The organism is Staphylococcus sp. HMSC06C11, assembly GCF_001808345.1.
GTDB classification, from domain to species: domain Bacteria; phylum Bacillota; class Bacilli; order Staphylococcales; family Staphylococcaceae; genus Staphylococcus; species Staphylococcus capitis.
The window spans coordinates 1-57,671 of sequence record NZ_KV793040.1 but is presented as its reverse complement, the minus strand read 5'-3'; the positions used below and the strand labels follow the sequence as shown (position 1 = coordinate 57,671).

The following is a 57,671-nucleotide window of genomic DNA, read 5'->3' as shown; positions in this document are numbered from 1 at the left end:
ATCAAAGTAATCACGTGAGATACACGAGTAAAAATGACAAATATGGATTGTCTAGAATTCATTATTTTAAACATGACTAATAAAAATAAACCGCTAATTATTAATCTTGTAGTTACATACCAGTCTACATTGATTCCTGCATGCTTAAATAGAAAATCTGAAACAGTTCCCCCTAATCCCCATAAGCTTGCCCCTATAATAGCGAATAAGATACCTTTTAATCTCGATTGTTTATAACCTTTCAATTCGCCACCTCCATAATGATGATTAATCTCATGATATATAGTATATAATTAGAAATATATCTTTTTACTTTAAAAAAGTATCAATATATTGAGGTTGATATCCATGACAATAAATATCCGATTGAAAGAAAATTTAGAAGAAATTATTCATTACCCAGATTCCTTATGGCAACATATCATGTTACATACTCAACTTGACCAAACGATTCTAGGTTATATCCCTTTGCATTGGCACAATGATTTACAGCTGATGGTGGTCACTTGTGGGACTATTCAAATTGAAATTGCTAATCAAACCGTTGTATTAAAAAAGGATCAAGCTTTGTTTATTAATACAAATGTAGTTCATAAAATAGAAGGGCTTGAAGCGGATACTTCCTTTTACTGTTGGAATATTGGTTTACCTGATGCGACAGACTATGTAAATTATAAATATGTAAATCAAATTATTAATACGCTTGATAAGCATCCTTATATGAAAATAAATGGTGTCAATGTAGAAGAAAAGATATTAATTGAAAAGATAAAAAATGTAGGAGAATTATTTGAAGCAAAAGATAAGCATTATCAACTTAATATATTAAGTGAGTATTATATTTGTTTGAAATATCTCGTCATGCTGATTGATCAAACTCATCATTCCAAACAATATTATTACTTTGATCAAAGAATAAAAGATTGCATAAACTTTATTCAGAGTAATTACACATATAAAATAAAAATGCATGACTTATGTAAGATATCCTGCATTAGCAGTTCAGAAACGATTAAGCTCTTTAAAAGGTATGTAGGTATGACGCCTTTCCAATATTTATTACACTATCGATTGGAAAAGGGCGCAAAGCAACTTAAATTAACTCATAATAATGTAACGGAAGTAGCTATGGATTGCGGTTTTTCTACAACGAGTTATTTCATACAGATGTTTAAAGATAAATACAAAGTTACACCTAAACAATTTCAATTATCACATTAATAAAAATGCGAATTCTGTTATCAATATACCTGATAACTGGAATTCGCATTTTTTGGTGTTTGATGGTAATTATTTTGAGTGTTATTCGAATCTACATTTTTGTAGTTAGAAGTTGTGAAAGAGTGTGAATGAGATGAATCTGAATGACTTGATGTTGAACTTACGTCCTCATCACTATTTCTAGATGTGTTGTTGATACGAGAATGATCACTATCTAAAACTGAATTACTCATATCTTTACCTTGTAAACTACCGATAAGTATAAAAGCAAGATAACAACTACAAACAACTAGTATGATTGCAAGATAGACGCCAACAGCGAGTTTTACTGGTTTATCCATCCATATCCTCCTAAGGTCGTAGTAACTTTCATATTTAAGGTAACATGTGTTTTTTAAGCTAATGTAAATTCAAAGTAAAATTCTCATTACTTTACTAAAGATATGAAATGAATTAAAAAATTCTACAATATAAAAATAAAATTTATCATTTTTTCTAAAAAATGCATAGTGTATATGTAATAACTTTACATTTATTTACATTATCTTAATGTTGGGTTAAAAGATTTAAAACTGAGTCAACACGCACATGATAGTCTACTACTAGTTAGAGAATAAAAAAATTTGTAATGAATTATGATGAATTATATAGATTATATTGACTTTTGATTAATTTTTTATTTAGACTTTACTATGATGGAAACGTTTTAAATTTTTGTAAAAATTGTGAGTTAATTAATTTAAATTAGTGTTTATCATTTTCCATTAACAATTTAATATTACATAGAAAAGCGAGGTAAGACGGATTGATTCTCATTATAGTGTGTGTCCTGTTGATTCTATGGCTAGGAATTAAAGAAAAAAGACGTCATGCGAATCGACTAAAGAAAATCCCTTTACGAATTAATATCAATGGGATTCGTGGGAAATCTACAATCACTCGAATGGCTTACAGTGTGCTTCGAGAAGACCATTACAGAGTAATCGGTAAAACGACTGGAACAGATGCGAGAATGATGTACTGGTTCACACAGAAAGAATACGATGTAATTAGAAAACCTCAAGGTGCAAATATTGGTGAACAGCGTGATATTATTCGTAAGGTTGTAAAGCAAAAAGCAAACGCACTTGTTAATGAGTGTATGGCTGTTAACCCTGACTACCAAATTACATTCCAAAAAGATTTAGTAAAGGCAAACATTGGCGTTATTGTAAACGTGATGGAAGATCACATGGATGTATTGGGTCCAACTCTTAAAGATGTAGCTCAAGCCTTTACAGCAACTATTCCATATAATGGTAAATTAGTTGTAATGAAAGATGAATATACTGATTTCTTCGCGAAAGAAGCTAAAAAGCGAAATTCGGAAATCATCGTTGTAGATAAAGACGAAATACCTGAATCATACTTAAGAAAATTTGACTACTTAGTCTTCCCGGATAATGTTGCCATTGTCTTAGGTATAGCAGAGGCTGTTGGTGTAGATTATGAAACAGCACTTCAAGGTATGTTAAATGCCCCAGCCGATCCAGGTGCGGTGCGTATTAAATATTTCCATGCAAATAACACGCAAAATGTCTTTGTTAATGCTTTTGCTGCAAATGAACCAAAATCAACGAAGGCAATTTTGAATAAAGTTGAATCATATAATTATCCATACAAAAAGAAAATTATCATTTTAAATTGTCGTTCAGATAGAATTGATAGAACACAATTATTCGTTGAAAATTTCTTAGAAGATGTTGATTATGATGTTTTAATTTGTACTGGTAAGAGTACGCAAATGGTTTCAAACCTAATGCAAAAAATGCCAGATAAGAAATATTTAAATTACGAAGGGCAAGAATTCTCTGAAATTGAAAAAGGAATTATGCATGAGTCAGAAAATGCACTTGTCTTTTGTGTAGGAAACATCCACGGCCCGGGTGGAAGAATAGCGGAATTCATAGAAGGGATAGAATAAAAAAATGATAGGTTCAGAGTTATATTTCTCCTTATTCGTAGGTGTTATTCTCAGTTTAATATTTGCTGAGAAATTCGGGATCAACCCGGCAGGACTTGTTGTTCCTGGTTACTTAGCTTTAATTTTTGATCAACCCATAATGTTATTATCAGTATTGATTATTAGTTGTTTAACTTACTTTATTGTTAATAACGGTATTAGTAAATGGGTGATTTTATATGGTAGAAGAAAATTCGCTGCTATGATTTTAACTGGTATGGTACTCAAGTTTATATTTGACTTAATTTATCCTCTCACGCCATTTGAGATGGTTGAAGTTTCAGGTATTGGTGTTGTCATTCCAGGAATCATTGCAAATACGGTTCAAAAGCAAGGTGTCGTAATTACATTATCAACTACAATGTTATTAACTTGTATTACTTATGTCATCTTGTTCTTATATAGCTTTATCAACTAATCACGAACAAGGAGCGCGTATTAATGAAAAAGAAAAAACGATTATCGCCCAGTGAGTGGTTACTTAAACAGTCTAAAAGACATAAAAGAAGAAACACGCTTTACACGGCGATTGTCCTTTTATCAGCTTTAATTCTATTAGTATTTGCGATCAGAGCAATACATGTCGATCCTGTCAAAAGTGATGCCAAAAGTGGAAATAGCCTTCGATTTACATACTTAGGCAACATTACTTTAAATAAACACATTCGCCAAAATAATTTGAATGATGTATTTGCAGGAATTCAAGACACGTTAAAGAATAGTGATTTTTCTTCGGCTTCTTTATTGGTTAATGAATTTTCAAAAAATCAAAAAGATGATCTTAATAAAAACATAGAAAATATCATGTTCTTACGTAAACAAAATATTAAAAGTGTAAATCTCATCAACAAGTCTATTGATAATATTCAAGCGACAGAGTTAATGAGAAAAGTTGAATCTCAAGCAGGTTATAACTTTTTAACAGGAAATGGTTCAAATCCTATAAATAGTAAAACTGTTCAACAAGAAATTAAAGGTAAGAAAATCGCAAATGTATCATTTACAGATGTTGAATCAAATTATACTAAACCTTTAAAAAATACGACTTCAATCAGTTTAGATCCGAAGATTTTTTATCCACTCATTAAGAAGTTAAAAGAAAACAATGATTACGTAGTAGTTAATGTTGACTGGGGTATTCCTAATGAAAGAAATGTAACTGATAGACAAAAAGAATATGCGCACGCATTATCAGATGCTGGTGCTGACATTATTGTTGGTCATAATTCAGTTGTACAGAAAATAGAAAAATATAAAAATACACCTATTTTCTATAGTTTAGGTAATACAACTTCAGATGACTTCTTATCGAAAAATCAAAAAGGCATGATCGTACAACAAGATTGGAACGGAAAACATAATAAATTCCATATCACACCAATTCAGTCAAAAGACGGTAAAATCTCTAAAGATGATATGAATAAATTGGATCATGTAAGATTCCATAACAATATCAAAGATAAAACAGTTAATTTAAAATCAGATAATAGTGGAGGTTATACTTTTGAATATTAAAAAACATTGGTTGCCAATCGTCGTTGTCATCTTAGTTATTGTCATTTTCTTATTAGTGACATTTGCCAAAGCAAATGAAGGTTTAGATCATTATGAACAAAATGAATTGAAAAATGGAGAACAGCAATATCTTTCAAAAGGGGCAAGCTAAATATGAATATATATAATAAAGTGACCTTGAGTGTCATTTTAGTTATAACAATTGTGATTTCGTTCCTCTTTTATTTCTTAACAACAGAGAAGAAAGTGGACAAAGACACGTTATATGAAAATAAGATAGCGAACCATAAACAATCTGGTAACCAAAAAAATTATGGTGTTGCCTCTAATAATGCAATTGCAACTAAAGTAGGTAATAAAATAATTGAAGATGGCGGTAATGCAACAGATGCAGCTGAAGGTGTTGCTTATGCTCTAGCTGTAACTGAACCTCATTCGTCTGGTTTAGGCGGTGGGGGCGCAACGCTAACGTACAATGGTAAAGATGGAGAAGTCCCTAAAATGTATGAATATAAGACAATGTCTTCATACAATTATAAACAAGGCGACAAAATCGGTGTACCTGGCTTCGTTAGAGGTATGCATGATATGCATGAAAAAGAAGGTAAAATGGATGAGAAGAAAATCTTTAACTACGTCATTCCTTTAGCAGAAGATGGCTTCGAAGTAGATTCAGAACTTGAACGTAGTTTGAAAATTTACGGCTCTAAGATTGACCGTAATTCACCTTTCTTCAAAGGAAGTAAAACAGTACGTGAAGGTGACGTTGTTAAGCAAAGTAAACTTGCTGACACGTTAAAGAAAATCCGTGATAAAGGCCCAGATTACTTCTACAAAGACGTAGGCAAAAGTATTTCTAAACAGTTAAAAAATAAATTGACTGAAAAGGACTTCACAACCTTCAAAACTGAATCAAAAGAACCAGTAAGCACAACTTATAAAAATAACAAAATTTATTCAGCTTCTAACCCATTAGGTGGTACGCTAACTTTACAAGGTTTAAAAGTTGATGAACAAGAAAACCAAAATAATGCTGACCGTACTAGCTTTATTACTGCGATGATTAAATCACGTGATTTAATGTACCAAAACCGTGATATTGTTAATGGTTCAGAAGCAAGTAACGACCAACAATTATCGGATGATTACTTACTTGGTCAATTAAATAAAGTTAATGTTGGAAGCAACACAGAAAATGGTAGTGACTTTAACCAAATAAGAACTGATAATACAAGTACAACGCACTTTGTAGTTATTGATAAAGATGGTAAATTAGCAAGTACGACTAATACACTTTCAAGTTACTTTGGATCTGGTGATTTCATGAAAGAAGGATTCTATATGAACAACTCATTAGGAGACTTCTCTAAAGAATCAACGAGTCCTAACTATGGGGAACCTCATAAAGCACCAAGATCATTCATTTCACCATCAGTAGTGGTAGGTCCTAACTTCTACATGGGTATTGGTACTCCTGGAGGTAACAAAATTCCTACTATCTTAGATGAGGTTATCGTAGATTATTTAAATGGTAACGGTACGTTGCAAGAATCTGTTGATAAACCACGTTTTTATAATGATGGTGGTACAGTTTATTATGAAAATGCTACAAGCGATGAAGATATTAACATCTTCAAAAGTTTAGGTTATGGCGTTCAAGAAAAACGTAATGACCCTAACTTCGGTAGTGTTCAAGGTGCCGTGTATGATAAAAATAAAAAATCAGTAGACGTCGGTTCAGATGTTGGTAACCGTTAAAAATTAAATACAAATAATAGTACACCTTCAAAGTTGAAATCATATCACTTTGAAGGTGTTTTTATGTATTTAGTGGAATCATGTGATTAAAACATTTAATTTTAAAATGACTGATTTATGATTGCAATATTAATTTTCCCTCACCGTAAAAAAATTTATGCATATCCGACAGTTTTATGACATTGGGTGTAAGCGTATACAGGTCAATTCATAAATAGTATGATGATTGAGTAAAAGTTTTACATATTATTTAAGACTTCGAGGTGGCTTATGGATATTATAGCTTTATTAATAGGATTAGGACCGTTATTAGGTTGGGGATTGTTCCCAACGATTGCATCTAAATTTGGTGGACGACCTGTGAACCAAATCTTTGGTGCAACAGTCGGGACATTAATCTTTGCAATTATATTAGCCGTGGTAAAAGGTATTGGAATACCCGGAGGTATGGCACTCATATTTTCAATTATTTCAGGTGCCGGATGGGCATTTGGTCAAATTATTACATTTAAAGCGTTTGGGTTAGTAGGATCATCTAGAGCTATGCCTATTACAACAGCTTTTCAATTATTAGGTGCTTCGTTATGGGGCGTATTCGCTTTAGGTAACTGGCCTGGTATAGCAAACAAAATGATTGGATTCGTAGCACTCATAGTAATTTTAGTTGGCGCACGCATGACAGTTTGGTCAGAGAAAAGTGAACAAGAGTATAGTCAAAATCTTAGAAAAGCAGTGGTTTTATTACTTATTGGTGAAATTGGATATTGGGTTTATTCAGCTGCACCACAAGCTACAGATATAGGTGGATTAAAAGCATTTTTACCACAAGCTATTGGTATGGTAATTGTAGCAGTCATCTATGCTCTAATGAATATGAACAAAGGGAATGCCTTTAAAGAAGCAGTCAGTTGGAAACAAATTATTTCTGGTTTCTTCTTCGCCTTTGCCGCGTTAACATATTTAATTTCAGCCCAACCCAATATGAATGGACTAGCTACTGGTTTCGTTCTTTCCCAAACTTCAGTCGTTTTAGCAACTTTAACAGGTATTTTCTTTTTAAATCAGAAGAAAACACCAAAAGAATTAATGATTACTATTATCGGATTGGTTTTAATTCTTATTGCTGCTTCCGTAACTGTATTTATTAAATAACTTAGTGAGGGATTGATATTTATGAAAAAGACAGCAGTATTAAATAGTCATGTTTCACAAGCTATCTCAACTTTAGGACATTATGATTTAATTACCATCAACGACGCAGGAATGCCTATACCTAATGATGAAAGACGTATTGATTTAGCAGTAACTAAAGGCTTACCAAGTTTTATAGATGTACTTGAAAATGTTTTAACAGAAGTGGAGATTCAAAAAATTTACTTAGCAGAAGAGATAAAAACAAATAATTCAACTCAGCTTAAAGCAATTAAACACTTAATCGAGGAACATGTAGAGATTGAATTTATTCCTCATAGTAAAATGAAAGAGATGCTTCAATCACCACATAATAAAGGGAACATTAGAACAGGAGAGACCACACCATTCTCTAATATCGTATTAGAATCTAATGTCACTTTTTGATAGAAAGCACGATTGAAGAATTATATATCTAAAAAGGGGGCTATTTCAATGAGTAGAAACAAGGTAGTTATAGTAGGTTCAACCAATGTTGATAAATTTATTAACGTGACGCGTTTTCCTAAACCAGGAGAGACATTACACATTGATCAAGCGCAACGAGAATTTGGTGGAGGAAAGGGTGCTAATCAAGCGATTGCAGCTGGTCGTCTAGAAGCTGAAACAACTTTTGTTACTAAAGTAGGTAAAGAAGGGAATGCCGATTTTATCATTGAAGATTTCAAAGAGGCGTCTATTAATACGGAATATATTTTAACCGCTGATAATGAAGAAACAGGACAAGCTTTCATAACAGTATCAGAAGACGGTCAGAATACAATTTTAGTATATGGTGGAGCAAATATGACTTTAAGTGCTAAAGATGTCATGGCAGCAGAACAACCAATTACTGAAGCGGACTTTGTTGTGGCACAATTAGAAATACCAATTGAAGCTATAGAACAAGCCTTTAAAATTGCTAAAGCAAATGGTGTAACAACTGTACTCAATCCTGCCCCTGCGATTGATTTACCTAAATCTTTATTAACATTAACAGATATTATTATTCCTAATGAAACTGAAGCTGAACTACTATCAGGTATCTCTATCACTAATCAAGATAACATGAAAGAAACCGTAGAATATTTCTTCAAATTAGGAATTTCAACAATACTTATTACGCTTGGGGAACAAGGTACATATTATGCCACTGAGAATGAATCCAACATTGTTCCATCCTATAAAGTAGAAGCTATTGATACTACTGCTGCAGGTGATACATTTATTGGAGCTTTTGTGAGTCAATTAAACAAAGATTTGAGTAATTTGGAACAAGCTATCCAATTCGCTAATCAAGCATCATCTTTAACTGTTCAACGACAAGGAGCTCAAGCAGCTATTCCTACTAGAGATGAAGTAATCAATGTCTATAAATAATTAGCTGGTCTTATAAGTGAAAGGTATTTCATTACGTATTCATAATTAAAAAAATGCTCTAAGAAGTTGTGTTAAAACAATCATCTTAGAGCTATTATTTTTTCTAAAATACTATTAACTCCAAACTTTAAGTTTTCATATAGTATGTAAGCATATATGATATAAATATACAGAGATAACTTAATACATATTTGACATAAACGAAGGGTGATCAAAAGATGGAAGAAGTTGTTTTAGGTATTGATTTAGGAACGAGCGCAATTAAAATTATCGCAGTCAATCGCCAAGGCGAAGTATTGGAGACTGTAAGTGAACCATTGAAATTATTTCAAGAGCAACCTGGATATAGTGAACAAGACCCTAATGAATGGTTTCAAGCTACTAAGCGTGGCGTTAAGCGCATTATCTCTTCAAATGCTTTAAAGAATAAAGCTGTGAAAGGTCTTTCGTTCTCAGGACAGATGCACGGTCTAGTCGTCTTAAATAAAGAAGGACAGCCCTTACGCAATGCAATACTCTGGAATGATACTAGAAATTCGGAACAGTGTCGTCAAATTAAAGAAGTGTATGGTGAGAGACTCAACTATAACCCAATATTAGAAGGATTTACATTACCTAAAATGTTATGGGTTCAACAACATGAGCCTGAAATTTGGGAACAAGTGAATGTATTTATGTTACCTAAAGATTATTTACGATATTGTTTAACGAATCAAATTAATATGGAATACAGTGATGCGGCTAGCACATTATTATTAAATCCTAAAACAAATTTGTGGACAAAAGATGTGGGCTCAATTTTCAATATCCCTGATATTTATCCATCATTAGTCAATTCACATGAATGTGTTGGGTACGTTAGCGAATTACTGGCAGATGAACTAGGTTTAAAGCATCAGGTTGCTGTATTTGCCGGAGGTGGGGATAATGCCTGTGGAGCTATAGGAGCTGGCGTGATTAATGATAAAGAGGCATTATGTAGTATAGGAACATCTGGCGTTGTATTAAATGTTGAACATAATCATGTTACAGAGTATGATCAGAATTTACATTTCTTCAATCACAGTATTCCTAATACGTATTATGCGATGGGAGTTACATTAGCTGCAGGTTATAGTTTGAATTGGTTGAAGACCACATTCTTTGAAAATGACTCCTTCGCCCAAATTTTAGATTCTGCTGAAAGTGCCAAACTAGGAGCAAATGGCTTATTATTTGCTCCTTACTTAGCTGGTGAACGCACGCCACATGGGGATGCCTACATTAGAGGTAGTTTTATTGGTATTAGTGGACAACACAAAAAAGCAGATTTTGCACGTGCAGTTATAGAAGGTATTACTTATTCTTTATATGATTCAATCAAAATAATGCGAGAAGCAGGACACGAAATCAATTCAATTACCTCAATTGGTGGAGGGGCTAAAAGTAAGTTCTGGCTTCAACTTCAAGCAGATGTTTTTAATATGAAAGTGAAAAAATTAAAACATGAAGAAGGTCCAAGTATGGGAGCAGCTATGCTTGCAGCATACGGACTAGGTTGGTTTGAAAGTGTAGCTGATTGTGTTGAGACATTTATTAAAGTTGAAGAAGTTTTTAAACCTAATGCCGAAAATCATAAACGATACGAACAATTCCATAATGTTTATCAACGAGTCTATAAGCAAACGAAAGAACTAACAAAGGAACTGCTAGCGATTACAAAGTAAAGTACCAACTCTCGGACAATTCTTGTGCGAGAGTTTTTTATCTTGATAACTCTAAATGCAAAACCTAGACTTTATATAGAAATTTATTGAAAAAAGTGAATTATTGAAAAGATGGGAAACAATAATTGATTTTTAGTTTGAGCGACAAAAAAGAAAAATTATTTTCAAGGAAATGAATATTGACATTACACTAAATAGAACGTTTAATAAAATTATATTTTAACAATTAATATATGAGCACAATTAAAAAATAAGACACCGAGAGGATGATAATATGTTAATTTTGAAACAAGAATTGTGTGAGTTTCTAAGCCGTATGTCGCCACGAACGTTTGCGTATATGAATGAACTCGACTATCCTAATTTATTACTTGAACTTGAACACCAAGATATTACACTACCCACTACACACCAACTTCAAAGGTCAATTCAATTCCCTCAATATCAACCACCTTCGCATCAACTAAATAATCAGTTTATCAATCTAAGAGATGAAGCTGAAAGTGATATTAATGATGAAAAGTTACGTTTTTTACAATTCTATCCTGTCAACCAGCACAGTGAAATGTTGAGTGCATACTCTAGAATGACCCAATTAAAAATCAAAACAACTGTTAAACCACTTAAATTATCATTCCCATTAGATCCAGATACATTAACTGATAAACTCAACCTTCCACCTGCTCATGAAAATCGCGACATTCCTTTACTCCTATATATGCTTCAAAAACTACTTTCAGAACTCAAAAAATGCAATTTAAAATTCTCTATTCAAGATAATATTATAGAAATCATCTATCCCAGTCATATTGTTAAAGTCTTCATTAATTTATATAAAAACAATCAAAGCATCTATCCTCTACAAATATTTGTTAGTGCTTACTGTAGATACGCACCATTTATTGAGCAAATGGAATCAATATCTATGTCTACATCTAAAGAAGTGTTAACAAATGTAGACAAACTTTTCTTACTTATACTTGAATTACCAGAAAGACTTACAAGACAAGAATTTTCATTGAGTCAAAAGAATTATGACTTAGCTGAAAAATTATTTTTCATTAAAGGGTAACTTTTACTTATTGAAAAGATATAGAGGTAGAAGTCCGCCTAATTAATTAAAATGATATAGGTAAGAGTAGAAAATGATAAAATTCACCCGTGAATCTGAAAATAGGTTTAAGGGTAAAAATACAATTTTAAATTAAACATTCATATTTAAGGGCTGGTTGCACTAGAAATTTGCAATAAGCCCTTAAAAATTGTGAGCAATTTGTTACATTTTGAGATAATAAGCGTTAGAATATATAAGTCGCCTAAATGATATGTACTAGTTATCTGTACATCATATGAAGACGATTTTGAGGTAAGGGTAAATTAATGTTTATGATAGCGTTTACATTCGTCAGGGCTAGGTGTAAAATGTTTCGAATAAAATCAAATAACAAAATAATTTCTCTTTTGTACTTTTTGCAACAATAAAAATATAACTTAGTGAATTATTTCACAATATCTACTAATTTATTTGTTGTAAATTATTGAAATCGCTTTCTTAAGGGTGTACGATAGCTATGGCCTAAAAAAACAGAAAGAAGGTTATGGGGAAATGAATATAATCTTAGGAGTAGGGACACTAGTAATTGTACTTATCATCATGACGCTGTTCTTAAACTTTGCGCCATATGGTAAACAAGGTTTACAAGCTTTATCAGGGGCAGCTTGTGCCACATACTTACCACAAGCATTCTTAAGTTATGCTATCGGTGGCGTGTTCCACATTAAATTTTTTCAAGAAATTGGTGACTTAGCAGGGAGTTTAAGCGGAATTGCAGTTGGTATTTTAACTTGTTTAAACTTGGGTGTATCTCCAGTTTTTGCTGTTATCGTTGGTTTAGTTTTACATGACTCAAAATTATTGCCAGCATTTATAGCAGCATATATTATTGCTTTTGGGATTAAATTGATAGAGAAAAAAGTTCCAGAAGGACTAGATTTAATTGTTGTAATTTTATTGGCTCCAGCAATTACATTTGGTTTAGCAAATTTAATTTCACCAGGGGTTATCGCTGTACTTAAACAAATTGGTTCAGCTATCTCATCTGTAGGTAATGATAATCCTTATGCTTTAGCAGTTATATTAGGACTAGTTATACCTGTAACAGGCATGACGCCTTTAAGTTCAATGGTCTTAACAAGCTTATTAGGGCTTACAGGTATTCCAATGGCAATCGGTGCATTAACATGTACTGGTGCTTCATTCGTTAACGCAGTACTATTCAGTAGACTGCATATTGGTAAGAAAACCAATGCGTTCGCAGTATTTATCGAACCATTGACACAAATAGATTTAATTGCAAAATATCCACTACAACTTTATGGTACGAATGCCATCATCGGTGTTGTAAATGCTTGTATCGTTACATTCAGTGGACTAGTAATCAATGTAAAAGGTATGGCTACACCGATCGCAGGTGCGATTGTATTATTTGGATTTAATAATGCAGTGACTTCTATCATAACTATCATCACAGTGGGTATAGTAAGTGTAGTACTAGCATTCGTTATGAGTTCAATTATCAAGAAGTTTAACTTAATGAATATTAGTTTCAAATTACCAGGGAAAAAGAATCGAGTTAAGGAGAGTGTTTAATAATGGCTAAAAGCTATGATTACCAAAGTGCTTTTGACATTATTGGACCAGTTATGATGGGACCATCAAGTTCTCATACTGCTGGTGCAGTTAAAATAGGTAACTCAGCACGTGCTGTTTTAGGAGACATGCCTAAAACTTTAGAGATTCATTATTATGAATCTTTTGCTAAGACGCACCAAGGACATGGTACAGACGTAGCTGTAGTTGGTGGTGCTATGGGCTATAGCACCTTCGATAGCCGAATTAAATCAGCATTAGATATAGCTAAGGATGAAAATATTGATGTTGATATCATCGAAGAAGATGGAGAAAGTATCGGTCAACATCCTAACTGTGCTTATATTAAGGCGAACTCTGAAAGTGGACGTCACATTGAAGTCATTGGTATTTCAATTGGTGGCGGTACAATTAAACTTAAAGGCATTAACGTCAATGGCTTAGAAGTTGAAATTAACAATGGACTTCCAATGTTAGAAATAGACGGCGAAATGGATAAAGCTCAGGTGAATCACTTAATCAACGACATGACAGATATGGAAATTGATTTTGGTGATGAAACTGTCAAGACGAGCGACAATAATGGTCTAGTTGTATTACCTTTAAATAAAGCAATCTCAGAATCAACATTAAACAAAATTAGAGAAAAATACAGTGACTTAAACGTTTCCTATATCAATTAGAGGGGGATTATAAATGTTTGATTCAATTAGAGAGACAATAGATTATTCTGTTGAACATGACATTTCCTTCGCTGATATCTTGATCAACGAAGAAATGGAAAGAGAAGGTATATCACGCGACGAAGTACGTGAACGCATGAAACAAAATCTTGAAGTGATGCGTGATGCAGTAGAAAAAGGTACTACTGGAGACGGTGTAGAAAGTGTTACAGGTTATACAGGCCATGATGCGGCAAAACTTCGTGATTACAACGAAAACAATCATGCTTTATCAGGGAAAGAAATGATTGAAGCCGTTAAAGGCGCAGTTGCAACAAACGAAGTGAATGCAGCAATGGGTATCATCTGTGCTACACCTACAGCTGGTTCCTCGGGAACTATTCCCGGAGTTCTTTTCAAATTAGAGAAAACTCATGATTTAACTGAAGATCAAATGATAGATTTCCTATTTACTTCAGCATTATTTGGACGTGTAGTTGCAAACAACGCAAGTGTTGCTGGTGCTACAGGCGGTTGCCAAGCAGAAGTTGGTTCTGCGTCAGCAATGGCTGCAGCAGCTTCTGTAGCTATCTTTAATGGTACTCCAGAGCAATCTGGTCATGCGATGGCACTTGCGATAAGTAACTTATTAGGTTTAGTTTGTGATCCTGTAGCAGGACTCGTTGAAATTCCTTGTGTAATGAGAAATGCTATTGGTTCAGGTAACGCATTAATTTCAGCAGACCTTGCATTAGCTGGCGTTGAAAGTCGTATTCCAGTTGATGAAGTTATCGGTGCGATGGACAGAGTTGGTCGTAATTTACCTGCATCTCTTCGTGAAACAGGTTTAGGTGGTCTAGCTGGTACACCAACTGGTGAAGAAATTAAACGTAAAATTTTCGGTGAAGCTGAAAATATGGTAAATAATAAATAACTTATAAATATAATGATGAAGCACTTTAGTTTTGTGTATGGCAAGACTAAAGTGCTTTTTTCTAAGGTTATAAAGATTAACTGTTTTAGTAAGTACATAGTTGAATGATTAAAAAGGATTACAATAGACTATGGTCTATTGCATTAAGAACACCGTCGAAATTAGAATTCGCATATTAGATGAACACAATAGTCAAGAAACTATTATGTAAGAAGCACTAAAGAATTATTACCATCATAAGTGCTTCTTTAGTATTGCAAAATGTGGGTCCCCAATCTAAAATAGCTTAAAAGGGGTTGATGCAATGCTAAGATTATTCCTTATCTTTCTAGCATTCATCATTAACACAACGATAACTTATTTATGGACTACAGAGGGGACATGGGTCAACTTATTATTTAAATCATTATCATTAAGTATGATTCTCGTTTTTATGTTCTACTATATTCGTTTTGTTATTGAAAATAAAAACAAAGAATGAAATTTAACCAAAGACATTCCTTAGTTAAATTTCATTCTTTTTTATTGATGTAAATCAAGCTGATAAAATGCTAAATCGAGCCATCTTTCAAATTTATATCCTACATTTTTAATTGTTCCAGCGTGAGTGAAATTAAATTTTTTATGTAGCTCAATACTTCCTACATTAGAAGCATCTATCCCCGCTACAATTGTTCGATAATTTTTGGCCTTTGCGTCTTGAATGAGTATTTCTAATAACTTTGAAGCTATACCTTGACCACGATAGTCGGGATCAACATAAATCGAATGTTCAATAGAATAAAGATAGGCTGGCCAATCTCTAAAAGAGCCATATGTTGCATAACCTATAACATGATGGTCTTTAACATATACCCATATAGGTTCTTCGGCTATTGATTTTGTTTCAAACCACTGTAGTCGTTCTTCTAATTCCTTGGGATCATATGTATATACTGCAGTAGTATTAATTATGGCGTCATTATAAATTTTAAGAATATCTGGCAGGTCTTCTTTTCTAGCATGTCTAATCATTGGGCACCCCTCTTTTTACATTCCATTAAATACCTTTATTTCTAATAAATCAATTATTTGTTAAGTAATTTCACATGCGATATTTATAAAAGATTTTATAAGCTCCTTTTATATTAGTGTTGTCGTGTCAAAATAATGCTATACTTATCTCAAACTACGATAAATCTTTAAAAACATTTAAAGGAGTTACAGTAATGAAAAAATGGACGAGTCGATTAACGACGTTCATTGGTGTCTTATTAATATTATTAGCAATATATTTATTTGCAAAGCCACATATTGATAATTATCTTCATGAAAAAGATAACGACAATAAGATTGAGAAATATGACAACGATGAAAAAAAGGATACCTCGACGAAACAAAAGACACCTACAATTCCAAAGGATAAATCCAAAATGGCTGGTTATATTGAAGTACCAGATGCTGAAATTAAGGAGCCGGTTTATCCAGGACCTGCGACACTAGAGCAACTTAATAGAGGTGTGAGTTTCGCTGAAGGTGATGAATCATTAGATCAACAAAATATTTCTATCGCTGGTCACACATTTACTGACCGTCCGCACTATCAATTTACTAATCTAAAAGAAGCTAAAAAAGGAAGTAAAGTATATTTTAAAGTAGGTAATCAAACACGTAAGTATAAAATGACAAAAATTCATGACGTTAATCCATCAGATGTTGAAGTTTTAGATGAACAAAAAGGTGAAAAAAATCAATTAACGTTGATTACTTGTGATGATTATAATGAGAAAACAGGTGTCTGGGAGAAACGAAAAATATTCATCGCAACACAAGTGAATTAAGAACAATCAGGTAGGAGTATATACAAGATACTTCTACCTTTTACTATAGTAATAAATCATAAAGTTTAATAGACATTTAACAAACATTCACATGAGTTAAGTATTTTTAAGTGATGAAATCAATTTCTAAATGTGAATATAGTTTCATAGACTTATCTTTAACTTCATTCCATTCACACACACAGATATAATGAGATTAAAGTTGGTCAATTAAAGGGGATATTAAAATGATACGCGCAATTGCAGTAGATATGGATGGCACTTTTTTAGATTCAAATAAGCAATTTGATGAGGCACGGTTTGAAACAATTTTTAAAAAATTAAAGAAGCATAACATACAATTTATAGCTGCAAGTGGAAATCAATATGCGAAATTGAAGTCTATCTTTGGCGTTAGAGATATGTTCTTTATTTCTGAAAATGGGGCGGTCATATATAATGGGAATAAGCTGTACAACTATCGAAGTTTCAATAGACAAGATTTTCAAGACGTTGTTGATTATTTAAACATTGAACACAAGATGGATGAACTCATTATATGTGGTGTGAAAAGTGCGTATATTTTAAAAAGTACCCAAGCAACTTTTAAAGAGGACGCGCATTTTTATTATCATCAATTAGAAGAAATTGATTCATTACAACATTTACCTGAAGACGATTATGTTAAAATTGCTTTCAATATCAATCGAGAAACTCATCCTCACTTGGATGATGAGTTAGAGAGAGCTTTTAAAGATACAATTAAGCTAGTCTCAAGTGGGCACGATAGTATAGATGTTATTATGCCTAATATGACAAAGGGTCAAGCATTAAGACAATTACTTACTGAATGGGGGATGTCGTCTACTGAATTAATGGCATTTGGTGATGCTAATAATGATAAAGATATGCTAGAACTCGCACAATATAGTTATGTTATGGAAAATAGTAACGACGCATCATTATTTAAATTAGCGAGTGGTGTAGCACCATCTAATGATAAACAAGGTGTATTAACTACTATTGAAGAAGTAGTACTAAGTAACATATGAGCATAAATAAAGGTGAGAAGAAGTGGATATACCAACTTTTCTCACCCTTTTAAATATATTAGTTTAGACGTGTTTCACAAGTTCCAGTTTGAATAACTGATAACGCTGCATTTAAGCCGCCTTCAACTAAGTTTTGTACTGCTTCATCTGAGAAGAAAGCAATGTGAGGTGTTACTAAAATCTTTTCGTGTCTAATAAGCTCTAAAAGCGTTTGATCTTCGATTGTTTTGTTAGTCCAATCAAATGTAAAGTAGTCGGCCTCATTTTCATAAGTATCGATTGCAGCACCATATAATGTGCCATCGTTAACTGCATCAATAAGATCAGGTGTGTTAATAACAGCCCCACGAGCAGCGTTAACTAAAATAGCACCTTTCTTAACTTTCGCAAACATTTCTTTATCAAATAAGTGGAAGCTTTCTTTGTTTGCAGGTACGTGTAATGAAATGATGTCTGCATCTTTAATAGCTTCTTCAACAGAATCCTTATACTCTAAGAAGTCTAAAGAATGATTAGGATAAGCATCGTAACCAACAACCTTTGCACCAAATCCTGCGTAAATTTTAGCAGTGGCAGCTCCAATACGTCCTGTACCAATGATAGCGACTGTCATATTCTTAACTGGACGTGACATAATCGGTGCCGCCCAAGTAAAGTTGTGATCTTGTACGCGTCTTTCGATTGCAGGGAATCTACGTACAAGTTGTAATGCGATAGAAACAGAATATTCTGCGATAGTCTCAGGTGAATAACTAGGAATGTTAGAAATAACAATACCATGTTTTTTAGCAAGATCTAAATCGTACATATCGAATCCCGCAGTACGTTGAGCGATTTGTTTGATGCCGTATGCTTCGAGTTTAGGGTAAACTTCATCTTCTAATTTACCGAATTGCATGGTAGTTACACCATCATAATCCTTAAGTTGGTCGACAGTATCTTTACTTAAAAGTTCAGTAGAAGTAGTTACTTCAATGTTATTCTTTTTACCCCAGTTTAATGCCATTTCTTTCTCATATTCGCGTGTACCGAAAAACATAATTCTTGTCATTAAAAAATAACCCCATTTCTAAAATGTAAAAAATCGTACTAAATAATAAGTTATAAGAATAAAAATAAATAAGTAAGACTAAAACTTACAAGCTCATTATATTGTGAAAGTTTTCACAAATCAAGTGCGAAATGACCTTTGGAAAAGAAAAATGTGAAAAATCTCTCATTTTAAAAATAAACATCCTCTTTTTTTATGAAATTCATTTACTTTTATCGTGTACAAAAGTCATTTATACTTTTGATGTAATGAAAATTGATATTGTTAACAATGTATTTTAGGAAGGATGAAACACTGGTATGAGTAATATGAATCAAACAATCATTGATGCGTTTAAATTTAGACACGCTACAAAACAATTTGATCCGTCTAAAAAAGTGAGTGATGAAGATTTTGAAACAATTTTAGAGGCAGGGAGATTATCTCCAAGTTCTCTAGGTTTGGAACCGTGGCATTTTGTTGTAGTCCAAAGTGAAACATTAAGAGATAAACTTAAACCATACAGTTGGGGTGCTCAGAAGCAGTTAGATACAGCGAGTCACTTTGTATTGATATTTGCACGTAAAAATGTAACTTCTCAATCTGAATACGTCCAAAACTTAATTCGTGGTGTTAAACAGTACGAAGAAAGCATAATTCCAGCAGTTAATGAAAAGTTTGATAATTTCCAAACCAATTTCCACATTAATGATAATGAACGTACATTGTATGATTGGGCTAGCAAACAAACTTATATTGCATTAGGTAATATGATGACGACTGCAGCACTCTTAGGCGTTGATTCATGCCCAATGGAAGGATTTGACTTAGATAAAGTGACTGAGATATTAGCTGATGAAGGTATCCTAGATACTGAACATTTCGGTATTTCAGTAATGGTTGGTTTCGGTTATAGAGCTGAAGAACCTGCTCATGGTAAAGTTCGTCAAAATAAAGATGACGTCATTAGCTGGGTATAATAATTTAAAATATTCAAGAACAGATTCTATAATTTTAGATTGTAGAGTCTGTTTTTTTGAAAATTTTTAAATTTTTCAGAAGTGAATAAGTCTTTATATATGCGGGTAATTCAAGATTAGGACTTCTTTTTGAGTATGCTCATAAACACATTGTTTTGAATCATATAGAAAAGAAGGTAAAATAAAAACTACAAAAAGTAAACGTTTACATTTTAAAATATATTTAATTTAAGCAAGGTAGTTTCAACAATTCAAATATCACTATAAAGGATGGGTTAAAATGGCAAATATTAACGTAAGAGATTATATCGACGAAAGTTATGGCTTATTTATCAATAACGAATTCCAATCAAGTGGTAGTGGAGAAACATTAACAGTAACTAACCCAGCTAATGGCGAAGACTTAGCTAAAGTTGCAAGAGCTGGCAAAGAAGATGTAGATAAAGCAGTGCAAGCTGCACACGATGCTTTTGATAGTTGGAGTAAAATTTCAAAAGCTGAACGCGCTGATTACTTATTAGAAATTAGTCGTCGCATTCATGAAAAGGCTGAACATTTAGCTACAGTTGAATCATTACAAAATGGTAAACCATATCGTGAAACTTCTACAATTGATGTACCTCAAGCAGCAAATCAGTTTAAATATTTCGCAAGTGTTTTAACTACTGATGAAGGTACAGTCAATGAAATTGACGAAAACACTATGAGTTTAGTTGTCAATGAACCTGTAGGTGTTGTAGGTGCAGTGGTTGCATGGAACTTCCCAATTTTATTAGCTTCATGGAAATTAGGACCAGCATTAGCTGCAGGTAACACAGTGGTTATTCAACCATCTTCTTCAACGCCTTTATCATTAATTGAACTTGCTAAAATTTTCCAAGAAGTTTTACCTAAAGGTGTAGTGAACGTTTTAACTGGTAAAGGTTCTGAATCAGGTGACGCTATCTTTAACCATGAAGGTGTAGATAAGTTATCATTCACTGGTTCAACAGATGTAGGTTACGGCGTAGCAAAAGCAGGAGCTGAACGCATTGTACCTACAACATTAGAACTTGGTGGTAAGAGTGCCAACATCATCTTTGATGACGCGAATTTAGAACAAGTTGTTGAAGGCGTTCAGTTAGGAATTCTATTTAACCAAGGTGAGGTTTGTAGTGCAGGTTCAAGATTGCTAGTACAATCTTCAATTTATGACGAATTATTACCTAAACTAAAAGAAGCTTTTGAAAATATCACAGTTGGTGATCCATTTGATGAAAATGTAAAAATGAGTGCGCAAACTGGTCCAGATCAATTAGAAAAAATTCAAAGTTACGTAAAAATTGCAGAAGATGATGATAAAGCTAATATCTTAACTGGTGGTCATCGTATTACAGACAATGGATTAGATAAAGGTTATTATTTCGAGCCGACTATTATTGAGTTAAAAGATAATAAACACAAATTAGCTCAAGAGGAAATCTTTGGTCCAGTTTTAGTAGTTGAAAAATTTGATGATGAACAACAAGCGATTGATATCGCGAATGACTCAGAATATGGTTTAGCTGGTGGTATTTTCACAACTAATATCAACCGTGCATTAAATGTTTCTAAAGCAATGAGAACTGGTCGTATTTGGATTAATACGTATAACCAAATTCCAGCAGGCGCACCATTCGGCGGCTATAAGAAATCTGGTATTGGTCGTGAAGTTTATAAAGACGCAATTAAAAACTATCAACAAGTTAAAAATATCTTTATTGATACAAGTAACCAACCAAATGGTATGTATTAATATAAATAAAAAATTAAAAGAGGGCGAAAGCCCTCTTTTTTTATGTGTTTAACACTAAGTTTTTATCACCATGAATCTTAATGTCAAAGCCTTCTGGTGATGTTAAATGTTTAATCTCTGCATTAGGTTGATATATATCTACATGAGTTAACCCATATGATAGTTGATTATGTGTTCTTGCTATATTTGACTGCCAAGTATTCACCGCAATGTGGTGATGATATTTCTGCGTGGACATGAAGAGTGCTTGGGGGAAATTAGAAATTTGTTCTAACCCTAGATCATCAATATAAAATGCGCGTGCTTGTCCTAGATCATGTGTTTTAAGATGTAAATGTCCAATTATCCCATCTTCTGGCCAACCTTGCCATCCTTCTTTAGAACGTTGAGCAATTAAATCATTGGCATCAACTTGTAGTGTATCCATTTTGACAAATCCATCATTCCATTGCCATCCTTCATCAGGACGGTCTTGATAGACCTCAATGCCGTTACCTTCTGGATCATTAAAATATAAAGCCTCACTTACAAGATGATCGCCACCACCAACCGCGATATTGAGTTGGCTAGCATGATAAAGGAAGTTTGCTAAGTCAACACGCGAAGGGAGAAGGTAGGCGATATGGAATAATCCAGCTTCTCTCAATCCAGGTTGACGACCATCAATCAATCTATTCAAAGTTAATGTATGTTCATGTTTACCGATATAAAAAATGGTTTGTTGCTCAGTTTGTTTATTGATTGTAAAACCTAAAACATTAGAGTAAAAGTCAGTCATTGTATTTAAATCTTTAACGTTCAGAGTGATATTTGTAACTTGCGTTGCTTCTGATGAGTGAAAGGTATGCAAAGTGTAGTCCTCCTCAAATGAAAAAGTCATCTTCATTTAATATTTATACTAAGTATAATAAATATACTACTAGGAGGTGAAAAGAGCAAGTTTGAATCAAAAAAATTCCAAGAAGAATAATATCTCCTTGGAATGATTAAATATCAATGTATTAGCCTAAATATACATCTTGCGCGTGGTCGTCTTTTTCTAAAACATCTTTAGCAAATGGGCAAGAAGCAATGATTTTTAAATTATTATTACGCGCATATTCAACAACGCTATTCACTAATTTTTTCCCTAAACCTTGACCACCTAGTTCATCAGATACACCAGTATGGTCAATATCGATTTCATTGTTATCTACTTCTTTGAAAGTAATTACTGCTTGTGGATTATTCTCATCTTCTCCCACATAAAATTTATGATCGCCTTGTTTAATTTCTTCAGCCATTAACGTTCACTCCTTTAAAATGTTTATACATATATTTATCACTCATCTTAAATTTTAAAACATGATTAATGTTTTAAAGGCTTAGCTATTGCTTTTTTAGAAGGTTATAGATATAGTGATAAACGAAATAATTACGCTTTGTGGAGGGCTCATTTTGAAAAGAAAGGCAATTATCTTTATTACGTTATCATTAATTTTAATATTAAGTGGATGTAGTAAGAGTATAAATTCTAGCAAAAAAGACAATGTCAATAGTCACAACAAAATGAAAATATATACAACCGTCTTTGCATTTCAAAGTTTTATAGAACAAATTGGCGGTAAATACGTAGATGTAGAATCTATTTATCCTCCAGGTGCTGATTTACATTCTTATGAGCCTACGCAAAAAGATATGATTAATATTGCGAAAAGTGATTTATTCATCTACTCTAGCGATGGCTTAGACCCAGTTTCAGCTAAAATAACTCAATCAATGGAAAATAAAAATATGAAATTAGCCCTTGCAAGCGATTTAAATCAAAAAGAATTAATCCATTCCGATGATCACGATGAAGATGAAGGTCATAATCATGCTGAAACTGAAAACGACCCACATGTTTGGCTAGACCCAGTATTAGATCGCATTTTCGCTGAGAAAATCAAAGATAAGCTTATTCAAAAAGATCCTAAACATAAGTCATACTATGAAAAAAACTATAAAAAGTTAGATAAAGATGTCGCAAATATCGATAAAAAGATGCAAAAAATCACTAAAAGCCCTAAACGTGAAAAAATTATTATTTCTCACGATTCTCTAGGCTATCTTACTCATCGTTATCATTTTAAACAAGAAGGCGTTAATGGAATGAATGATGATGAACCAAGTCAGAAGAAGATATTGAGTATCGTGAAGAACATCAAAAATTCCAAGTCTCCTTATGTATTATATGAACAAAATATTACTTCTAAAATTACAGATGTGATAAAAAAAGAAACAGATACCCAACCTTTAAGTTTCCATAATTTAGCAGTACTTACTAAAAAAGAAAAAGACAATCAGTCAATCACTTATCAATCACTAATGAAAAAAGATATTGAATCGTTAGACAAAGCTTTAAATCAATAATTAAAAACCCTTTTAGAATGACATGTTCACTCTAAAAGGGTCTTTTCATATACTACTAATATCTTAAATAACTTACTGTAGTGTTATAGTACTCTTCAAAGCCGTGAATACCATCAGCGCCTCCTAAACCAGATTCGCGCCATCCTGCGTGATAACCGTTCACTACTTCTTCTGCTTCACAATTGGCGTAAACTTCACCAAATTTTAAACGTTCTGAAGCGGTCATTACTTCTTTAAAGTTTTCAGAGAAAATATATGAAGATAAACCAGCATTTGTATCATTAGCGTCATCAATCACTTGATCGAAGTCGTTATACGTTGTAACCGCTAGGACTGGTCCGAATATTTCTTCTTTAAATACACTATCTTCAGGATTTACATGATCTAATACAGTTGGTTCGTAGAAGAAACCATCACGTTGTAATTTTTGTCCGCCCAATACTAATTTGGCACCGTTTGTCACTGCAGTTTCGACTTTTTCATGAATACTATTGAGTTGAGTTTGGTTAATAATAGCTCCGTAATCTGAATTCTCATCGAGTGGGTCTCCTACAGTTAATTGACTCATTTTGTTAGAAACCTTTTCAATAAATTCGTCATGAACATCTTCGTGAACAAAGATACGTTCAGGGCATGTGCACACTTGACCAGCGTTATTAATACGAGCTGTGACAATATAGTCTACAGCTTTGTCGATATCCGCATGAGGTGTAACGATAACAGGTGCGTTACCACCTAACTCAAGGTTTACCTTCTTAACTGTTTGTGCTGCATGTTCATATACTGATTTACCAGCACGCATACTACCTGTAAGTGAGATGAGTTGAATATCTTCATGCGTTGCAAGTTGTGTTCCAACCGTTTCGCCAGTGCCTGGAACAATTTGAATTAATCCAGCTGGTATTGTTGAAGCACGGAATAGTTCAGCTAATTTTAATGTTAAAAGTGTCGTTTCTTCACTTGGTTTAATAACGACTGAGCATCCCGTAACAACAGCGGGAATAACTTTTCGCATTAAAACCATAATAGGGGCATTCCAAGGGACGATGCCCGCTGTGACACCAATAGGTTTCTTCGTAATTTGGATAATTTCGTTTTCTACGCTATTTTGAAGTACTTCGCCCTTATTACTCATACTTAAACTAGTCATATAATCAATAAATGCGATAGACTTATCAATTTCACCATAAGCTTCAGCTAACGTTTTTCCTTGCTCTTTCACATATAATTGTGCTATTTCATCGCGATTTTGTTCTAATAATGGAATGAGTAATTTTACATGTTCGGCACGTGTAGGTTGAGGAACGCGTTCCCATTCACGTTGAGCATGTTTAGATTTTTCAATTGCGTTATTGACTTCTTCTTTAGTCGCAAATGTAATTGTATCGAATTTTTCCCCTGTAGCAGGATTAATCACATCCATCGTTTCATTCGATTGACTCTCGATAAATTCATTATTAATAAATAGTTGATTTGTCATTTAAGACACCTCCACAATTTATATTCCCGAAATTTTTTATCCTAATTTTGAAAATTAAAAACATATAGAGAGTAATAATCTTTGAGAAATATGAAGGGGAAGTAAGATACATTTAACAAAAAAGCCAGACGAGCATTAACAGCTCGCCTGACTCATATTTAGTGTCTAAGAAAACCTTTATATATGACAGGGATAAGCAAGATAAAACCAAATAGTCCCATAATTGGGAATACCTTACCAATCAGTGAGATAAATCCAATAAATGTACAAATGAAAGTAATGATAGCCATCACAATAATTAAACTAAAATAACGTTTTGTAAAGGGTTGGCTAAAACGTGTAGCAAATGCATACATTAGACCTACAACAGTATTATATATTACTAACACCATAATCACAGACATAATTGTGCCGATAGAAGGTGAAATCTGTTTTGCTAAGAGTAGCGATGGTAATGCCACATGTTTTATTTTATCGAACTCAGTAATTAATCCTAGATTAATCATTAGCAATAGGAAAGTAATGATGAGACCACCAATTAAGCCACCATAGACAGTCGATTTCTGAAACTTCAACTTACCACCCATAACTGTTAGAAAACTGAAAGCAGCGGCAATCTGTAGACTGGCGTAGTTGATTGCATCGAACCACCAACCTGGAGAAATTGATTTATTGTTATTAGAATATTGATTCGCGGCAGTAAAATCAATGTGACCAGTAACAAAATAATACACAGCAATCATTACTACTACAGCGACTAGGAAAGGTGTAACCCCACCAAGTACAGCAATTAATCGATCAAACTGTAAAAACAACGTGAGTAATATTAGCACTACTAAGATTAAAGAACTTAGCCAAAAAGGTATGCCAAAGCTCTCGTTAATTGTTGATGCACCACCTGCCGTCATAATAATAGCAAGTGAAAATAAAAATATAGTCAGTATGATATCGAAAACTTTTGCAATCAAAGGATGTAAATAGAAATTGATTGATTCAGAATGATTTTGAGATTTAAGACGGAAGCCAGTGTGTAAAACAAATATTCCACCTAAAGTAACGATAAGACCAGTAATGATAATTCCAGCGATACTATAGATACCATTACTTGTGAAAAATTGAAATATTTCCTGACCTGTCGCAAATCCAGCGCCAACGACCACGCCAACGAAAGCGAAGGCAACGATGATGGATTCTTTAACAGTATTCATTTAACATGCATATCCCTTCAAATTTATATATTTTAAAGATGTCGTATGTATTCATTTATTTTAAAAAATTGAAAAATCACATTTATCTATTGTAGATGATATAGACGAAAAAATAAACAGTAAAGTTCATCACATATGTACTATTGTATAAATGTGACGTACGATAATTTGACTTTAGTGTATAATTAATATGTATCATAAACTTAAGGTACTCAGTAATTGTAAGTTTAATTTTAATCAATTTAATTATTTTTATACATTTACAAAAGTTTTAAGCAAATAATAATGCATTTATACATCATTTTTGATAGTATTAGGCAATATTGAATATATTAGGCAAGTAAATATATTAAGAAGGTGTTCATATGTCATTGGACTTACCCATTATGCTGATGATAGTTCTATTTCTAGCATTAGGGATTTTTAGTCAATGGTTAGCAGATAGAATTAAATGGCCATCTATAGTAGTTATGGCGATTGTTGGTTTACTCGTTGGCCCGATATTAGGTATCACTAATCCTAAAGAAGCGTTAGGATCTGAAGTGTTTAGTCCAATCGTTTCCTTAGCTGTTGCAATTATTTTATTTGAAGGTAGCAGTAATTTAGATTTTAGGGAACTTAAAGGAATTTCTAAAGCGGTTATTCGAATCATAACAGTCGGCGCAGTTATTGCATGGATTTTAGGTGCGATAGCCTTACATACAATCCTAAACTTTCCAATCTCCGTATCCTTTGTCATGGGAGGACTCTTTTTAATTACAGGTCCTACTGTGATTCAACCATTATTAAAACAAGCGAAAGTAAAGAGGAATGTTGACTCTATATTAAGATGGGAAAGTATTATTCTCGACCCAATTGGTCCGATGCTTGCATTGACAGCATTTTATATCTTCCAAATTATTGAACAAGGTATAAGTTTCATTGTTATTCTCATATTCGTACTGAAAATATTAGCCGTTGTCGTAATCGGCTTTGGTGCGTCATATTTATTTAATTGGTTCATACGCCAAGATATGATTCCACAAAATTTAATGCCACCTATCCAATTCGTTTTTATTCTCTTAACATTTAGTGTTTGTGATGCAATATTATCGGAATCTGGATTATTAGCGGTGACAATTTTTGGTTTAATAATGGCACGTAAAAAACGTCATGATTTAATCTTTAAAGAATCAGATCATTTCATCGATAATGCATCTTCTATATTAGTAAGTACAGTCTTTATTTTAATCACGTCATCACTTACGAAAGATGTATTACTTAATGTAGTATCATGGCAACTCTTTATTTTCTGTATTGTCATGATTGTCTTAGTTCGACCTATTTCAGTGCTTTTCTCAACATTTAAAACTGAAATTTCTAAGAAAGAACGAGCGATTGTTGCAATGATGGCGCCAAGAGGGATAGTCGTATTAACAGTGGCCCAATTCTTCTCAGGATTATTTATGGATGACAAAGTAGCTATGGCGAAATATATCACGCCCGTGACATTCGGCTTAGTGTTTATTACCGTGGTCATTTATGGCTTTAGCTTTACGCCGCTAAGTAAATTATTCGGTGTCGCTAGTAATGAACCACCAGGTGTAATTATAGTAGGTGAAAGTGAGTTCTCATTCCACCTAGGAGTGAATTTACGAGATCATGGTATTCCAGTTATGATGTTTAATTTATTTGAAAATACATCAGAGAAAGCACATGAAGCGGGATTTGAAGTCTTCAAAGGTAATTTATTATCAAGTAATGATCGTATTTATTCCGACTTACTTCGATATAATAAATGTATCTTAATGACACAGTCATTTATTTTCAATAGTCTGGCATTTAATGAATTAGTACCAGAATTCGGTTTAAATAATGTAGATATGATGCCTGTTTCTTTCAATGATGAACAGGCGAGAAATAATTTAAGTGGCCCGATTCGTAATCATATATTATTTGATGAAAATCACAGTCCACGCTGGTTTAATAACTACATTACACAACACAATATCGTAGAAGTGCCAGCAGAAGAGTACCATGAACTTACAGATAAAGACATGTTGATTTACTACATTAGTGAAGATAAAGAAGTCACATTCAAACGTAGTAATAGAGAATTACCAGAAAATGACACAGGTGTTTATGGTATTTTAAGAGATGCACATGCATGATAATAACTGAGGTCATTTTAATGTAAACTAATAACCCGTAGATGAAGTTGAGTCATCTACGGGTTTATTTGTGAATATTATGATATAAAAAGGTCATCCGGCTCCTGTGGGAATAGGGCGAGTTAAAAACTTGCTGAGCAAGATTGAGACCGTCCCCACGGAGAGCAAGATGACCTTTAAATAGAATTCACTTTATTTATGACAAGAAACTAAGGATTTTATGCTTAGTATTCCTATTTATTTTAAATATCTATCATGCATTAGAATTTTTAAGATATCAATTTGGTCTTGTAACTCTTTACCAACATTGGTATCTTTTATTTTTTTACGTTGTAATTCTTCATCTACAACTCGCTTCACTGATAGTTCGTCAGATCCGTCTGATAATACCTTTTCTTTAGTATTGAACTCTTGATGAGCCACCAATTGCATACCGAATGAGTTATAAAGCAGTGTATACCCAGCAATACCCGTCGTTGATTGATAGGCTTTAGAGAAACCACCATCGATGACAAGCATCTTACCATCAGCTTTGATTGGATCTTCACCGTCGATTTCTTTAACAGGTGTGTGACCATTAATAATACGACCTTCATCTGGATTTAGTCCAAAGTCTTTCAACATTTTGCGAATCATATCAACATCTTCACGTAAGTGATAATATGGATTCTTCTCCTCTTTATGAGAAGCTTTGTCCTCTATAAAGTAGCGTTCAAATGTTGTCATTGCACGCTTACCAAATAGAGATGAATACTTACCTGTCCATAAATACCATACTAGGTCAGTTGATATATCATCAGTGATTTCTTTATGATCAAAAGCTTTGCGTACATGGTATTCAAAGACATCTAATAACTCACGTCCACTTAACTGCTCGCCTTCGATTTCGAAAGATTCCATTTCTCCATTTTCATCAACGGGGATACATCCGTGAATCAGAAGGTTGCCATTGTAAGGAAGGTATAGTTTACCTTCGCGCATTAAGAATGACATATGACGACGTAATTTCTCAGATTGTTGGAATGAAAGAAGTAATTTATCTACAACTTCCTCTTCTTCAGGCAATAATTTCGCCGGATTGTTTCGGTCTACAGTTTGGAAACAAGTATCTTTAAGGGGATAAGTTTTGCCATAAACTGTAATTTCATTGTTGTCGTAATCAATTTTTTCTAATACTAAACGTTCTTCCATTTCGAAAGAAGGGCGACGCTTAATAATAGGCATTTCGAGTTTAAATTGAATCATAGCAATCGCTTGATGTATTTTAGTGATTTGGCTTTCTTCACGTTTAGTTAGATTTGCATCTTTATCAGGACGTTTCTTAGGCTTGAAAGCAGGGTTCTCAGCGTCGTAATACTTTTCAGCTAAAGTAAGTAAAGGACGTAAGTTAATGCCATAAGCATCTTCAATAATATCTAAGTTATCATAGCGTGCACAGATACGAAGTAAGTTAGCTAAACATACTTTAGATCCTGCATAAGCGCCTATCCACAACACATCATGGTTACCCCATTGAATATCAACTGAATGATAGTTTATGAGTGTATCCATAATCTTGTCTGGTTTCGGTCCACGGTCATAAATATCACCAACTACGTGAAGATGATCGACTACAAGACGTTGGACGGTATATGATAAACCGATAATAAGATCGTCAGATTGTTCTAATTCAATAATTTGGTTAACTAAAGTTTCATAATAGGGCTTTTTATTATGAAATTCATTACTTTTATATAGTAGCTCTTCAATAATATAAACAAATTGTTCAGGTAAAGCTTTACGTAGTTTAGATCTAGTATATTTTGATGAACAATATGTAATGAGTTCTATCAGACGTTCAATAGTAGTGATATACCATACGTTGAGTTTACCTATGGAATCAAAATTATTTTTTACTAATTTTAATTTTTCTTCTGGATAATACACTAAGGCTGCTAAGTCATCAATCTCTTGTTGAGATAATTTATTTTCGAATATATCATTGATTTTTGCTCGAACGTTTCCTGAACCATTACGTAAAACGTGCTGGAAAGATTCATATTCACCGTGTAAATCACTCACAAAGTGTTCTGTGCCTTTAGGTAATTCTAAGATAGATTCTAAATTAATGATCTCTGTTGCTAATTTCTCAGCACTATCAAATTTTTGAGAGAGTAAATCTAAATATTTTTGTTTCATTTCACTTTCAGTAATAGGAGTCATGCTTAGTCACCTCTGTTAAATATTTCCATCACATATGCATTATTTTAAAAAGTAATGCGCTTACATAAATTATCTTTAAAATGTAGTGTTTTTTCAATGATAGCGTACTAAAAATTTTAATTTGTATGAAAAAAGCTGAGTAAACCCTAAATAAGGCTTACTCAGCTAAACTTATTTAACATTTTTGCGTCTTTTCATGAAGTAACGGATAACGAAGTAAATAATAGCGATAATGATGATGACATACATGATACGTGAGTATGTATGAATGCCATTCATTAGAGCGCCGAAACTATCACTTAATAAGCGTCCAAGTAAAATAAGTGCGAAATTCCAAATTGTTGTTCCTAATAAGGAAAGGATAGTAAATTGAACCACATTCATACGGTTAATGCCAGCCGGTATAGTAATTAGCACACGTAATACTGGTACGAAACGACACAAGAAGACAGCCCATGCACCATATTTTTTAAACCAATCATTGGCACGTTTTAAATCTTTACTTTTTAATTTCATCCATTTACCATGACGGTCCACAAATCGATATAATTTTTCCTCAGATATAAGTCTACAAATATAGTACAAAATGAGTAGACCAATAAACGAAGCTATAGTAGCAATAATTAATAGTGTCCATATAGATAAGTGGGATTTCACTGATAGTAAACCAGCAAAGGTAAGAATAATCTCTGAAGGAACTACAGGTAAGACGTTCTCTAATAAGATTAAAATAAATATAGCGGTATAGCCCCACTTACTAATAAACTCTGTAATAATCTGTTCCATTAATAACTCGTTTCTCCTTTAAATTAAGCAATGTTAATACATTGTATGTTAATTATAATAGATAATAACAATAATTGCTTAAAATTGATAATAAAGGCAAACTTACTTTGTACGAAATTATCGAATAGATTTGATTAAAGTATGATATAAACCACTAGCTTCTTCATCACTATGAACCCCGTAAGCATTCATACGTCCATCTTTAAATAGAGTAAATTCATAATTTTCATATTTGATAAGTTTAGCGAATGAAGTAGCTTTTACAATATTTCCAGGGAAATGATTTGAGTAATCAAATGCATGTTTAGGCATTCTAAATAGGTACGTGTGACCACACATTTGCTCAATAGTATTTTCTTGTTTTGTTTCTAATAAGTCATATTGATGGTTTTCACACACTGGGCATTCATTATTTTTCAATATATCTACGTTCATCGCTTTATAACCAAGATCAAACGCATCGATGGTAATCATTTGCTTTGAAAATCCTTTTCCACTTAAGTAGCGAATCACTTCAGCCACTTCATAACTTGCTACAATTGAGACAATAGGTGGGAGAACACCATTAATAGCACAACTTTCTCCAGTCTCAGGTATGGTTTGCATGAGACATTTTAAACAAGGACCTTGGTAATCAATGCCGTAAACAGTTCCTTTACTACCTACAGCTGCTCCATAGACCCACGGTATTTCATACTTATGACACACTTCATTTATGAGAAATCTTACTTTAAAATTATCCATTCCATCAATAATGATGTCTGGATTAATCTCACTTACGATATCCTCAATATTTGAAGAAGTGACTTCAACATCATAAGCAGTAAGAGTGACTTCTGAGTTGATTTGACTCACCTTATTTTTTACAGCTTCAACTTTAGAAACAAGATGATAGGCATCTTCTTCATCATAAAGCGTCTGACGATGTAAATTTGATGTTTCAACGATGTCCATGTCTATAACTGTAAGATGATTAGCACCCATGCGAGCAAGCTGGTCTATGATATGGCTCCCTAAAGCTCCAGCACCAAAGACAAGTATTTGTGATGTAGAAATTTGATGTTGTCCGTCTTCGCCAAAAGGGTGAAATCTCGTTTGTCTATCGTAGCGTGACATTATAGAAAACCTAAACCTTCAGTAGGGCTTGATGCTTGTGCAGTATATTTTACTGGTATTCGTCCAGCTTCGTATGAAAGTCTACCCGCATTAATTCCAAGCTTCATTGCTTCAGCCATTTTTATAGGATCTTTAGCTGCAGAAATCGCTGTGTTGAGTAATATACCGTCAGCGCCTAGCTCCATTGCATGACATGCATCTTTCGGTGAACCGATACCTGCATCAACAATAACCGGTACCTTTGCATTTTCAATAATATAACTTAAATTAAGTGGATTATTAATACCACGACCAGTTCCAATAGGGGATGCAAGTGGCATGACTGCATGTACACCTAGTTCTTCCAAACGTTTCGCCAAGACGAGGTCATTTGAGATATATGGACATACGATATATCCTTTTTCTAAAAGTACTTTACAAGCTTCATATGTTTCAAATGGATCAGGAAGTAACGTTTCGTCATCGCCAATAACTTCAACCTTTATCATGTCACATACACCTGCATGGTTAGCAATTTCAGCAATTCTAATTGCTTCTTCAGCTGTTTTAGCACCTGCTGTATTCGGAAAAGTTATAAAGTCTTTTAAGTTAACGTTAGCTAAAGGATTGGGTAAATCACGATCATATAAATTCATACGACGAACAGCAAAGGTTAAAACGTTTGTTTCAGAAGCTGCAATTGCTCGTGATTGAATATCTTCATTGTCAAATTTACCAGTACCTAATAATAAACGAGATTGTAATTCTAAATTTCCAATTTTAAACATTTTATCCGCCTCCAACAATTTCTAATAATTCTAATCGATCATCTTCTCTAACAGTATGTTCATGATACTTATCTTGTTTAATTAATTCTTTATTGAATTCAACGATAACGCGCTTAGGATCTAATTCTAGTGCTGTTAAAACATCATAAATTGATTGTTCTTGGTCAAAGCTGAATGAGTCTCCGTTAATAATACACTTCATAATTGTTCCTCCTTTTCACACTAAAGCTTGAATAACGGGGTGGTTTAATGCCAGAAATTAACCAATTTGCTATATCGCGTCCAATTACGGGAGATAATAAAATCCCATTACGATAGTGTCCTGTAATAACGAACAAGCCATCATCAATTTGATCCATCAGTGGCATTTCATTATTCGTGTAAGGACGAACACCTGACCATTCTTTTAGAACACGACTATTCTTAAGTTCTGGAACACGAGCGCTTGCATGATCTAAAAGCCAATTCAAACCGCCTTCTGATGTGCCTACAGAGTAATTGTTAAATTCACTTGTTGCTCCTATTAAGAAACGATTGGGTTGTTTTGGAACGATATAACATCCATTAGTCATAAATAATGTCTCTTCAAGATCTAGTTCATCGTTTTCAAGTAATAGAACTTCGCCTTTAACTCCAATGACTTCTCTAGGAAGAGAGTAGTTTTTTAATAATTGAGAGGACCAAGCACCACTTGCAACGATCACTTTATGTGCTTCAATAGGTGACATTTGGTCAGTACACACAGCGTAGTAGCCATTTCTTCTATCAATCGATTGAACCTCTTGGTGATAATATCGTGTGATGTGATGTTGTTGTAACGATTTAAACAAAGCTTTCGTGTATTTATTAGCATTGATTTGACCATCATTTGGTATATGAATTGCGCCATAAGCTGGTTCAACATTCCCATTGGTAAGCTGTATAAGTTCATCATTGGATAGTAGTTTGACACTAGAATCCATTTGTCTAAGGAACTCATATTGACGTGTGAGTGATTCGAGGTCATCTTCTTGGTTAGCAATCTTAATAAGTCCTGAATCTTTGAACTGTATGTCGATTCCAGTCTCATTTAATAAAGATTCGCTTAATTTAGGAAACATCTCACGCGATTCAATGGCTAATTTATATAAATCGTTATCTTCAGTAAATTCATTTTGTGCTCCTAACATGCCTCCAGCTTTATATGAAGCATGTTTACCTGGAACATCTCGGTCGATGATCGCGATGTCATAATTTGTTGCGCTTAACTGTCTAGCAATTGACATACCTATGACACCAGAACCAATAATAAGTACATCATGCATGTTGCAACCACTTCCTTCTTAATTCCTTAATTTCTTTTAAAGACGCATTCATGAAAAATGAAATAGCACAAATACCATCAAATCCATATTCCAACTTTGAAATCGTATGTTCAGAAATTCCTCCTATAGCATAAATAGGTATAGGTAGATTTAATACTTCTACGATTTCATCATGTGAACGTGGTGTATCACCCGGATGTGAGGGAGTAGGGAAAATATGACCGTAAAAAACATAATCAAGTCCTTCATCTATACATGTATAAATAGTATCTATGCTATGTGTGGACATACCCACTTGGATTTCTGGATGTGATTTTTTATATGCAAAAGCTGTTTTAACATTTTCTTTAAAATGAATACGACTAAGGTTTAATTCTTCTAATAATGCCGTGTCACTATGAATAATCATTTTATCCTTAGGAAAACCTTGGTTAATGAGTTGAATCAAAATCTTCTTTAATTCATTTTTTGGCATAGACGTTCGAAATAATAGAGCATCAATGCCTTCCTCGATATTTAAGAAGTGTTCTAAGTCTTGTGTTGTAAGTGTCTTATCGTAAGTTATTGCGGTAAATATGTGCATCACCTCAAATTTATAAATAAAAAAACGCTACCTCCCTGAATGGGAAATAGCGCTTAAATCATCTATATAAGTCCTAAAACTCTTTTGTCGCCACTTCCCTACGCCAGTATGAACTGGATCAGGTTCTAGGAATTATAAAGTCACTTCTTTACTCTCAGCCCTAAACAAAGGCACTTCCAGTGGATTGATATGAAATTGTATCAAAAAAATTTCAAACGTTTTCTTTGAATTCAGTTTACTATTTTTAGGAATATTCTTCAAACTTCTTTAGCTTTTATTAATCATATTCAATTTATGCATAAAATTACATATATGCTTCATATAATGAATAAAAAATAATTACTTTAATGTTTTAAGATACTCAATTTTATAAAAATTATGGTTTTAGACTTCATTATATAAGTGAATCTAAATCACATGCTTAAAACTGGAGATTCCGGTAAAATATACGAAAAATATACATTTTTTAAAGAAATTTCGTCTAAACTATTGTAACCGTTTTCACAACGTGCTATATTATATAAAAATTGTAGCGCTACAACTTAAAAAGTTGTTCTAAAAAGGGTAGTTTTAACAGTCATCGCAGGGAATTTCTGAAACTTAACGACATCTTATATAGAAACAACATAATTTAAATGGAAGTAGGAAACAAATATGAATGAAAAACGCAGTAATGTACGCTGGTATTTTGCAATTGGGTTCTTTCTCATCGGCGTAATTGCATATATGGATAGGTCTAATATTTCATATATTGCAGCTCCAATGATGAAAGATTTAGGTATGACAAAAACACAATTTGGTTTATTAGCCTCATTTTTCTCACTAGGTTATGCATTTATGCAAGTGCCTTCTGGAATGTTAGCTGAGAAGTTCGGTCCTCGTAAAATGATTACTATAGCTCTCGTATGGTGGAGTGCATTTACAATTTTGACAGGTATGATTAAACATCACGGTTTATTATATTTTGTAAGATTTTTATTCGGAGTGGGTGAAGCCCCAATGTACCCATCGAATGCCGTATTTAACTCATTTTGGTTTGCTAAAAATGAAAAAGGAAGAGCTTCAAGTGCTCTTTTAGCTGGGTCTTATTTTGGACCAGTACTAGCACCGATTATCACAATTGCAATTGTTAATGCCTTTAACTGGCAAGCAGTATTTTATATCTTTGGTGCAGTTGGTATTGTTATGGCTATCTTATGGGCAATCATTGCTAAAGATTTACCTGAGCATCACAAAATGGTAAGTGAAGCGGAGAAGAAATATATCATTGAGCATCGTGATATTGTTGCAACTGAAAAGTCTTTACCACCCTGGAAACGTTTCTTAAGTCACTTTAGTTTCTATGCAATTGCACTACAATATTTTGTAGTACAATTCGTTATCGCATTATTCTTAATTTGGTTACCAACATATTTGGCTGAGCAATATCATGTGGATTTCAAAGATATGGCAATCAGTTCATTACCATGGTTGTTTATGTTCTTCCTAATACTCTCAGCTGGAGCAATCTCAGACAAAATTTTAAATTCTGGGCAGTCACGATTTGTAGCGCGTGGTGCGATTGCTATCGCTGGATTTGTAGTGTTCTCTGTATCAATCTTTTTAGCAGTTCATACTGATAACTTATACATGACAATTGTTTGGTTATCCTTATGTTTAGGTGGCGTAGGTATTTCAATGGGTATGAGCTGGGCAGCAGCGACTGACCTTGGTCGTAACTTCTCAGGCACAGTGTCTGGTTGGATGAACTTATGGGGGAACATCGGCGCACTAATTAGCCCATTACTTGCCGGTATAGTAGTCGATCAACTAGGTTGGTCAATGACATTACAATTATTAATTGTTCCTGCAGTTATAGCTGCTATTCTATGGTTCTTCGTTAAACCAGATCAACCACTTGTTGTAGATGAAGAACAATCAAATTAATATTTTTATCTCGAACATACTAAGATTCCCAAACCACTCATCTTAGTATGTTTTTTTATTTTCTTCTGAATTTACAAGAGTTTAAAGGATGATGTTTCAGGTTATCTATGTATTAAACTGTTAAGAAGTTGAGGAGATGACTCATATGATTATCATTAATGCTAAGATTAAAGTTGATGAAAATAAACGCGAAGATTACTTACAATTAATGGCTGACTTAGTGGAACATTCTAGACAAGAAAAAGGAAATTTATTCTATCATCACTATGAAGATGTAAGCGAAGCGAATACATTTGTGGTGGTTGAGAATTATAAAGATGAAAATGCTGTTGAAGAACACAATCAATCTGAACACTTCCAAATATTTAGCCAAAATATTAGTAAATTTATTACTGAGGAACCTAAGATAGATGTAAGTCGAACAGTAGAAAAATAATTCAATTCGCACGTTCAACATAAATGAATAATCAGTGTTATAATTGGTAAGTAAATGCAACACTTATGAACATCATAGATTATAAAAAATGAACGAGACAATGTTATTCAACTCATAAAATTAAATTGTCTCGTTCTTTCTTATGTTCTTATTTGGGGATGTAAATTAGAAAGGAAGATTAAAGTGAATCACGTACTTAATTCACTGACCCGTGTTGATAAATCTAAAATTGATTATTATAAAGGGTTAAGACAAGGATTATTACTTATTATACCTGCTTTAATAGGCTATTTTTTTGGATTTTTCAATTTTGGCTTATTAATATCAACAGGTACACTTGCACATGTCTATGTGTTTAAAGGCTCAACGCAATCTATGTTAAGAACAGTTATTATCTGCTCACTGTCGTTCTCACTTTGTATGATGTTAGGTACGTTAACGATTATACAGCCGATAGTATTTGGTCTTATCTTACTTGTTGTAGTTGCGGTACCGTATTATATTTTTAATGCACTCAAAGTAGCTGGACCGTCTTCTACCTTCTTCTTAGTAACATATTGTTTGCCTATTAATTTACCTCATGCGCCAGAAGAAGCATTACTACGTGGGTTAGGCATTCTTATTGGTGGTATATTAGCGACAATAACTGTAATGTTAACCATCTTATTTACCAAAGTTAAAGCAGAAGATAGAGCGATTAACGCGGATTTTGCTACAATTCATAACTTGTTACATCATTATAATGACCCTGAAGCGTTTAAAACATACGCGAGAAATGCTGTAACTGAATTTAGAACATCGGAAAAGCTCCTTATCACTTCTACATCAGGTGGTAATGGAAAGTTAAGTTCACGTTTCCAAAAGTTAATACTCCTACATACTGCAGCACAAGGTATCTATTCAGAGTTACTCGAATTAAATGAGAAAAATGTTCGTCCTATTCCACAAGATCTTATTGAAATGATGGATCATATTTATAATGGTATACAACAACCTCGAACTTCAAGACCATGGACAAAGCCTGTGGACGTACCTTCAGAATTTGAAAATTTATTGAATCATATATTGAAAATCGATGAAATGGTACATGCGAACGACAATCAAATTGAACATGAAGCCGATATTCGCAAACCACTTTATAGTAAACGTATTTATCAAAATTTAACTTTTGATTCAATCGTCTTCAGAAATGCGCTACAATATACGGTTATTATGGCTATAGCAATATTTATTGCGCTAGGATTTAATATTCAAAAAGCTTATTGGGTACCACTTTCAGCACATACTGTATTACTCTCAAATATGACGACAATCCGTTCACTTGACCGTGCATTAGCAAGAGGAATAGGTACAATTATTGGTGCCCTTATTTTGTCAGGCATATTAGCCTTAAATATTAATCCGTTAATTGCAATATTAATCATGGGTGTTTCAGCAGTGATGACTGAAGCATTTGTTGCGGCAAACTATGCATTTGCTGTTGTTTTCATTACTACGCAAGTAATTATGCTGAATGGTCTAGCTTCGCATAATTTAAGTATAGAAATTGCTTATACACGTATCATCGACGTTATATTGGGTATTGTCATAACTGTTATAGGGATATTCTTAGTTGCCAGAAACACGGCTTCCTCCATGTTACCAGGAGCGATTGCAGAACTAGTTCGTAAAGAAGCCACGCTATTTCATTATTTATTTTCTAAAAATAAATACGAAACGGATGAAGTAGATAAGGGAGAACGTTTAAATTTAAATGTAAAAATTAGCAACGTCACTCAAATGTATAATTCTGCTAATGGAGAATTGTTCAGTAATAAAGAGGTTGTGCGATATTATTATCCTAGTATCTTTGCGTTAGAGGAAATTAGTTTTATGTTAGAAAGGGCGATGAATAACAAAAATCGTATAACTATTGATGATGAGCAAATGGGCGAGTATCTCTTAGCGTTTGAAAATATCGCCAAACATTTCCAACTACAAGGTAGTTTAGAGGAAAGAGAGTTAAGTCATTTACCTCAATATAATTATATTCGATCAGCATTAATTAATATTCAGCGTAACAGTGTTCACGCACGTAAAGATATCACAGAGAATGAAGAAGAACATCATACTTCAAATGACTCTCAATCAAAAGGTTAGTAAGTGTACCTCTCGTTTAATAACTCACGATAGTGGTAAATACTATTAAAAGTTATTTTATTGGGAGGTAAAGTTATGCCTTGGACAATGGACGATTACCCACAAAGTTGGAAAAATTTCGATGAACTTGAACGTAAGAAGGCAATAGACATCGGAAATGCTATGCTAAAAGATGGCTATAAAGAACGCGACGTGATTCCTATTGCTACACAACAAGCTGAAAATTGGTATAAAGACGCGTCTAAAGAAGAATTAGATGAATTAAAGAATAAACATATCACACAACACCAGAAAGATCAGTCAGCTAATCCAAAATTAAATGACGAAAATATACATGTTTATTACGAAGACAATGAATGGAAAGTTAAAACTGAAGATGCTAAACAAGCTTCAGATACATTCGATCAAAAGCAAGACGCCGTGAAACGTGCGAACGAGATTGCTGACAATAAAGGAACTAAAGTCATCGAACATAAAAAAGATGAATAGATTAAATTGAACTGCGTAAGTGCTCATACTTATGCGGTTTTAGTTTGCTTACTTAAATGAGGCGAAAGTATGATGGGCTAACGTTTCTCTATCGATTTCAATTCCGATATAATGGAGGTGTATAGAAAACGGAGGTCGAGATATATGTACGTAGAAAGAAAGCCTTCATTATATGTCGAAGACTTAAGAAATGAATTCAAAAATAGTTTAAATAACTTTCAGGATAGTGAGGCAGCATTTGATACACTATTAGGCTTTGTTGAACTAGACCATGTGTATTCTTCCGCACTTAAAGAAATTAGTACGAAGTTAAGTATTTTAGATGAAAATTTTAATTATCAATTTAAACATAATCCCATACATCATATGGAAAGACGAGTTAAAGAAATGCACAGCTTAGTTAAGAAACTAAGTCGTAAAGGGCTTGAAGTGAGTGCACAAAGCGCCAAAGAGAATATCATGGATATTGCAGGTATTCGAGTGGTTTGTAATTATTTAGATGATATTTATGTGATTGAACAAATGCTACTCAAACAAGAAGACGTTAAATTGTTGAAGCGAAAAGATTATATTGAACATCCCAAAGAAAATGGCTATCGTAGTTTGCATATTGTGGTATCCATTCCTGTCTTTTTAGCTGATGCTGTAGAAGTGACGCCAGTAGAAATTCAAATTCGTACAATTGGTATGGATATGTGGGCAAGTTTAGAACATAAGATTCGATATAAGAATGACGCAGACACTGAAAAGTATAAAGGATTACTTGAACAATGTGCGACTGATATTACAAATGTTGAAAGTAAGATGCAACAAATCCATTCAGAGATATCGAGTAATTAAAGTGTATTATAGAATGAATTTTATTAACCATCTGGTCACACAGATGGTTTTAATTATGTTAAATTCAATAACCACTTTATTTTGGCTATATTTATATAAAAATTATTTATATGTTATTATTATTTTAATTGATATATTAGAAATACGAGGTTATTTATGATTAAGCAGAATTTTACAACTAAGGTTTATCCACTGAAACGATTTAAAGATGAATATAGCGAAGTCGCATACGCAGGAGATATGAATTCTAATAATGTAATTGTCTTTATCCACGGAGCATTATTAACTTATAAAATAATGACAATGTTCGAACCCTATTTTAGAGAATATAAAATGATCTTTGTGAATTGTCCTAGTAGAGGAAAGAGTTCTGATTTAGACAGGGATACACACACGCTTGATGATTACTCTGAACGTATTTATGATGTCTTAACGCAAGTGGTTGAGGAACAACAAATTCACGAATTAAGTATCGTCGGTTATTCAATGGGAGGTATGATTGCAACGCGTCTACTTAAATACAATACTCTCCCCATTACTCATCTTATTTATTTACATAGCGCAGCTAAAATTACCCCAGATGCTAGTATGCTCGCGCGTCTATTTACAAATAATAGTAAGAGGGATATTTTGAAGGACGAAGTGAAAGCAGTTAAAAATCTTCCTCAATACATCTTGAACAAAACCATTTATGCTCATAAAGAGAATGCGTTAGATTTAATACAATTTGTCGCTCCAATAAAAACCATCATTACCGACATACTCTATACTATTAAGACAGATTACTTACCCGATATAGATGAAATAAAGCAGTTCCCTAAAATCATGTTCATGTCTGGTAAAGAAGATCAAATTATTCCATACACAGATTCACAAGCCACACTTGAAAAGTTTAAACAATTGGGCGGTGAAACAAAGGAAATATTATATCCAGGAATAGGTCATATCGATTTTCCTAGTGTGTTGGAAACAACTTCTAAAGATCAAATAGGCGTAGTAGACCACATTAAAAATTGGATTTCGAATTAAAGAAAAAGTTAGACGGAAGGGCGTCTTAAATTTACAAAAGGTGTTGCTAATGACGTTACGTTATTTAATAAAGTGTAATTAGGAGGTGAAAATCTATGTCTAATTATACAACGGGAGAGATAGCACAAAAATGTATCGTTTCTGTGAGAACAGTTCAATATTATGATAAACAAGGGATACTTAGCCCAAGTCAAATGACAGACGCTAATCGGCGTCTTTATACAGACCAAGAAGTTAAGAAACTTGAACTAATTATTTTACTTAAGGAATTAGGTTGTTCAATAAAAGATATAAGATTGTTGTTGAAAAATAATCAATCCCTTAAGGCATTGAACGCTATGTTAAAAGTTAAAGAAGAAGAACTTCAAGAGGATATTAAATCTAAGGAAGTTATCATTAAGAAAATTAAAGATATTTGTAAGTACTTTAACACAACGTCAAATTCACCAATTACACATTTATATGACATAGATCATGTTATGAAACAAACGTCAAATTTAAATAGTTTTAGAAAAAAAATGTGGTTTAGTACCGGCGTTATAAGTCTCATTCAGTATACAGGACTCATCGCAACTATTGTGAAAAAGGACAAAACACCATTCATATCTACTGTGCCAATAACATTTAGTTATGCCTTAATATTAACTTTCTTCTATAAAAATAATGTTTCTTACTTATGTCCTAATTGTCAAAATGTATTTAATCCTAACACATTTGACTTTATTAGAGCTCAGCACACACCGAATACCAGAAAACTGAAATGTCCAAAGTGTCATGAAACACATTTCTGTGTCGAAGTTTCCAAAACTTAAATAGAAAACAGATACTAACCTTGACGTAATATTACGTTAAGGTTTTTTATTTTGAGAAATAATAACAACTAAAGAAAGCGCTTGCAAAATAAAAACGTGTATATTACCATACTTGTATACAAGTTAAGATGTTCAAGTTTGGAGGGTGGAGACAATGACTTATGGCTATCCTAAAAAGTGGATGGAAGGTTTAACAACCGGTGAGTCTATTGCAGCTGAAATACGTTTAGGAATCGTAAGTGGAGAAATCTTATCTGACACATTATTAACAGAGAATCAAATAGCCAAGCAATTTAATGTTAGTCGCTCTCCAGTTAGAGATGCTTTCAAATTGTTACAAACTGACCAATTAATACATCTTGAACGTATGGGAGCTCAAGTTTTATCTTTTGGAGATCAAAAGAAAAGAGAAATGTATGATTTACGTCTCATGCTTGAATCTTTCGCATTTTCAAGATTAAAAGGTCATGACACACAAGCGATAGCTAAAGAAATGAAGAAACAATTAGAAATGATGAAAGTGGCGGTTCAGTTTGAGGATGCAGAGGCATTTACAAAACATGATTTCGAATTTCATGAAGTCATCATTTATGCTGCGAATCATCAATATCTTAAAACATTTTGGAATCACTTGAAGCCAGTAATGGAGTCGCTCATATTACTATCTATGAGACATCGAATGGCTACAGACAAACAAGATTTTGAAAGAATTCATCGCAACCACCAAGTATTTATAGAAGCAATTGAACATTATGATGCTGAGAAATTAAGAGAAGCGTTTCACTTAAACTTTGATGACGTTGGAAAAAATATAGAAAGTTTTTGGTTACGGTAAAGATTTGGAAGAGAGGGACCCTATAATGAAATATATGATTGGCGTTGATATCGGAACTACAAGTACTAAATCTGTACTTTACGATGAAAATGGTCAATTTATAATGAAACATAATATTGGTTATGACTTACATACACCCAATGTAGACGTATCAGAAGAAAATCCAGATGAATTATTTGATGCAGTGTTAATGACGGTGAAGTACATCGTTCGAGAATCTGGTATTTCGAAGAAAGATATTAAGTTAATTTCATTTAGTGCTCAAATGCACAGCTTAGTGGCAATGGACGCTCAAAATAAACGTTTAACTGAGAATATTACTTGGGCTGACAATCGCTCAAGTCGCTATGCTGATTTAATTGAAAATGAATATAATGGCTTTGAAATTTATCAGCGAACAGGTACACCGTTACATCCAATGTCACCACTATCTAAGATTTTCTGGATGAAACATGAACAACCTGCCATATATAATCAAACAGCTAAATTTGCTGATATTAAGACTTACATTTTCTATCAATTATTTGATAAATATGTCATCGATTATTCAATGGCGTCAGCAACTGGGATGTTCAACTTAGAACAATTAGACTGGGATGAAAAAGCGCTAAAACTACTAGGTATTAGTAGAGACCAATTACCAGAGCTTGTACCAACAACCCATATCTTAACTGGCATGAAGAAACGTTTTGCCGAGCTCATGGATATTGATGAAAATACTCCAGTAGTTGTGGGAGCAAGTGATGGTGTACTTTCGAATTTAGGTGTTAATAGCTATAAAAAAGGCGAAGTTGCAGTGACTATAGGTACATCCGGTGCCATTAGAACAGTTATAAATAAACCACGTACAGATTATAAAGGTCGTATATTTTGTTATGTTTTAGATGATGAACACTACGTCATTGGTGGTCCAGTGAATAATGGTGGAGTGATTCTACGATGGTTACGTGATGAGATTCTTGCAAGCGAAGTAGAAACTGCTAAGCGTTTAGGTGTTGATCCCTACGATGTGTTAACGCAAATTGCTAGTCGAGTAAAACCAGGTGCAGAAGGTCTTATCTTTCATCCATATCTTGCTGGTGAACGTGCCCCACTATGGAATGCAGACGCTAGAGGTTCATTCTTTGGTTTAACGCTCTCTCATAAAAAGGAACACATGATACGTGCAGCATTAGAAGGTGTACTTTACAATTTATACACTGTATATCTTGCGTTAATAGAAGTTATGAATGAGACACCAAATACAATTAAAGCGACAGGTGGTTTCGCTAAAAGTGAGATTTGGAGACAAATGATGGCAGATATTTTTGATACTAATCTTATCGTGCCAGAAAGTTATGAGAGTTCATGCTTAGGTGCATGTGTACTAGGACTGAAAGCAATAGGGGAAATTGATGACTTCTCTATTATAGAAGAAATGGTAGGAACAACGAACGCTCATCAACCAAATCAAAATACTGTAGCAATTTATCAAGAGCTTGTTAAAATCTTTATTAATATAAGTCGTTCTATAACTGAAAGCTATAGTGAAATAGCAAACTTCCAACGTAAACATATAAGCAATTAAGCACTAAGAGTATTAACTATAAACTTGCAACTCAGACATTTAAAAGAGAAAGAAGGGGAATGTTATGTTTGGAGAAATTTGGCCACTCATAAGTGTTGTACTCGGGATTGTTATCTTACTTACTTTAATTATATTCTTGAAATTAAATACATTTATTTCATTAATCATTACTTCAATTATTACGGCACTATTACTTGGAATGCCTTTAAATAAAATTATGGAAACGATTGAAAATGGAATGGGTAGTACCTTAGGTCATATTGCGCTCATCTTCGGATTAGGAGCAATTCTAGGTAAACTACTAGCTGATGGTGGAGGTGCTACTCGAATTGCAGATACGCTCATCGCTAAATTTGGTCAGAAACATGTTCAGTGGGCTATGCTCATCGCTGCTTTCATCGTAGGTATTGCATTATTCTTTGAAGTTGGTTTGGTACTATTAATACCACTCGTATTTACAGTAGCTAAGCGTGCAAATGTTTCAATCTTAAAATTAGGACTACCAATGGTTACAGCATTATCAGTAACTCATGGTTTCTTACCACCACATCCGGGGCCTGTCGTGATAGCAAAAGAGCTTAAAGCTAATATTGGTGAAGTATTATTATACGGTATCATCATTGCAATCCCAGTGACACTTATCGCTGGCCCATTCTTTAATCATATGGCTCAAAAAATAATTCCTAGTGCTTATAGACGTGAAGGGGATATTACTTCATTAGGTACTCAAAAAGAATTCAAAGAGGAAGAAATGCCAAGTTTTGGTATTAGCTTACTCACAGCAACATTACCAGTTATTTTAATGTTAATTTCCACAATTGTGCAATTAGTGACAGGTCATGAAGATCCAACAAACTGGTTTGAACAAATCATTTATCTTATAGGAACAGCTGGTACAGCAATGTTAATTGCGGTTATCTTTGCGATTTTCTCCATGGGTGTAATGAGGCAACGTAAGATGGAGAATATTATGGAATCCGTTACAAATGCAATTTATCCTATAGGTATGATGTTACTCATCATTGGCGGTGGCGGTACATTTAAACAAGTGTTAATTGATGGAGGCGTTGGAGACACCATCGCTAAAATGTTTGAAGGTTCCAACATGTCACCTATATTGCTCGCATGGATTGTCGCAGCTGTATTACGTATTGCGCTTGGATCAGCTACAGTTGCTGCGGTCTCAACAACAGGTATCGTGATACCTTTATTACATCATTCAGTTACGAACGTTGCATTAGTTGTGCTCGCAATTGGTGCAGGAAGTGTTATCCTATCCCACGTCAATGATGCAGGTTTCTGGATGTTCAGAGAATACTTTGGCCTCACGATTAAAGAAACATTTTTAACGTGGTCATTACTAGAGACAATCATCTCTGTTTCTGGAATTATTTTCATACTATTTATCAGTTTATTTGTTTAATTAAATATAACCGAATGATTATCGATATGAACAACAGTCCCTTCACTAAGTAAATTGGTGAAGGGATTAACTCTACTATGAAAGCATTTTAAATAATGATACACTTTAAAATGAATACGATAAACAATATAAATAAAGGGGTTTACATATTGAGACAAATTAAAAAAGCAATTATACCTGCAGCTGGCTTAGGTACGAGATTCTTACCAGCTACAAAAGCTATGCCTAAAGAAATGTTACCAATATTGGATAAACCAACAATACAATACATAGTAGAAGAAGCTTCACGTGCAGGCATCGAAGATATTATCATCGTTACTGGAAAACATAAACGAGCAATTGAAGATCATTTCGATAATCAAAAAGAACTTGAAATGGTGTTAGAAGATAAAGGTAAAACTGAATTATTAGAAAAAGTTCAATATTCTACTGAATTAGCTAATATTTTCTATGTACGACAAAAAGAGCAAAAAGGTTTAGGACATGCAATTTATTCTGCTCGTCAATTTATAGGTGATGAACCGTTTGCTGTGCTTCTAGGTGATGATATTGTTGAATCTGATACACCAGCTATTAAACAATTAATGGAAGTATATGAAGAAACTGGTAATTCAGTGATAGGTGTTCAAGAGGTGCCAGAGTCAGAAACGCATCGCTATGGTATTATTGATCCTTTATCTAAAAAAGAACGTCGTTACGAAGTTCAAAAGTTTGTTGAGAAACCTGAACAAGGTACAGCACCTTCTAATTTAGCAATTATGGGACGTTATGTCCTAACTCCAGAGATCTTTGATTATTTAAAAACACAGAAAAAAGGTGCAGGTAATGAAATTCAACTCACTGATGCTATCGAAAGAATGAATAGTGAACATCAAGTATTTGCATATGACTTTATCGGTAACCGCTATGATGTTGGTGAAAAGTTAGGTTTCGTAAAAACTACTATTGAATACGCACTAAAAGACGAAAGTATGAAAGATGAACTTAAGCAATTCATCAAAAAACTTAATATTGATTAATATGAAAAGGCACACAGAAATTTTATTTCTGCGTGCCTTCTTAATGTATTAATGTAATACCTCTACAAACTTAACGTTAGCAGTAATGTAATAGCCATCAACGGTTTTTAATCTTGGAGTAAAATTATTTGTATAATCGATATCGATAATATTTAATTCATCTTTAGGTTGCATCGTTTGAATTGGTTCGTTTTTGAAAGTAACGTCAGTGTAAAGTTTACACTTCTTCATTACTCTAATTCTTTTAGGAATAGTAGAAACGTAGCCATCTTTCTTTTTCAATTCAGTAGGTTTAACAAAATTTACATTAGCAGTAATGAATCGCTTATCTTTAGTAATTAATCTCATTGTTCCCTTAGATGTTTGACTCATATCAGATATGGGAATTAAACTACCTTTTTTTATAGTATTAAATTCTTCTTTAAAGTCTGCATCAATATAACTTTTAATAGTTTTTTTAGTAATTATAAAATTGGGTTTTTCGCTTAAATACTTAGTATCATTTACTTTATTTGTTGGGACATCCTCAATTTTAGATTGTTTTTTTATAAATTCTAACTTAAAGTTTTGACGGTTTAGACTAACATCATCATTGAAATTAGGATAAGTAGCGAATACAAGTGCTGTTTTGTAAAGATTATATTTAATAGCAATATTAAAATCAAATTCATCAAAGATTAAATCATCAGTTTTAATATATATGAAGTTATCTTTATGTTCATAATTCACAGATTTAGAAAATCTTTCGTCTCGAATTTTAATTAATTCTACGTTATTGATTTCTACACTTGGTTTAGTAAATAATTCAATTACCTCATAAAATGTATCATCTATCATCTCTGTACCTTTATACACAGGCATACACGCTTCTTGTAGAGGTATTAAATGGTTATATTTATCAGGATATTTTAAATAAACACTTGTATTTTTAATAAACTTTTGTTTGTTAGAATCAAAAATTTTGTAATAAATGTATTCTTGCATAGCTTCTTTATCTGAGTGAAAAAGACTATAAACATTTTTATACTCATCTATAGTAAGTAAGTCTTCCACATTGTATCCAGTTTCTTTAATAATGGATTCTACTTTAGAAAATTGATTAAAAAAGAATTCTTTATTATCAGATTTTAAAAATGTTTTAGTCACTAAGAAGCGTTGCATGTAATCCACTTCTACTATACGACTCAAAATACTTTCCATAGCTATTTTAGGAATATCTAAATTAACAATTTGACGTAAAACTTCTAAATTGATTTTTGATTTTTCAATAACATCAGTAGATTTAACTAATGAGACATTATCTGTAAAGCGATTAACGTGATAGGTAGCTTCAGTTGTCATTGATGCACTTGTACACTTACTAATTAATTCCGCAAAGAATAATTTATCTTCACCAAATTTCATATGTTGAAATTTTATTTGATTATCTATTACTGTTGAACGCTTAAAAATTTTACCTGGTGGACCCACAGCACGAAAAATTTCATTGATTTCATATGGAATTAAACCATTGGCTTCCTTATATGAAGCGAAACGAGCCATTTTAGAAACATTTTTATCTTTATGCCTAAAGCTTTGTCCAAAGCCAATATCTGAATGATGTTCAGACATTTGAAATACTAATTTCGGAAAGCCCTTTTTATCTAACCAATCGTCAGCATCCAATAAAGCAATGTATTCACCATTTGCCACCTCGATACCTACATTACGAGGTTCAGCTGGACTTCCAGAGTTTTGTTCTAATTGAATACATTTTATAAAATCGTACTTATCATCATAGTACTGAAGAATTTCATAAGATCTATCCGAAGAAACATCATCTACAAATATAGCTTCAATTAATGAATGGTCCATTTCTAAATCCACTAAAGATTGTACACATCTCTCAATAAAAGGTTCCTTATTATAAACAGGAACAATAATTGAAATTAACTTACTAATTTTAAACTCCCCCAAAACAAAAATATTACTCACTATATTTTTGTATAATAAAATAATTATACTACAAGAATAGCGTTTTTACAAGAAACAGAATAGATATATTACCTAAAACTTTTTAAAGAACTATCACAAGGTTATTATAAATTATGTTGATGCTTAAATATTATCGAGAATTTACATAAAAAATAAGAAGTGATGATTTTGTGAAAAGTATCACAAAATACTTTTATTTTACATGAAAAGGTGTAGTATATGAATTGTAAGGAGTAAGTAATAAATTATGGAGTGATTGACTATGAGAAATGTAATTGAGAATTTAATTAACTCTGATGTAAGTAGTTACGAAATTTATGTACACACTGGCGTAAATCAAGGTCTTATAGGTGATCTTAAAGATGGATATTTAACAATTGACTCAATCCCTTATATTGATGCCGAGAGATTATATTATTATAGTCTAGAACGTAAATCCCTTGTTACAAGTTAACCAAACCAATAACGCTATTGATAACTCCCGAAAATGATGAAATGAACTTGCTCTCAAAGAGTAATTGAGAGCAACAAACACTCTATATACCCCTAAAATCTAGAATAATGTGTTAGAAGACCACATCCTACGCCCCAGTAAGATGTGGTCTTCACTATGTTTATTCATCTTATTGATTATTTAATAAAAAATGTAAATCCTAAAATTACTCTCTATGTATTTAATATTTTTTGAAGGGTGAACGAAAAATAAGGTCATCCGACTCCTCTGGGAATAGGACGAGTTGAAAACTTGCATAGCAAGGTTGAGACTGTCTCCAAGGAAAGCGTGATGACCAAAATATATTTATCTTCTAATGAATCATTCTAGACTAATCTATTGAGTAATTCGACCTCTTGGGTTTTCTTTTTTATCATTTTGTTTAAAGTTCTTTTTAATACCATTATATGCATAGGTGATATTGAATAACTTATTCTTTGCAGCATCTCTACTCGCAAATGGTAATCTCACGTCTTCCATTTTCTCAACTTCATGTCTAAAAGCTTTTTCTTCTTTTTGACGTTCTTTTATAGACATATTTAACCATTCTTCTTCAGTAAATAAATCTTCGAAATGAAATTCAAATGCAGTACGGTGCTTTTCTTCTCTTAATTTTAGAACGCGATCATGATAAGACATATCTCTCACTACCTCCTTCTAGTATATACTCATAATTATATATTACTATTTTATATTAATTATTAAGTACCCACACTGAAATTATAACATTTTTTAATTTTTGCAATCACTTCAATTTTATAGAGTATTGAAAAACGTTAAGATAAATATAACTTATATTGAAATTCATTTTCCAAAAAGGAGACTAAAGATATGTCAGAGTTAAACAATAAAGTAGCAGTAATTACAGGAGCAGGTAGTGGGATTGGAGAAGCTATCGCCAAAGCGCTAAGCCAACACGGGGTTAACATTGCGCTTGCTGGAAGAAATGAAGAAAAACTACAAATCGTGGCACAACAACTTGAAACTGAGACAAAAGTCATCCCTACAGATGTCACTCAAAAAGATAGTGTTGACCAAATGCTACAAGTCGTTAAAGGACACTATGGCAAAGTCGACATCGTTGTTAATAGCGCTGGACAAAGTTTATCATCTAAAATCACAGATTATGACGTTGAACAATGGGACACAATGATTGATGTGAATTTAAAAGGGACGCTTTATGTATTACAAGCAGCATTGCCACATTTATTAAATCAATCAAGTGGACATATTATAAATATTGCTTCTATTTCAGGATTTGAAGTTACGAAGACAAATGCTGTATACAGCGCCACTAAAACAGCAATCCATACTATTACACAAGCACTTGAAAAAGAACTCGCACGTACCGGTGTAAAAGTGACAAGTGTATCACCAGGCATGGTTGAAACACCAATGACTGAAGGTAATGACTTTGGCGGACTTAAAAAGTTAGATACACGCGACATCGCCGATGCAGTTGTATATGCGTTAACGCAACCAAGCCATGTAAATGTTAATGAAGTGACAGTCAGACCTGTATAGAAGTATTAAAGAGCATACTATTAAGATGACAAGCACTTATAGAATGTTAAACTTGAATTGTAAACTATTTGATACTTTTAATTTACATAAAGGAAGGGATATCAAATGAATCAACGTCAATTCGAGATTTTAAACATGCTTGTTGAATTTAACACGGAGAGTCCTCCAGGAAGAAATACAGACCCATTACAAAATGAAATTGAATTATTATTAAGAGATTTAGGTTTCTCTATTCAGCGGGAACACCTTTATGACAATGATAGTATCATTGTGGCCACTTTAAAGGGTGAAGACTCTGAAGCACCCAAGTTAATATTAAATGGCCATGTTGATGTCGCGTCTGTAGATGATGATCAATATTGGCAATATCCTCCATTCAAATTAACAGAAGTGGACGGCTGGTTATACGGCAGAGGTGTCAGTGATATGAAAGGCGGCATGTCATCCTTATTTTATGTTTTGGAAAGGTTAAATCAAGAAGGGCATCGTCCTAAAGGTGACATTATCATACAATCAGTTGTAGGTGAAGAAGTTGGAGAGGCAGGTACGAAACGTGCATGTGAGATAGGTCCTAGAGGGGATTTAGCCTTAGTATTAGATACGAGTGAAAATCAAGCTTTAGGACAAGGTGGCGTTATCACAGGTTGGATTACTGTTAAAAGTAAAAACACGATTCATGATGGTGCCCGTAGTCAGATGATTCATGCGGGTGGTGGTTTATTTGGTGCAAGTGCGATTGAAAAGATGACAAAGGTCATTCAAGCATTAAATGAACTTGAATCTCATTGGGCAGTGATGAAAAAGAGTCCAGGCATGCCACCAGGTGCGAATACCATTAATCCAGCAGTGATAGAAGGCGGTCGTCATCCAGCTTTTATTGCAGATGAATGCCGATTATGGATTACCGTACATTATTTACCTAATGAGCGATATGAAGATGTTGTTGAAGAAATTGAAGATTACTTAAATCGCGTGGCTGAAGCGGATATTTGGATGAGAGAGAATCCACTTGAGTTTGAGTGGGGTGGAGCATCTATGATTGAAGACAAGGGAGAAATTTTCCCAAGTTTTACAGTGCCAATAGAACATCCTGGATTTAAACAACTAGAAGATGCGCACCAACATGTGCATGGTAGTGCGTTAAGACATGGCATGAGTACGACCGTAACAGATGGTGGTTGGATTGCGCATTTCGATATTCCAACTATATTATATGGTCCAGGTAGTCTGGAAGAGGCACATAGTGTTGATGAAAAGGTTGAGAAACGTGAATTAGAGCAGTATAGCGAAGTGCTATATGAGTTTCTGAAACATTGGTATGAGCACCCTGAGAAGTAATATAAAATGTGAAGTAAATCCAAAATTGTAAGGGTTAAAGTGGATAAAAAAACCCCTCACTATTTCGTATAGTGAGGGGTTGCTTCATATCAAGCAGAAAGACTTGTTACTATAAGTAAAGTTTAAGATTTTATCTTCTAAACGATTCTTTCAATCTACTCATCCAACTACCACCGCGTTTTGAACGAACGGGTTGACCTGTTGGTTGTGCAGTTTGTTTCTTGAGCTCTTGTCCATATTTGATTGCTTTTTGCATTAAGTATACTTGTGAATTTAATGGTGACAAGTTGTTTTTAACATAGTGATATACACCATTTTCATCTTGGTAACGTCCTTTTTCATTATCTGAAAGTTGTAAGTTCATGTAATCGACTAAACGCTTACCAATGGTTTTATTTTCAACAGGGAACAAGATTTCAACACGTTTAATCATGTTACGTGTCATAACATCTGCTGAAGATAAGTAAATACGTTCGTCGCCATTATTATGGAAGTAGTAAATACGAGAGTGTTCAAGTAAACGTCCAACAATACTTACTACTTCAATATTTTCGCTAATTCCAGGAACACCAGGTTTGAGACAACAGATACCTCTTATAATAAGCTGAATTTTAACACCAGCTTGAGAGGCTTCAAAGAGCTTTTCAATAATAGCTTTATCGGTAAGAGAATTCATCTTCATCATAATCTTACCGTTTCCATATTCTAAGTGATTACTGATTTCTTTATCTATGCGATCGATAAAGACATCACGAATATCAAATGGCGCTACAATCAGTTTGTTATATTCTGGTTTGATGGAGTAACCACTTAAATAATTAAAGAAGTTAATCGCATCCTCTGCAATTTCTTGATTTGTAGTAATGATTCCCATATCTGTATAGAGCTTGGCTGTTTTGTCATTATAGTTACCTGTACCAAGGTGTACAAATGATGTTAATTCGCCACCAATACGTTTAACTACTAGCGCTATTTTACTGTGTGTCTTAAGGTGCGTCATACCATAAATCACGTGACAACCTGCATCTTCAAGCATACGTGCCCAATGAACGTTATTCTCTTCATCGAAACGAGCTTTTAGTTCCACAAGTACTGTAACTTGCTTACCATTTTCAGCGGCTTCTTTCAGACTATTAATTATTGGCGAGTCTTTACTCACACGGTAAAGCGTCTGTTTAATCGCAATGGTATTTGGATCGTCAGCTGCTTCACGAATAAAATCAACGATAGGCTCAAATGATTCATAAGGATGATGGAAGAAAATATCTCTTTCTAAAGCTAATTTATAAATATTATTGTTCCCTAATGATCTTGGTACTTGTGGTGTGTATTTCTCATAAGTAAGATATTTAAGTTTATTCGAAAGATGATCAACTAAGCCGAATAAAAATGTTAAATCTAAGGGACCATTTAAGAAGTATACGTCATTTTCTTCTACTTCTAATTGTTCATTAAGCCATTCGATATTCTCTCTTTGAGCTGTACGTCCATCGACTTCTAAACGTACGGCTGAACCACTTTTACGTTCTTTTAAAAAGCGTTCAATTTCAATCAGTAAGTCTTCAGCACCGTCTTCATGAATCGTTAAATCGGCATTTCTGGTAATTCTAAAAGTAAATGTATTTAAAACCTCATATCCTGTAAATAGGTAGTTGATAAAGTATGTAATGACATCTTCAACCATTACAACATATTGTTTATTACCTTCGTTAAGTGTTAAAAAGCGAGGAATTAAAGATGGAATTTGTACAATTGCAGAATTAATAGCATCTTCAGTATCAATATCTACAAAAATATTTAAACTTTTGTTATTTAATTTTGGAAATGGGTGATACGCGTCAATACCTAGTGGCGTCAGAGTAGGTAGAATACGTATTTTGAATTCTTTTTCAAGTTTCTCTAAGAGCGTTTCTGATAAACAATCAGGTTTAACCATTTCAATATCATAATTACGTAACTCTTCAATAAGTTCGTTGTAGCGTTGATATTGCATATGAACATACTCTGTATTCTTTATCTTAATCGCATCAAGTTGTTCTTGAGGCGTCATTTGAGCTTTATTTTCAGGTTTGTCATAACCCATTTTCACTTGGTCTTTTAAACCAGCTACACGAACCATGAAAAATTCATCTAAATTCGAACTGAAAATAGATACAAAATTAAGCATTTCGAGTAACGGATTATTCTTATCATAAGCTTCCTGTAAGACTCTATAGTTAAAATCTAACCAACTTAACTCCCTGTTATTATAGTACTGTGGTAAATTAATATCCTTTTCTCCCAATTGAGTTTGCATAACTCTCAATACACCTCATTATTTAGTCTTTATAGTTGTGTAGTCTAAAAATATCATATGAATTTTAAGATTTTGTAAAGACGATTGAAACTTTCCCCTTTAAAATCTTTTCGATATGTTTCTTCTGTCTATTAGCTTGATATTCTTCTGCAATAGGCTCTCCTTTGTAGTAAACATAGAGTTCATATTTATCGTCTTTTTTCTCTTTAAGTTTAACCTCTTCTACAAAGCTGGTATGTGAAATATTTAACGCATTCACAAATTTAATGATGCCACCTAAAGCCTGAATGGTATCAACTTCCTTACCGCTAAACCATTCTGTTTCTTTAACATAGAACTTAAGTAATGATTTATTTTTAAAACTTGCAAGTAATGCTAGCTTCACGCGGTCTTTATGAGAAAATCCATTAATCATAGAATTCGCAATTAAGTAATAGGTATGTGGTGAACTTGAATCTGAATCTATAAAGCTACCAAGGTAATAAATGTAAGCACCTTCGACGAATAAAGCTTTTTCTTGATCTGAAACTTTCAAATTACCGTGTTTTAATAGTTGATCCAGTAAAGATTGAGCTAATTTTAATCGACGATTCGCACTATCTTCTTCAATGTTATACTCATTCGCAAGATGTCTTAATGCATCTTGACGTACGTTATCTTTTTTAAACTCATTAGGGTGACGTTGACGTATCAAGTTCATAACATAGCCTTCACGAATACCGTTTCTTGAGAAAGTGAATTGTGTAGCATCAATTTTCTTAAAAAGTGTTTTAAACACTGAGACGGCAGGTAGGATAATATCTACGCGATCTCGACTTAGGCCATCAAGGTTAGTTAAATCATCTCGTGAGCTTTTACGGATGATATCATATACTTCATCGATGTCTTTAAGTGACATGGTATAGTTATGAACGCCACCAATAGGGTAGGAATGTTCTGATTGATGTATTCGCGCAACGTTACGTGCAGAGCCACCTACACCAACGAGTGCAATCTCTTGATCTTTTAACCAATCAAGTTGATTAAACTGTTCGGATAAAAACTTTTCCATACTTTTAATGGCTGGTTTATCGTTATGGTCTTTGTCGCCAAAGAATTGACGTTTTAATGTTACTACTCCAAATGGAAAACTATGTGCCTCTTTAAGTTTCTTGTCTTTGAAGAGCGTCACTTCTGTAGATCCGCCACCAATATCTACAGAAATACCATTTTCAATATCTGTCGTATGTGAAATGGCATAGTATCCATAGAAAGCTTCATCTTCTTCAGGCACAATCTGAATTTCAATATTCAAATCTTTTTTGATTTGCTTAATGATGTCATCTCTATTTTTCGATTGACGTATTGCTGCTGTCGCAATAGGATGTAATTCTTGAACATCAAACTTGTCAGCAACTTTCTTGAAACTACGAAGCGCTTCTTTTAACACTTCAATACCTTCATCGTTCATTTTTGTGTCTTCTGTTAAATATTGACTAAGACGTGCAGGTGTCTTAATGTTGAGGATTTCATTTAGTCCTGTTTCTGTAGTGAAACCAAAAATAACGAGTCGAATCGTATTTGAGCCAATGTCTATTAAACCTATTCTTTCTTCCATCTCTGCCTCCTGTGATTCTTACGGGAAGTTTGAAATTAACCCTGTTTAATTTTATTTTACATGATATAGATAAATTGAAAAGATTTTTAAGAAACTTTTTGTTAAAGTTTTATAGTAATTTGGGAAAACTATAATATTTTAGGCAATATGTATTTAATTACGCAGATAAAAGGGTGTCTGTAATAAAATTTTGAATTTAAAAGTTGAAAAAGCTAGTACATCTAGAGGGTAGATATACTAGCGATTATTTTTATTGTAAGTGAGTTTAAAATGCCAGGAATGATAGACGGGTTACGAAAAGCAGGTCAATCGAC

54 protein-coding genes and 1 riboswitch (1 of these 55 running past the window's edge) are annotated in these 57,671 nt (G+C 33.3%); of the genes, 35 read left to right on the top strand and 19 right to left on the bottom strand.

Translation table 11 applies throughout. The features are described from left to right. On the bottom strand, window positions 1-245 hold the beginning of the coding sequence (locus HMPREF3154_RS06415) for a DMT family transporter (protein ID WP_023351122.1). The gene continues 676 nt to the left of window position 1, outside the view; 245 of the gene's 921 nt are visible here — the first part of the coding sequence; the start codon lies at window positions 243-245; its stop codon lies off the left edge, out of view. Between the two features lie 103 nt (window positions 246-348). On the opposite strand from HMPREF3154_RS06415, the gene HMPREF3154_RS06410 reads away from it, so the two are divergent. Next, window positions 349-1,221, top strand: a complete 873-nt coding sequence (locus HMPREF3154_RS06410) for an AraC family transcriptional regulator (protein WP_023351123.1) — start codon at window positions 349-351, stop codon at window positions 1,219-1,221. A 20-nt stretch (window positions 1,222-1,241) separates the two neighbouring features. Here HMPREF3154_RS06410 and HMPREF3154_RS06405 read toward each other — a convergent pair whose 3' ends face one another. Further along, window positions 1,242-1,562 carry a hypothetical protein gene (locus HMPREF3154_RS06405; RefSeq protein WP_002469876.1) on the bottom strand — a complete coding sequence of 107 codons (321 nt, stop codon included), beginning with the start codon at window positions 1,560-1,562 and terminating at the stop codon, window positions 1,242-1,244. Between the two features lie 464 nt (window positions 1,563-2,026). On the opposite strand from HMPREF3154_RS06405, the gene pgsB reads away from it, so the two are divergent. The 14 genes from pgsB (at window position 2,027) to HMPREF3154_RS11395 (ending at window position 15,479) form a co-directional block, all read left to right on the top strand. After that, window positions 2,027-3,184: a poly-gamma-glutamate synthase PgsB gene (pgsB, locus tag HMPREF3154_RS06400; protein ID WP_002432337.1), complete on the top strand. Its 1,158-nt coding sequence runs from the start codon at window positions 2,027-2,029 to the stop codon at window positions 3,182-3,184. 4 nt (window positions 3,185-3,188) lie between these two features. Then, window positions 3,189-3,641: a poly-gamma-glutamate biosynthesis protein PgsC gene (gene pgsC, locus HMPREF3154_RS06395; RefSeq protein ID WP_002432315.1), complete on the top strand. Its 453-nt coding sequence runs from the start codon at window positions 3,189-3,191 to the stop codon at window positions 3,639-3,641. 23 nt (window positions 3,642-3,664) lie between these two features. Then, a complete protein-coding gene (locus HMPREF3154_RS06390) occupies window positions 3,665-4,738 on the top strand; it encodes a CapA family protein (protein WP_023351125.1) in 1,074 nt (357 codons plus the stop codon). Next, entirely contained in the window at window positions 4,728-4,889 is a 162-nt protein-coding gene (locus tag HMPREF3154_RS11400) for a hypothetical protein (RefSeq protein ID WP_002432774.1), read from the top strand. Before HMPREF3154_RS06390 ends, HMPREF3154_RS11400 begins: the two co-directional genes overlap by 11 nt. 2 nt (window positions 4,890-4,891) lie before the next feature. Next, window positions 4,892-6,496 carry a gamma-glutamyltransferase gene (locus HMPREF3154_RS06385; protein ID WP_002432872.1) on the top strand — a complete coding sequence of 535 codons (1,605 nt, stop codon included), beginning with the start codon at window positions 4,892-4,894 and terminating at the stop codon, window positions 6,494-6,496. Window positions 6,497-6,766: 270 nt separating this feature from the next. Beyond that, the gene (gene rbsU, locus HMPREF3154_RS06380) at window positions 6,767-7,648 is read left to right on the top strand and encodes a ribose/proton symporter RbsU (RefSeq protein ID WP_023351126.1); all 882 of its coding nucleotides are present in this window, start codon (window positions 6,767-6,769) and stop codon (window positions 7,646-7,648) included. A gap of 21 nt (window positions 7,649-7,669) precedes the next feature. Further along, on the top strand, window positions 7,670-8,074 hold the full coding sequence (rbsD, locus tag HMPREF3154_RS06375) for a D-ribose pyranase (RefSeq protein ID WP_023351127.1): 405 nt from the start codon (window positions 7,670-7,672) through the stop codon (window positions 8,072-8,074). A 48-nt stretch (window positions 8,075-8,122) separates the two neighbouring features. Continuing rightward, window positions 8,123-9,046 (top strand): ribokinase, encoded by a 924-nt coding sequence (gene rbsK, locus HMPREF3154_RS06370; protein ID WP_023351128.1) that lies wholly within the window; start codon window positions 8,123-8,125, stop codon window positions 9,044-9,046. A gap of 218 nt (window positions 9,047-9,264) precedes the next feature. Then, the gene (gene xylB / locus HMPREF3154_RS06365; protein ID WP_023351129.1) at window positions 9,265-10,752 is read left to right on the top strand and encodes a xylulokinase; all 1,488 of its coding nucleotides are present in this window, start codon (window positions 9,265-9,267) and stop codon (window positions 10,750-10,752) included. A gap of 274 nt (window positions 10,753-11,026) precedes the next feature. Beyond that, on the top strand, window positions 11,027-11,824 hold the full coding sequence (locus HMPREF3154_RS06360) for a hypothetical protein (RefSeq protein WP_023351130.1): 798 nt from the start codon (window positions 11,027-11,029) through the stop codon (window positions 11,822-11,824). A 534-nt stretch (window positions 11,825-12,358) separates the two neighbouring features. Then, window positions 12,359-13,402 carry a PTS sugar transporter subunit IIC gene (locus HMPREF3154_RS06355; protein WP_002432706.1) on the top strand — a complete coding sequence of 348 codons (1,044 nt, stop codon included), beginning with the start codon at window positions 12,359-12,361 and terminating at the stop codon, window positions 13,400-13,402. Window positions 13,403-13,404: 2 nt separating this feature from the next. Continuing rightward, window positions 13,405-14,085: an L-serine ammonia-lyase, iron-sulfur-dependent subunit beta gene (gene sdaAB / locus HMPREF3154_RS06350; protein ID WP_002432599.1), complete on the top strand. Its 681-nt coding sequence runs from the start codon at window positions 13,405-13,407 to the stop codon at window positions 14,083-14,085. Window positions 14,086-14,098: 13 nt separating this feature from the next. Beyond that, window positions 14,099-14,998 carry an L-serine ammonia-lyase, iron-sulfur-dependent, subunit alpha gene (sdaAA, locus tag HMPREF3154_RS06345; protein WP_002432338.1) on the top strand — a complete coding sequence of 300 codons (900 nt, stop codon included), beginning with the start codon at window positions 14,099-14,101 and terminating at the stop codon, window positions 14,996-14,998. Window positions 14,999-15,302: 304 nt separating this feature from the next. Further along, window positions 15,303-15,479, top strand: coding sequence for a hypothetical protein (locus HMPREF3154_RS11395; protein WP_016898584.1), 177 nt, complete (start codon window positions 15,303-15,305; stop codon window positions 15,477-15,479). A gap of 41 nt (window positions 15,480-15,520) precedes the next feature. Here HMPREF3154_RS11395 and HMPREF3154_RS06340 read toward each other — a convergent pair whose 3' ends face one another. After that, window positions 15,521-16,012, bottom strand: coding sequence for a GNAT family N-acetyltransferase (locus HMPREF3154_RS06340; protein WP_030058792.1), 492 nt, complete (start codon window positions 16,010-16,012; stop codon window positions 15,521-15,523). A gap of 194 nt (window positions 16,013-16,206) precedes the next feature. Between HMPREF3154_RS06340 and srtA the strand changes: the two genes are divergently transcribed. Continuing rightward, entirely contained in the window at window positions 16,207-16,818 is a 612-nt protein-coding gene (srtA, locus tag HMPREF3154_RS06335; RefSeq protein ID WP_023351132.1) for a class A sortase SrtA, read from the top strand. A 227-nt stretch (window positions 16,819-17,045) separates the two neighbouring features. Further along, a complete protein-coding gene (locus HMPREF3154_RS06330; RefSeq protein ID WP_023351133.1) occupies window positions 17,046-17,849 on the top strand; it encodes a Cof-type HAD-IIB family hydrolase in 804 nt (267 codons plus the stop codon). Window positions 17,850-17,907: 58 nt separating this feature from the next. Here the strand turns inward: HMPREF3154_RS06330 and HMPREF3154_RS06325 are convergent, their stop codons facing one another. Next, window positions 17,908-18,900: a D-lactate dehydrogenase gene (locus HMPREF3154_RS06325; protein ID WP_023351134.1), complete on the bottom strand. Its 993-nt coding sequence runs from the start codon at window positions 18,898-18,900 to the stop codon at window positions 17,908-17,910. Between the two features lie 299 nt (window positions 18,901-19,199). Here HMPREF3154_RS06325 and HMPREF3154_RS06320 point away from each other — a divergent pair, with 299 nt between their 5' ends. After that, a complete protein-coding gene (locus HMPREF3154_RS06320) occupies window positions 19,200-19,859 on the top strand; it encodes an NAD(P)H-dependent oxidoreductase (protein ID WP_023351135.1) in 660 nt (219 codons plus the stop codon). 280 nt (window positions 19,860-20,139) lie between these two features. After that, entirely contained in the window at window positions 20,140-21,633 is a 1,494-nt protein-coding gene (locus HMPREF3154_RS06315; RefSeq protein WP_002432802.1) for an aldehyde dehydrogenase family protein, read from the top strand. 40 nt (window positions 21,634-21,673) lie between these two features. On the opposite strand, the gene HMPREF3154_RS06310 is transcribed toward HMPREF3154_RS06315, so the two are convergent. Then, complete coding sequence (locus tag HMPREF3154_RS06310) at window positions 21,674-22,483, bottom strand: VOC family protein (protein WP_023351136.1); 810 nt, start codon at window positions 22,481-22,483, stop codon at window positions 21,674-21,676. 151 nt (window positions 22,484-22,634) lie between these two features. Further along, window positions 22,635-22,916, bottom strand: a complete 282-nt coding sequence (locus HMPREF3154_RS06305) for a GNAT family N-acetyltransferase (protein WP_002432606.1) — start codon at window positions 22,914-22,916, stop codon at window positions 22,635-22,637. A gap of 154 nt (window positions 22,917-23,070) precedes the next feature. Between HMPREF3154_RS06305 and HMPREF3154_RS06300 the strand changes: the two genes are divergently transcribed. Further along, complete coding sequence (locus HMPREF3154_RS06300) at window positions 23,071-24,024, top strand: metal ABC transporter solute-binding protein, Zn/Mn family (RefSeq protein WP_023351137.1); 954 nt, start codon at window positions 23,071-23,073, stop codon at window positions 24,022-24,024. A gap of 55 nt (window positions 24,025-24,079) precedes the next feature. Here the strand turns inward: HMPREF3154_RS06300 and aldA are convergent, their stop codons facing one another. Continuing rightward, a complete protein-coding gene (aldA, locus tag HMPREF3154_RS06295) occupies window positions 24,080-25,504 on the bottom strand; it encodes an aldehyde dehydrogenase (RefSeq protein ID WP_023351138.1) in 1,425 nt (474 codons plus the stop codon). Between the two features lie 158 nt (window positions 25,505-25,662). Next, the gene (locus tag HMPREF3154_RS06290) at window positions 25,663-26,712 is read right to left on the bottom strand and encodes a YkvI family membrane protein (RefSeq protein WP_023351139.1); all 1,050 of its coding nucleotides are present in this window, start codon (window positions 26,710-26,712) and stop codon (window positions 25,663-25,665) included. A 365-nt stretch (window positions 26,713-27,077) separates the two neighbouring features. On the opposite strand from HMPREF3154_RS06290, the gene HMPREF3154_RS06285 reads away from it, so the two are divergent. After that, window positions 27,078-28,862 (top strand): cation:proton antiporter, encoded by a 1,785-nt coding sequence (locus HMPREF3154_RS06285; RefSeq protein ID WP_023351141.1) that lies wholly within the window; start codon window positions 27,078-27,080, stop codon window positions 28,860-28,862. A gap of 237 nt (window positions 28,863-29,099) precedes the next feature. Here HMPREF3154_RS06285 and HMPREF3154_RS06280 read toward each other — a convergent pair whose 3' ends face one another. The 7 genes from HMPREF3154_RS06280 to HMPREF3154_RS06250 form a co-directional block, all read right to left on the bottom strand. Then, a complete protein-coding gene (locus HMPREF3154_RS06280) occupies window positions 29,100-31,064 on the bottom strand; it encodes a fructose-bisphosphatase class III (RefSeq protein WP_023351142.1) in 1,965 nt (654 codons plus the stop codon). 171 nt (window positions 31,065-31,235) lie between these two features. Then, entirely contained in the window at window positions 31,236-31,850 is a 615-nt protein-coding gene (locus HMPREF3154_RS06275; protein WP_002432789.1) for an undecaprenyl phosphate transporter UptA, read from the bottom strand. A gap of 117 nt (window positions 31,851-31,967) precedes the next feature. Continuing rightward, window positions 31,968-32,966: a HesA/MoeB/ThiF family protein gene (locus HMPREF3154_RS06270; protein WP_023351143.1), complete on the bottom strand. Its 999-nt coding sequence runs from the start codon at window positions 32,964-32,966 to the stop codon at window positions 31,968-31,970. Then, entirely contained in the window at window positions 32,966-33,733 is a 768-nt protein-coding gene (locus tag HMPREF3154_RS06265) for a thiazole synthase (RefSeq protein WP_023351144.1), read from the bottom strand. The genes HMPREF3154_RS06270 and HMPREF3154_RS06265 overlap by 1 nt, the downstream gene beginning before the upstream one ends. A 1-nt stretch (window position 33,734) precedes the next feature. After that, window positions 33,735-33,935: a sulfur carrier protein ThiS gene (gene thiS / locus HMPREF3154_RS06260; protein ID WP_002469878.1), complete on the bottom strand. Its 201-nt coding sequence runs from the start codon at window positions 33,933-33,935 to the stop codon at window positions 33,735-33,737. Next, window positions 33,919-35,037, bottom strand: coding sequence for a glycine oxidase ThiO (thiO, locus tag HMPREF3154_RS06255; protein ID WP_023351145.1), 1,119 nt, complete (start codon window positions 35,035-35,037; stop codon window positions 33,919-33,921). The genes thiS and thiO overlap by 17 nt, the downstream gene beginning before the upstream one ends. Beyond that, window positions 35,030-35,620, bottom strand: a complete 591-nt coding sequence (locus HMPREF3154_RS06250; protein WP_023351146.1) for a thiamine phosphate synthase — start codon at window positions 35,618-35,620, stop codon at window positions 35,030-35,032. Before HMPREF3154_RS06250 ends, thiO begins: the two co-directional genes overlap by 8 nt. Window positions 35,621-35,698: 78 nt before the next feature. After that, window positions 35,699-35,808, bottom strand: a riboswitch (TPP riboswitch). Window positions 35,809-36,274: 466 nt separating this feature from the next. Between HMPREF3154_RS06250 and HMPREF3154_RS06245 the strand changes: the two genes are divergently transcribed. The 11 genes from HMPREF3154_RS06245 to galU all read left to right on the top strand — a co-directional run bounded on the left by HMPREF3154_RS06245 (window position 36,275) and on the right by galU (window position 48,135). Beyond that, entirely contained in the window at window positions 36,275-37,546 is a 1,272-nt protein-coding gene (locus tag HMPREF3154_RS06245) for a pyruvate MFS transporter (protein WP_023351147.1), read from the top strand. 145 nt (window positions 37,547-37,691) lie between these two features. After that, a complete protein-coding gene (locus HMPREF3154_RS06240; RefSeq protein ID WP_023351148.1) occupies window positions 37,692-37,982 on the top strand; it encodes a putative quinol monooxygenase in 291 nt (96 codons plus the stop codon). A gap of 183 nt (window positions 37,983-38,165) precedes the next feature. Further along, window positions 38,166-40,121: an FUSC family protein gene (locus HMPREF3154_RS06235; protein WP_070474477.1), complete on the top strand. Its 1,956-nt coding sequence runs from the start codon at window positions 38,166-38,168 to the stop codon at window positions 40,119-40,121. A gap of 75 nt (window positions 40,122-40,196) precedes the next feature. Further along, window positions 40,197-40,610, top strand: coding sequence for a DUF2188 domain-containing protein (locus tag HMPREF3154_RS06230; protein WP_023351150.1), 414 nt, complete (start codon window positions 40,197-40,199; stop codon window positions 40,608-40,610). A gap of 144 nt (window positions 40,611-40,754) precedes the next feature. Then, window positions 40,755-41,450, top strand: coding sequence for a GTP pyrophosphokinase (locus HMPREF3154_RS06225; RefSeq protein ID WP_002432589.1), 696 nt, complete (start codon window positions 40,755-40,757; stop codon window positions 41,448-41,450). A 156-nt stretch (window positions 41,451-41,606) separates the two neighbouring features. After that, window positions 41,607-42,479, top strand: coding sequence for an alpha/beta fold hydrolase (locus tag HMPREF3154_RS06220; protein ID WP_023351151.1), 873 nt, complete (start codon window positions 41,607-41,609; stop codon window positions 42,477-42,479). A 95-nt stretch (window positions 42,480-42,574) separates the two neighbouring features. Then, window positions 42,575-43,291, top strand: a complete 717-nt coding sequence (locus HMPREF3154_RS06215) for a MerR family transcriptional regulator (RefSeq protein WP_070474474.1) — start codon at window positions 42,575-42,577, stop codon at window positions 43,289-43,291. A 154-nt stretch (window positions 43,292-43,445) separates the two neighbouring features. Next, the gene (locus HMPREF3154_RS06210; protein WP_023351153.1) at window positions 43,446-44,126 is read left to right on the top strand and encodes a GntR family transcriptional regulator; all 681 of its coding nucleotides are present in this window, start codon (window positions 43,446-43,448) and stop codon (window positions 44,124-44,126) included. A gap of 25 nt (window positions 44,127-44,151) precedes the next feature. Then, a complete protein-coding gene (gene gntK / locus HMPREF3154_RS06205) occupies window positions 44,152-45,693 on the top strand; it encodes a gluconokinase (RefSeq protein ID WP_023351154.1) in 1,542 nt (513 codons plus the stop codon). Window positions 45,694-45,757: 64 nt separating this feature from the next. Continuing rightward, window positions 45,758-47,116 carry a gluconate:H+ symporter gene (locus tag HMPREF3154_RS06200; RefSeq protein WP_023351155.1) on the top strand — a complete coding sequence of 453 codons (1,359 nt, stop codon included), beginning with the start codon at window positions 45,758-45,760 and terminating at the stop codon, window positions 47,114-47,116. A 149-nt stretch (window positions 47,117-47,265) separates the two neighbouring features. Continuing rightward, window positions 47,266-48,135, top strand: coding sequence for a UTP--glucose-1-phosphate uridylyltransferase GalU (gene galU / locus HMPREF3154_RS06195; protein WP_002469897.1), 870 nt, complete (start codon window positions 47,266-47,268; stop codon window positions 48,133-48,135). A 48-nt stretch (window positions 48,136-48,183) separates the two neighbouring features. On the opposite strand, the gene HMPREF3154_RS06190 is transcribed toward galU, so the two are convergent. Continuing rightward, on the bottom strand, window positions 48,184-50,109 hold the full coding sequence (locus HMPREF3154_RS06190; RefSeq protein WP_030063311.1) for a glycosyltransferase family 2 protein: 1,926 nt from the start codon (window positions 50,107-50,109) through the stop codon (window positions 48,184-48,186). Window positions 50,110-50,371: 262 nt separating this feature from the next. Between HMPREF3154_RS06190 and HMPREF3154_RS06185 the strand changes: the two genes are divergently transcribed. Beyond that, window positions 50,372-50,563 (top strand): hypothetical protein, encoded by a 192-nt coding sequence (locus tag HMPREF3154_RS06185; protein ID WP_002432938.1) that lies wholly within the window; start codon window positions 50,372-50,374, stop codon window positions 50,561-50,563. A 375-nt stretch (window positions 50,564-50,938) separates the two neighbouring features. Here HMPREF3154_RS06185 and HMPREF3154_RS06180 read toward each other — a convergent pair whose 3' ends face one another. Then, window positions 50,939-51,241, bottom strand: coding sequence for a DUF1413 domain-containing protein (locus HMPREF3154_RS06180; protein ID WP_002432209.1), 303 nt, complete (start codon window positions 51,239-51,241; stop codon window positions 50,939-50,941). Between the two features lie 192 nt (window positions 51,242-51,433). Between HMPREF3154_RS06180 and HMPREF3154_RS06175 the strand changes: the two genes are divergently transcribed. Continuing rightward, window positions 51,434-52,126, top strand: coding sequence for an SDR family oxidoreductase (locus HMPREF3154_RS06175; RefSeq protein ID WP_023351157.1), 693 nt, complete (start codon window positions 51,434-51,436; stop codon window positions 52,124-52,126). A gap of 105 nt (window positions 52,127-52,231) precedes the next feature. Then, window positions 52,232-53,464 (top strand): acetylornithine deacetylase, encoded by a 1,233-nt coding sequence (locus HMPREF3154_RS06170; RefSeq protein ID WP_023351158.1) that lies wholly within the window; start codon window positions 52,232-52,234, stop codon window positions 53,462-53,464. Window positions 53,465-53,594: 130 nt separating this feature from the next. Here HMPREF3154_RS06170 and HMPREF3154_RS06165 read toward each other — a convergent pair whose 3' ends face one another. Together HMPREF3154_RS06165 and ppx are read right to left on the bottom strand one after the other, a co-directional pair. Further along, window positions 53,595-55,760, bottom strand: a complete 2,166-nt coding sequence (locus HMPREF3154_RS06165; RefSeq protein WP_023351159.1) for an RNA degradosome polyphosphate kinase — start codon at window positions 55,758-55,760, stop codon at window positions 53,595-53,597. Between the two features lie 64 nt (window positions 55,761-55,824). After that, window positions 55,825-57,357 (bottom strand): exopolyphosphatase, encoded by a 1,533-nt coding sequence (gene ppx / locus HMPREF3154_RS06160; RefSeq protein WP_023351160.1) that lies wholly within the window; start codon window positions 57,355-57,357, stop codon window positions 55,825-55,827. Between the last annotated feature and the right edge of the window lie 314 nt (window positions 57,358-57,671).

Coding starts and splice junctions, on each gene's coding strand:
- HMPREF3154_RS06265 (WP_023351144.1), bottom strand. CDS start 33,733: ATGTTTAAAATTGGAAATTTAGAATTACAATCTCGTTTATTATTAGGT.
- xylB (WP_023351129.1), top strand. CDS start 9,265: ATGGAAGAAGTTGTTTTAGGTATTGATTTAGGAACGAGCGCAATTAAA.
- HMPREF3154_RS06240 (WP_023351148.1), top strand. CDS start 37,692: ATGATTATCATTAATGCTAAGATTAAAGTTGATGAAAATAAACGCGAA.
- HMPREF3154_RS06320 (WP_023351135.1), top strand. CDS start 19,200: ATGAGTAATATGAATCAAACAATCATTGATGCGTTTAAATTTAGACAC.
- HMPREF3154_RS06315 (WP_002432802.1), top strand. CDS start 20,140: ATGGCAAATATTAACGTAAGAGATTATATCGACGAAAGTTATGGCTTA.
- thiO (WP_023351145.1), bottom strand. CDS start 35,037: ATGCATGATGTACTTATTATTGGTTCTGGTGTCATAGGTATGTCAATT.
- HMPREF3154_RS06220 (WP_023351151.1), top strand. CDS start 41,607: ATGATTAAGCAGAATTTTACAACTAAGGTTTATCCACTGAAACGATTT.
- HMPREF3154_RS06330 (WP_023351133.1), top strand. CDS start 17,046: ATGATACGCGCAATTGCAGTAGATATGGATGGCACTTTTTTAGATTCA.
- HMPREF3154_RS06305 (WP_002432606.1), bottom strand. CDS start 22,916: ATGGCTGAAGAAATTAAACAAGGCGATCATAAATTTTATGTGGGAGAA.
- HMPREF3154_RS06360 (WP_023351130.1), top strand. CDS start 11,027: ATGTTAATTTTGAAACAAGAATTGTGTGAGTTTCTAAGCCGTATGTCG.
- HMPREF3154_RS06170 (WP_023351158.1), top strand. CDS start 52,232: ATGAATCAACGTCAATTCGAGATTTTAAACATGCTTGTTGAATTTAAC.
- HMPREF3154_RS06325 (WP_023351134.1), bottom strand. CDS start 18,900: ATGACAAGAATTATGTTTTTCGGTACACGCGAATATGAGAAAGAAATG.
- rbsU (WP_023351126.1), top strand. CDS start 6,767: ATGGATATTATAGCTTTATTAATAGGATTAGGACCGTTATTAGGTTGG.
- HMPREF3154_RS06225 (WP_002432589.1), top strand. CDS start 40,755: ATGTACGTAGAAAGAAAGCCTTCATTATATGTCGAAGACTTAAGAAAT.
- HMPREF3154_RS06210 (WP_023351153.1), top strand. CDS start 43,446: ATGACTTATGGCTATCCTAAAAAGTGGATGGAAGGTTTAACAACCGGT.
- HMPREF3154_RS11395 (WP_016898584.1), top strand. CDS start 15,303: ATGCTAAGATTATTCCTTATCTTTCTAGCATTCATCATTAACACAACG.
- rbsK (WP_023351128.1), top strand. CDS start 8,123: ATGAGTAGAAACAAGGTAGTTATAGTAGGTTCAACCAATGTTGATAAA.
- HMPREF3154_RS06340 (WP_030058792.1), bottom strand. CDS start 16,012: ATGATTAGACATGCTAGAAAAGAAGACCTGCCAGATATTCTTAAAATT.
- HMPREF3154_RS06285 (WP_023351141.1), top strand. CDS start 27,078: ATGTCATTGGACTTACCCATTATGCTGATGATAGTTCTATTTCTAGCA.
- ppx (WP_023351160.1), bottom strand. CDS start 57,357: ATGGAAGAAAGAATAGGTTTAATAGACATTGGCTCAAATACGATTCGA.
- HMPREF3154_RS06390 (WP_023351125.1), top strand. CDS start 3,665: ATGAAAAAGAAAAAACGATTATCGCCCAGTGAGTGGTTACTTAAACAG.
- srtA (WP_023351132.1), top strand. CDS start 16,207: ATGAAAAAATGGACGAGTCGATTAACGACGTTCATTGGTGTCTTATTA.
- HMPREF3154_RS06385 (WP_002432872.1), top strand. CDS start 4,892: ATGAATATATATAATAAAGTGACCTTGAGTGTCATTTTAGTTATAACA.
- HMPREF3154_RS06410 (WP_023351123.1), top strand. CDS start 349: ATGACAATAAATATCCGATTGAAAGAAAATTTAGAAGAAATTATTCAT.
- HMPREF3154_RS06405 (WP_002469876.1), bottom strand. CDS start 1,562: ATGGATAAACCAGTAAAACTCGCTGTTGGCGTCTATCTTGCAATCATA.
- thiS (WP_002469878.1), bottom strand. CDS start 33,935: ATGAAGTGTATTATTAACGGAGACTCATTCAGCTTTGACCAAGAACAA.
- HMPREF3154_RS06280 (WP_023351142.1), bottom strand. CDS start 31,064: ATGACTCCTATTACTGAAAGTGAAATGAAACAAAAATATTTAGATTTA.
- HMPREF3154_RS06275 (WP_002432789.1), bottom strand. CDS start 31,850: ATGGAACAGATTATTACAGAGTTTATTAGTAAGTGGGGCTATACCGCT.
- HMPREF3154_RS06200 (WP_023351155.1), top strand. CDS start 45,758: ATGTTTGGAGAAATTTGGCCACTCATAAGTGTTGTACTCGGGATTGTT.
- gntK (WP_023351154.1), top strand. CDS start 44,152: ATGAAATATATGATTGGCGTTGATATCGGAACTACAAGTACTAAATCT.
- HMPREF3154_RS06180 (WP_002432209.1), bottom strand. CDS start 51,241: ATGTCTTATCATGATCGCGTTCTAAAATTAAGAGAAGAAAAGCACCGT.
- HMPREF3154_RS06230 (WP_023351150.1), top strand. CDS start 40,197: ATGCCTTGGACAATGGACGATTACCCACAAAGTTGGAAAAATTTCGAT.
- rbsD (WP_023351127.1), top strand. CDS start 7,670: ATGAAAAAGACAGCAGTATTAAATAGTCATGTTTCACAAGCTATCTCA.
- sdaAA (WP_002432338.1), top strand. CDS start 14,099: ATGTTTGATTCAATTAGAGAGACAATAGATTATTCTGTTGAACATGAC.
- sdaAB (WP_002432599.1), top strand. CDS start 13,405: ATGGCTAAAAGCTATGATTACCAAAGTGCTTTTGACATTATTGGACCA.
- HMPREF3154_RS06185 (WP_002432938.1), top strand. CDS start 50,372: ATGAGAAATGTAATTGAGAATTTAATTAACTCTGATGTAAGTAGTTAC.
- HMPREF3154_RS06175 (WP_023351157.1), top strand. CDS start 51,434: ATGTCAGAGTTAAACAATAAAGTAGCAGTAATTACAGGAGCAGGTAGT.
- HMPREF3154_RS06165 (WP_023351159.1), bottom strand. CDS start 55,760: ATGCAAACTCAATTGGGAGAAAAGGATATTAATTTACCACAGTACTAT.
- HMPREF3154_RS06215 (WP_070474474.1), top strand. CDS start 42,575: ATGTCTAATTATACAACGGGAGAGATAGCACAAAAATGTATCGTTTCT.
- HMPREF3154_RS06270 (WP_023351143.1), bottom strand. CDS start 32,966: ATGTCACGCTACGATAGACAAACGAGATTTCACCCTTTTGGCGAAGAC.
- HMPREF3154_RS06250 (WP_023351146.1), bottom strand. CDS start 35,620: ATGCACATATTTACCGCAATAACTTACGATAAGACACTTACAACACAA.
- HMPREF3154_RS06245 (WP_023351147.1), top strand. CDS start 36,275: ATGAATGAAAAACGCAGTAATGTACGCTGGTATTTTGCAATTGGGTTC.
- HMPREF3154_RS06290 (WP_023351139.1), bottom strand. CDS start 26,712: ATGAATACTGTTAAAGAATCCATCATCGTTGCCTTCGCTTTCGTTGGC.
- pgsC (WP_002432315.1), top strand. CDS start 3,189: ATGATAGGTTCAGAGTTATATTTCTCCTTATTCGTAGGTGTTATTCTC.
- HMPREF3154_RS06355 (WP_002432706.1), top strand. CDS start 12,359: ATGAATATAATCTTAGGAGTAGGGACACTAGTAATTGTACTTATCATC.
- aldA (WP_023351138.1), bottom strand. CDS start 25,504: ATGACAAATCAACTATTTATTAATAATGAATTTATCGAGAGTCAATCG.